General features: G+C 35.3%; 56 protein-coding genes (1 of these 56 running past the window's edge). 25 read left to right on the forward strand and 31 right to left on the reverse strand.

Annotated features, from left to right (window positions below; all coding sequences use genetic code 11):
• Positions 1-85: 85 nt before the first annotated feature.
• Together NK356_RS02470 and gltX are read right to left on the reverse strand one after the other, a co-directional pair.
• Positions 86-1042: an acetyl-CoA carboxylase carboxyltransferase subunit alpha gene (locus NK356_RS02470; RefSeq protein ID WP_253316185.1), complete on the reverse strand. Its 957-nt coding sequence runs from the start codon at positions 1040-1042 to the stop codon at positions 86-88.
• A gap of 49 nt (positions 1043-1091) precedes the next feature.
• On the reverse strand, positions 1092-2600 hold the full coding sequence (gene gltX, locus NK356_RS02475) for a glutamate--tRNA ligase (RefSeq protein ID WP_253316186.1): 1509 nt from the start codon (positions 2598-2600) through the stop codon (positions 1092-1094).
• 440 nt (positions 2601-3040) lie between these two features.
• On the opposite strand from gltX, the gene NK356_RS02480 reads away from it, so the two are divergent.
• The 5 genes from NK356_RS02480 (at position 3041) to NK356_RS02500 (ending at position 9081) form a co-directional block, all read left to right on the forward strand.
• On the forward strand, positions 3041-4474 hold the full coding sequence (locus NK356_RS02480; protein WP_253316187.1) for an MAC/perforin domain-containing protein: 1434 nt from the start codon (positions 3041-3043) through the stop codon (positions 4472-4474).
• Positions 4475-4754: 280 nt separating this feature from the next.
• Entirely contained in the window at positions 4755-6149 is a 1395-nt protein-coding gene (locus NK356_RS02485) for an MAC/perforin domain-containing protein (protein WP_034692944.1), read from the forward strand.
• A gap of 185 nt (positions 6150-6334) precedes the next feature.
• On the forward strand, positions 6335-7132 hold the full coding sequence (locus NK356_RS02490) for a hypothetical protein (RefSeq protein WP_253316188.1): 798 nt from the start codon (positions 6335-6337) through the stop codon (positions 7130-7132).
• A gap of 3 nt (positions 7133-7135) precedes the next feature.
• Positions 7136-7789: a glycosyltransferase gene (locus tag NK356_RS02495; RefSeq protein ID WP_253316189.1), complete on the forward strand. Its 654-nt coding sequence runs from the start codon at positions 7136-7138 to the stop codon at positions 7787-7789.
• A 26-nt stretch (positions 7790-7815) separates the two neighbouring features.
• A complete protein-coding gene (locus NK356_RS02500) occupies positions 7816-9081 on the forward strand; it encodes a glycosyltransferase (protein ID WP_253316190.1) in 1266 nt (421 codons plus the stop codon).
• A gap of 46 nt (positions 9082-9127) precedes the next feature.
• On the opposite strand, the gene NK356_RS02505 is transcribed toward NK356_RS02500, so the two are convergent.
• From NK356_RS02505 to pdxA, 12 genes are all read right to left on the reverse strand, one after another.
• A complete protein-coding gene (locus tag NK356_RS02505) occupies positions 9128-10369 on the reverse strand; it encodes a glycosyltransferase (RefSeq protein WP_253316191.1) in 1242 nt (413 codons plus the stop codon).
• A 3-nt stretch (positions 10370-10372) separates the two neighbouring features.
• Positions 10373-11560, reverse strand: coding sequence for a glycosyltransferase family 4 protein (locus NK356_RS02510; protein ID WP_253316192.1), 1188 nt, complete (start codon positions 11558-11560; stop codon positions 10373-10375).
• Between the two features lie 3 nt (positions 11561-11563).
• Positions 11564-12550: a hypothetical protein gene (locus NK356_RS02515; protein ID WP_253316193.1), complete on the reverse strand. Its 987-nt coding sequence runs from the start codon at positions 12548-12550 to the stop codon at positions 11564-11566.
• Positions 12551-12554: 4 nt separating this feature from the next.
• Positions 12555-13301: a glycosyltransferase family 2 protein gene (locus tag NK356_RS02520; protein WP_253316235.1), complete on the reverse strand. Its 747-nt coding sequence runs from the start codon at positions 13299-13301 to the stop codon at positions 12555-12557.
• 53 nt (positions 13302-13354) lie between these two features.
• Entirely contained in the window at positions 13355-14119 is a 765-nt protein-coding gene (locus NK356_RS02525) for a polysaccharide deacetylase family protein (protein WP_253316194.1), read from the reverse strand.
• 1 nt (position 14120) lies between these two features.
• Positions 14121-14921, reverse strand: coding sequence for a glycosyltransferase family 2 protein (locus tag NK356_RS02530; RefSeq protein ID WP_034692965.1), 801 nt, complete (start codon positions 14919-14921; stop codon positions 14121-14123).
• Positions 14922-16169: an ornithine--oxo-acid transaminase gene (rocD, locus tag NK356_RS02535; protein ID WP_253316195.1), complete on the reverse strand. Its 1248-nt coding sequence runs from the start codon at positions 16167-16169 to the stop codon at positions 14922-14924.
• Between the two features lie 326 nt (positions 16170-16495).
• The gene (accC, locus tag NK356_RS02540) at positions 16496-17851 is read right to left on the reverse strand and encodes an acetyl-CoA carboxylase biotin carboxylase subunit (protein WP_034692971.1); all 1356 of its coding nucleotides are present in this window, start codon (positions 17849-17851) and stop codon (positions 16496-16498) included.
• 98 nt (positions 17852-17949) lie between these two features.
• Positions 17950-18432 (reverse strand): acetyl-CoA carboxylase biotin carboxyl carrier protein, encoded by a 483-nt coding sequence (gene accB / locus NK356_RS02545; protein ID WP_047385964.1) that lies wholly within the window; start codon positions 18430-18432, stop codon positions 17950-17952.
• 127 nt (positions 18433-18559) lie between these two features.
• Entirely contained in the window at positions 18560-18763 is a 204-nt protein-coding gene (gene rpmF / locus NK356_RS02550) for a 50S ribosomal protein L32 (RefSeq protein ID WP_007843326.1), read from the reverse strand.
• A 67-nt stretch (positions 18764-18830) separates the two neighbouring features.
• Complete coding sequence (locus NK356_RS02555) at positions 18831-19361, reverse strand: DUF177 domain-containing protein (protein WP_114822244.1); 531 nt, start codon at positions 19359-19361, stop codon at positions 18831-18833.
• Between the two features lie 84 nt (positions 19362-19445).
• Positions 19446-20537: a 4-hydroxythreonine-4-phosphate dehydrogenase PdxA gene (pdxA, locus tag NK356_RS02560; protein ID WP_034692980.1), complete on the reverse strand. Its 1092-nt coding sequence runs from the start codon at positions 20535-20537 to the stop codon at positions 19446-19448.
• A 48-nt stretch (positions 20538-20585) separates the two neighbouring features.
• Between pdxA and NK356_RS02565 the strand changes: the two genes are divergently transcribed.
• The 3 genes from NK356_RS02565 to NK356_RS02575 are packed head-to-tail and all read left to right on the forward strand — an operon-like array spanning position 20586 to position 23318.
• On the forward strand, positions 20586-21170 hold the full coding sequence (locus NK356_RS02565) for a riboflavin synthase (protein ID WP_034692982.1): 585 nt from the start codon (positions 20586-20588) through the stop codon (positions 21168-21170).
• A gap of 1 nt (position 21171) precedes the next feature.
• Complete coding sequence (locus NK356_RS02570; RefSeq protein WP_034692985.1) at positions 21172-22626, forward strand: HAMP domain-containing sensor histidine kinase; 1455 nt, start codon at positions 21172-21174, stop codon at positions 22624-22626.
• Positions 22626-23318, forward strand: coding sequence for a methyltransferase (locus tag NK356_RS02575; RefSeq protein ID WP_253316196.1), 693 nt, complete (start codon positions 22626-22628; stop codon positions 23316-23318). The genes NK356_RS02570 and NK356_RS02575 overlap by 1 nt, the downstream gene beginning before the upstream one ends.
• 59 nt (positions 23319-23377) lie before the next feature.
• On the opposite strand, the gene NK356_RS02580 is transcribed toward NK356_RS02575, so the two are convergent.
• Together NK356_RS02580 and rpmH are read right to left on the reverse strand one after the other, a co-directional pair.
• The gene (locus NK356_RS02580; RefSeq protein WP_034692990.1) at positions 23378-24088 is read right to left on the reverse strand and encodes a cell division ATP-binding protein FtsE; all 711 of its coding nucleotides are present in this window, start codon (positions 24086-24088) and stop codon (positions 23378-23380) included.
• A 153-nt stretch (positions 24089-24241) separates the two neighbouring features.
• Positions 24242-24400, reverse strand: coding sequence for a 50S ribosomal protein L34 (rpmH, locus tag NK356_RS02585; RefSeq protein WP_002976260.1), 159 nt, complete (start codon positions 24398-24400; stop codon positions 24242-24244).
• A 235-nt stretch (positions 24401-24635) separates the two neighbouring features.
• On the opposite strand from rpmH, the gene NK356_RS02590 reads away from it, so the two are divergent.
• Positions 24636-25640: a bifunctional oligoribonuclease/PAP phosphatase NrnA gene (locus NK356_RS02590; protein ID WP_253316197.1), complete on the forward strand. Its 1005-nt coding sequence runs from the start codon at positions 24636-24638 to the stop codon at positions 25638-25640.
• A gap of 36 nt (positions 25641-25676) precedes the next feature.
• Here the strand turns inward: NK356_RS02590 and NK356_RS02595 are convergent, their stop codons facing one another.
• The 9 genes from NK356_RS02595 to tilS form a co-directional block, all read right to left on the reverse strand.
• On the reverse strand, positions 25677-26483 hold the full coding sequence (locus tag NK356_RS02595) for a patatin-like phospholipase family protein (protein ID WP_034692993.1): 807 nt from the start codon (positions 26481-26483) through the stop codon (positions 25677-25679).
• Between the two features lie 71 nt (positions 26484-26554).
• Entirely contained in the window at positions 26555-27337 is a 783-nt protein-coding gene (locus tag NK356_RS02600; RefSeq protein WP_253316198.1) for an alpha/beta fold hydrolase, read from the reverse strand.
• Positions 27338-27448: 111 nt separating this feature from the next.
• Positions 27449-27976 carry a biopolymer transporter ExbD gene (locus NK356_RS02605; RefSeq protein ID WP_034692997.1) on the reverse strand — a complete coding sequence of 176 codons (528 nt, stop codon included), beginning with the start codon at positions 27974-27976 and terminating at the stop codon, positions 27449-27451.
• Positions 27977-28281: 305 nt separating this feature from the next.
• Positions 28282-29808 (reverse strand): T9SS type A sorting domain-containing protein, encoded by a 1527-nt coding sequence (locus tag NK356_RS02610; protein WP_253316199.1) that lies wholly within the window; start codon positions 29806-29808, stop codon positions 28282-28284.
• A 108-nt stretch (positions 29809-29916) separates the two neighbouring features.
• The gene (locus NK356_RS02615; protein ID WP_253316200.1) at positions 29917-31458 is read right to left on the reverse strand and encodes a T9SS type A sorting domain-containing protein; all 1542 of its coding nucleotides are present in this window, start codon (positions 31456-31458) and stop codon (positions 29917-29919) included.
• Between the two features lie 135 nt (positions 31459-31593).
• Entirely contained in the window at positions 31594-33663 is a 2070-nt protein-coding gene (locus tag NK356_RS02620) for a thioredoxin family protein (protein WP_034693001.1), read from the reverse strand.
• A 334-nt stretch (positions 33664-33997) separates the two neighbouring features.
• On the reverse strand, positions 33998-34957 hold the full coding sequence (locus NK356_RS02625) for a redoxin domain-containing protein (protein ID WP_051934235.1): 960 nt from the start codon (positions 34955-34957) through the stop codon (positions 33998-34000).
• 80 nt (positions 34958-35037) lie between these two features.
• A complete protein-coding gene (locus tag NK356_RS02630) occupies positions 35038-35598 on the reverse strand; it encodes an RNA polymerase sigma factor (RefSeq protein WP_253316201.1) in 561 nt (186 codons plus the stop codon).
• Positions 35571-36923, reverse strand: coding sequence for a tRNA lysidine(34) synthetase TilS (tilS, locus tag NK356_RS02635; RefSeq protein ID WP_253316202.1), 1353 nt, complete (start codon positions 36921-36923; stop codon positions 35571-35573). Before tilS ends, NK356_RS02630 begins: the two co-directional genes overlap by 28 nt.
• An 87-nt stretch (positions 36924-37010) precedes the next feature.
• Between tilS and NK356_RS02640 the strand changes: the two genes are divergently transcribed.
• On the forward strand, positions 37011-37844 hold the full coding sequence (locus NK356_RS02640; RefSeq protein ID WP_047435593.1) for an OmpA family protein: 834 nt from the start codon (positions 37011-37013) through the stop codon (positions 37842-37844).
• A 53-nt stretch (positions 37845-37897) separates the two neighbouring features.
• Here the strand turns inward: NK356_RS02640 and NK356_RS02645 are convergent, their stop codons facing one another.
• The 3 genes from NK356_RS02645 to NK356_RS02655 are packed head-to-tail and all read right to left on the reverse strand — an operon-like array spanning position 37898 to position 40082.
• Positions 37898-38902 (reverse strand): HTTM domain-containing protein, encoded by a 1005-nt coding sequence (locus NK356_RS02645; RefSeq protein WP_253316203.1) that lies wholly within the window; start codon positions 38900-38902, stop codon positions 37898-37900.
• A complete protein-coding gene (locus tag NK356_RS02650) occupies positions 38865-39437 on the reverse strand; it encodes a hypothetical protein (protein WP_253316204.1) in 573 nt (190 codons plus the stop codon). Before NK356_RS02650 ends, NK356_RS02645 begins: the two co-directional genes overlap by 38 nt.
• Before the next feature lie 51 nt (positions 39438-39488).
• Positions 39489-40082: a hypothetical protein gene (locus NK356_RS02655; protein WP_253316205.1), complete on the reverse strand. Its 594-nt coding sequence runs from the start codon at positions 40080-40082 to the stop codon at positions 39489-39491.
• Between the two features lie 1087 nt (positions 40083-41169).
• Between NK356_RS02655 and NK356_RS02660 the strand changes: the two genes are divergently transcribed.
• The 5 genes from NK356_RS02660 to NK356_RS02680 all read left to right on the forward strand — a co-directional run bounded on the left by NK356_RS02660 (position 41170) and on the right by NK356_RS02680 (position 44694).
• Positions 41170-41817, forward strand: coding sequence for an O-methyltransferase (locus NK356_RS02660; protein ID WP_034693012.1), 648 nt, complete (start codon positions 41170-41172; stop codon positions 41815-41817).
• 85 nt (positions 41818-41902) lie between these two features.
• The gene (locus NK356_RS02665; protein WP_034693014.1) at positions 41903-42619 is read left to right on the forward strand and encodes a C40 family peptidase; all 717 of its coding nucleotides are present in this window, start codon (positions 41903-41905) and stop codon (positions 42617-42619) included.
• Positions 42620-42641: 22 nt separating this feature from the next.
• Entirely contained in the window at positions 42642-43109 is a 468-nt protein-coding gene (locus NK356_RS02670) for a DUF1648 domain-containing protein (protein ID WP_034693016.1), read from the forward strand.
• Positions 43106-43450, forward strand: coding sequence for a cupin domain-containing protein (locus NK356_RS02675; RefSeq protein WP_253316206.1), 345 nt, complete (start codon positions 43106-43108; stop codon positions 43448-43450). The genes NK356_RS02670 and NK356_RS02675 overlap by 4 nt, the downstream gene beginning before the upstream one ends.
• A gap of 5 nt (positions 43451-43455) precedes the next feature.
• Positions 43456-44694: a 3-deoxy-D-manno-octulosonic acid transferase gene (locus tag NK356_RS02680; RefSeq protein ID WP_253316207.1), complete on the forward strand. Its 1239-nt coding sequence runs from the start codon at positions 43456-43458 to the stop codon at positions 44692-44694.
• Positions 44695-45102: 408 nt separating this feature from the next.
• On the opposite strand, the gene NK356_RS02685 is transcribed toward NK356_RS02680, so the two are convergent.
• From NK356_RS02685 to NK356_RS02695, 3 genes are read right to left on the reverse strand one after another with little or no spacing between them, the layout of a single operon-like run.
• Entirely contained in the window at positions 45103-45729 is a 627-nt protein-coding gene (locus NK356_RS02685) for a hypothetical protein (RefSeq protein ID WP_034693024.1), read from the reverse strand.
• A complete protein-coding gene (locus NK356_RS02690) occupies positions 45729-46484 on the reverse strand; it encodes a glycosyltransferase family 2 protein (protein WP_034693026.1) in 756 nt (251 codons plus the stop codon). The genes NK356_RS02685 and NK356_RS02690 overlap by 1 nt, the downstream gene beginning before the upstream one ends.
• Positions 46485-46506: 22 nt before the next feature.
• Positions 46507-47538 carry an acyltransferase gene (locus NK356_RS02695; RefSeq protein ID WP_051934236.1) on the reverse strand — a complete coding sequence of 344 codons (1032 nt, stop codon included), beginning with the start codon at positions 47536-47538 and terminating at the stop codon, positions 46507-46509.
• A gap of 145 nt (positions 47539-47683) precedes the next feature.
• Here NK356_RS02695 and NK356_RS02700 point away from each other — a divergent pair, with 145 nt between their 5' ends.
• The 10 genes from NK356_RS02700 to bshB1 all read left to right on the forward strand — a co-directional run.
• Positions 47684-48160, forward strand: a complete 477-nt coding sequence (locus NK356_RS02700) for a lipocalin family protein (protein ID WP_034693028.1) — start codon at positions 47684-47686, stop codon at positions 48158-48160.
• A gap of 172 nt (positions 48161-48332) precedes the next feature.
• Positions 48333-51146, forward strand: a complete 2814-nt coding sequence (gene leuS / locus NK356_RS02705) for a leucine--tRNA ligase (protein WP_253316208.1) — start codon at positions 48333-48335, stop codon at positions 51144-51146.
• 240 nt (positions 51147-51386) lie between these two features.
• Positions 51387-52250, forward strand: a complete 864-nt coding sequence (locus NK356_RS02710; RefSeq protein WP_034693032.1) for a MotA/TolQ/ExbB proton channel family protein — start codon at positions 51387-51389, stop codon at positions 52248-52250.
• 61 nt (positions 52251-52311) lie between these two features.
• Complete coding sequence (locus tag NK356_RS02715) at positions 52312-52920, forward strand: biopolymer transporter ExbD (protein ID WP_034693033.1); 609 nt, start codon at positions 52312-52314, stop codon at positions 52918-52920.
• Between the two features lie 11 nt (positions 52921-52931).
• The gene (locus NK356_RS02720; RefSeq protein ID WP_253316209.1) at positions 52932-53498 is read left to right on the forward strand and encodes a biopolymer transporter ExbD; all 567 of its coding nucleotides are present in this window, start codon (positions 52932-52934) and stop codon (positions 53496-53498) included.
• 28 nt (positions 53499-53526) lie between these two features.
• Positions 53527-54366 carry an energy transducer TonB gene (locus NK356_RS02725; protein ID WP_034693035.1) on the forward strand — a complete coding sequence of 280 codons (840 nt, stop codon included), beginning with the start codon at positions 53527-53529 and terminating at the stop codon, positions 54364-54366.
• 78 nt (positions 54367-54444) lie between these two features.
• Positions 54445-54639, forward strand: coding sequence for a DUF308 domain-containing protein (locus NK356_RS02730; protein WP_034693254.1), 195 nt, complete (start codon positions 54445-54447; stop codon positions 54637-54639).
• Positions 54629-55501 (forward strand): PstS family phosphate ABC transporter substrate-binding protein, encoded by an 873-nt coding sequence (locus NK356_RS02735; protein WP_034693036.1) that lies wholly within the window; start codon positions 54629-54631, stop codon positions 55499-55501. The genes NK356_RS02730 and NK356_RS02735 overlap by 11 nt, the downstream gene beginning before the upstream one ends.
• Before the next feature lie 91 nt (positions 55502-55592).
• Entirely contained in the window at positions 55593-57245 is a 1653-nt protein-coding gene (locus NK356_RS02740) for a tetratricopeptide repeat protein (RefSeq protein WP_034693037.1), read from the forward strand.
• Between the two features lie 81 nt (positions 57246-57326).
• Positions 57327-57671, forward strand: partial view of a bacillithiol biosynthesis deacetylase BshB1 gene (gene bshB1, locus NK356_RS02745; protein WP_034693038.1) — the start only. It continues 375 nt past the right edge of the window; the window shows 345 of its 720 coding nt (coding positions 1-345); the start codon lies at positions 57327-57329; its stop codon lies off the right edge, out of view.

Consider the following 57671-nt stretch of genomic DNA (forward strand, 5'->3'; position numbering starts at 1 on the left):
AAAAAAATCATCCTAAAAAAATAATATGGGTAGTTTATAAACAAAAACCGCCTCAAGGAAAATGAGACGGCTTCTTTTTATTTTTTTATCCTTTAAACTGGCCCATTGCAATGAATTTGTCCTGTCTTTGGGTTTCAAGCTCCTGTCCTGTAAATTTGGAAAAAGCCTTGATATTTTGTAAAATTGAATTTTTCAAGTTCAAATAAGTGGTTTCCTGATCATAATGAGCACCTCCAAGTGGTTCCTCAATGATTCCGTCAATGAACTTTTCTCTTAAAGCATCTGCTGGAGTAAGATTTAATGCATTGGCTGCATCTTCTTTGTGATCCCAGTTTCTCCATAAGATAGAAGAACAGCTTTCTGGTGCAATTACTGTATACCAAGTGTTTTCCAACATATATACTTTATTTCCAACACCTATTCCTAATGCTCCACCACTGGCACCTTCTCCGATGATGTAAGTGAAGATTGGAGTTTTCAGCTGAACCATTTCAAAAATATTTCTTGCAATAGTTTCTCCTTGTCCTCTTTCTTCAGCTTCCAATCCAGGATAAGCTCCCGGTGTATCTACTAAAGTTACCACAGGGATATTAAATTTTTCAGCAAGCTTCATTAATCTTAAAGCTTTTCTGTATCCTTCCGGATTTGGCATTCCAAATCTTCTGTGCTGTCTTTCTTTAGTTGTTCTTCCTTTTTGAGTCCCTATGATCATTACTTTCTGACCATCAAGGGTAATCAATCCTCCAATCATTGCCGGATCATCAGCGAAATTTCTGTCTCCATGAAGTTCTAAGAAACTGCCTTTGTCTGCCATTCCGTTGATGTAGTCCAGTGTATAAGGACGATCCGGGTGACGGGACAGTTGTACTCTTTGCCAAGGTGTAAGACTTGAATAGATTTCTTTTTTCTTTTCTAAAATCTTATCCTCAATCTGGCTGCATGCTAATTTTACATCAACACCACTTTCTTCTCCTACTAAAGAACACGTCTGGTATTGGTCCATCAATTCTTTGATAGGAAGTTCGAAACTTAAATATTCCATTTCTTGAAGTAAATTAAATCTTTCAAATGTATGAAAAATTATGGTTATTCTATTTAAAATTATTTATAGCATTGTTTATTCTGGAGATACTTTCCTCTTTACCAAGGGTTTCCAGAATGTCCGGAACATCTGGTCCTTTCAGTTCTCCTACCAAAGATAATCGTAACGGCATCATGACTTTACCCATGCCTAATCCTTTGTTTTCAGCGAAGTCATGCATGGTTTGCTTCAATGTTTCAGCAACAAAGTCTGTGGCTTCAAATGTTGCAGCCAATTCACCTAAAATTGTAGATGTTTCTTCATTCCATGCCTTTTTCGATGCTTTTTCATCATACGAAGTTGGAGCTTCAAAGAAGAATTTTCCACTCTCATAGATGTCTTTCGGGAAAGTGGCTCTTTCTTTCATCAGTTGAATTACTTTCAATAGCTTTTCATCAGATACGGCGGAAAGATCAAGATCTGTATTCTTAAGGATCTGAAGAAGTTCTTCATCAGATTTCATCTGAATATATTGATGGTTGAACCACTCGGATTTTTCTTTGCTGAACCTTGCGCCAGCCTTATGTACTTTATGAAGATCAAATTCTTTGATCATCTCCTCTAAAGGAAGTATTTCTTTATCATCTGCCGGAGACCATCCTAATAATGCTACCATATTGATGAAAGCATCAGGAAGGTATCCATTTTCTCTGTATCCTTTAGAAACTACACCTGTAGCTGGATCTTTGAAGTCAAGAGGGAATACCGGGAATCCGAATTTATCTCCGTCTCTTTTGCTTAATTTTCCTTTTCCTTCTGGCTTTAAAATTAAAGACAGGTGTGCAAATTGTGGTGCTTCCCACTGCATTGCTTCATATAATAAGGTATGAAGGCCCAAAGATGGAAGCCATTCTTCACCACGGATGACGTGAGAGATTTCCATTTCATGATCATCAATGATATTCGCAAAATGGTAAGTCGGCATTCCGTCATTCTTTACCAGAACTTTATCATCTAAAGTATTGGTATTAACTGAAAATTTTCCACGAATAATATCTTCAAGGTTTAATACTCTGTCAACAGGCATTTTAAATCTTACAACATAAGGAGTTTTTTCATCCAATAATTTTTGGACTTCTTCTTCTGAAAGGGCAAGGCTGTTTCTTAAACGGTTTCTTGTTTTATTATCATAAGAGAAAACATCACCTTTCGCTTCGTACTCAGAACGCATTGCATCCAGTTCTTCTGCTGTATCAAAAGCAATGTATGCATAATCAGTTTTTAGAATCTGTTCTGTATATCTATCATAGATGTCTCTTCTTTCAGATTGTCTGTAAGGAGCGAATTTTCCTCCTTTTTTAGGACTTTCATCAGGAATGATTCCGCACCATTCTAAAGCTTCTTCAATATATTCTTCAGCTCCTTCTACATATCTGGCTGTATCTGTATCTTCAATTCTCAATACAAATTCTCCCCCTTGATTTTTAGCAAAAAGATAATCATATAATGCGGTTCTTACGCCTCCCAAATGTAATGGTCCTGTAGGACTTGGAGCAAAACGTACTCTTACTTTCTCCATTTCAATTTTAATTTTTGCAAATTTACTTAAAATTATGCGTTTAAGAGATGATTTCTGACCGTGTATTGATTTTTTGATCCTGACTTTTTTATTTATTTCTATAGATTTTGGATAAATGCGGTTTTAAAACTCCCAATCTTATATTTCTGATAATATTTTTTTTACTCATTGATCATAACCTATAAAATGTGGTTGTGAAAAATGAATTCATAAACAATAAGTATTGTGTTTAATGCGTGTGTTCTTTTGCGAGTGTTTGTACGTTTGTTTCTGTAATTTGTATTCTTTAATTAAATCACAATTAAGGGATTGTTTGGTCGTTTATTCATTGTGTTTTAAGGATATATTAAAATCACTAAATAATGATATATGTCAGTTGTTGTTTTTATATTTCACCTCATATTGAAGTTTATATTTGTTGAAAATTTTAAAATAATACTATGAAAAAACAAATTTTATTTAGCTTCAGTGCAGCACTGTTGCTTTTCATGGGGTCATGTTCTTCAGATGATCTGAATAATAATGAATCTGCTCCTGATAGTCCGGCAAAAACTAATCGTTTGTCAGCAGCCAAATTTGCAGGTGATGGTATTTATGATGTCTTAGGGCACGGTTTTAATGCTACTGGGGAATATGCTAATGCTAATTCTGCAGGTTTTAAAGTGGTTGATATTGACCGTTTTAAAACAGAACAGGCTGCAAGATTACTCTCTGAAAATACAAATACACAACAGTATCTTGAAGAATATGGAGAAAATGCAGAAACCTATTCTAAAATGGTTTCTACAAAAGTAGATGTTACAGCAGGAATTCCTTTGTTTAAAAAAACAGTATCAGTAGGGTTTAATTCTGCAGTGACAACCAACCATAAATTTGATGCCAAATACATTTATGGCAGTTACAACCTTATCATTAAGCAAAAAAGGCTAAGATTCAATGCTACCACGGATATGTTAGCAGATTATGTAACTCCGGAATTTACCCAGGATTTGCAAACGAAAACTCCTCAGCAGATTGTAGAGGATTATGGAACTCACGTTATGGTTGATATTTATACAGGAGCTAAAATGGATATCATGTTCCAGTCTGAAACAAGTAACGAAAGCCGTGATCGTGCTGCCAGAATTGGAGTAAAAGTAGGGGTGAAATCTATCTTTGATGTGGATGTAACCAATGATGTGAATACGTCTGAATCATCTATGAATTACTCTAAGAAATTATCCTACAGAACAAGGGGTGGTGATCCTTCAAAAGGTTTGGTTGGAGAACTTAATCTTGATCAGAATACTCCAAAAATTAATATTGCAAACTGGCAAAGCAGTTCTACGGCTAGCAATTCTGTATTGGTAGAATTTGGAAATAACGGCCTAGTCCCTATCTATAACCTGGTAAAAGATGCTGCTAAAAAAGCTCAGCTTAAGGCGTATGTAGATCAGTATTTAATTGATAACCAAATTTCATTGGAGTATAATACCACAATGTTATATGGCTACCAAAATCAGGCAGACAGTAATCATTATTTCACTTTCAATACAAACCTTCAGCCATCTTCTTACTGGACTAATGAAGGACCAACATTTAAAGTTTTTCAGTACAAAGCACCAGATACAGTTCCTATTTACTGCTATAAAAGTACTTCAGGAGCAGATCATTACTTTACACAGGCCAGTACGTTGCAACCATCTTCTTATTGGAATGTTTATATGGGGGTAGCATTCTATGCTTATAAAACTCCGGGAGCTGGAAGAATTCCTGTATACAGCTATAAAGCTAAAAACGGATCGGATCATTATCTTTCAGTGTCGCCTAATTTAGGTCCTGTGAACTATTGGAGTATCAGAGAAGGTATTGCTTTCTATATTCCAGCTAATTAATTTTTGGATTTATATAAATCAATTTGGTTATACATTATGGGTGGAGTCAGTAATTCTGGCTCCGCTTTTTATTTATAATTGAATAGGGTTTTGAGTTTGGTGAGAAAGTAATAAATGTAATTGTTTATTGTTATTAACTCTCTATTATGTGATGCTGTAAATGCTTATTAGTAGCGGTTTAAACGATTGTTAAATTCACCAATTAATGATATATATCATTTTGAAATTCTTTTGTCACTAGGTGATGAATATTACATTTGCAGAAACTTTTTAATAATCTATGAAAAAACAAATTTTATTTTGCTTCAGTAGTTTACTGATGCTTTTTATGAGTTCATGTTCTTCTGAAGACCTGAATACTGACGCAACTCCCGAAAATTCTGCTAGGACCAATCGATTATCAGCTGCTAAATTTGCAGGTGACGGAATTTATGATGTCTTAGGACATGGCTTTAATGCTGCAGGAGAATATGCTAATGCTAATTCCGCAGGATTTAAAGTAGTTGATATCGATCGTTTCAAAGCTGAACAGGCAGCAAGACTGGTTTCTGAAAATACCAATACTCAGGAGTATGTTGAAGAATATGGAGAGAATGCAGAAACTTACTCCAAAATGGTATCTACAAAAGTAGATGTGACTGCAGGAATTCCTTTATTTAAAAAAACACTTTCGGTAGGATTTAATTCTGCAGTTACTACCAATCATAAATTTGATGCAAAATACATCTACGGAAGTTATAATCTAACTATCAAGCAGAAAAGATTAAGATTTAATGCTACAACAGATATGTTAGCTGATTATATTACCCCTGAATTCGCTCAGGATTTACAGGTAAAATCACCACAACAAATTGTACAGGATTATGGTACACACGTAATGGTTGACATTTATACCGGGGCAAAAATGGATGTCTTATTCCAGTCTGAAACAAGAAATGAAAGTCGTGACCGTGCTGCAAGAATCGGAATAAAATTGGGAATGGCTAAAATTTTTGATGTTGATGTTCAGAATGATGTCAATACATCAGAATCTACCATGAACTATTCTAAAAAATTATCCTACAGAACAAGAGGTGGAGATCCTTCAAAAGGTTTGATTGGGGAGCTTAATCTTGATCAGAACACTCCGAAGATCAATATAGCAAACTGGCAAAACAGTTCTACACCCAATAATTCTGTATTAGTGGATTTTGGAAATAATGGGTTAGTATTTATTTTTGATCTGGTAAAAGATCCTGCTAAAAAAGCAGAGCTTAAATCATACGTAATCCAATACCTTATTGATAATAAAGTAATGCTGGATTATATTCCGGTTCCAATTTATGGATTTTATAGTGGTTCAGAAAGAGATCACTTCCTTTCTACTTGGGCTGGAACTCCTAATAATTATCAGGCGGAAGGCGAGCAGTTTAAAGCGTATAGCTATAAAGCACCCAATACAGTTCCTGTTTATCAGTTCTATAGTGCAAATGACAAGGATCATTATTATTCCACGTATCAGGGGACACCATGGAATTATACCTATGAAGGAATTGCTTTCTATGCAACAATGGATAGCACCAAAAGACCTATTTATCAATTCTACAGTGGCAGTGAAAGAGATCATTACTACAGTACTTATCCGGGGACACCTAATAACTATGTTGCAGAAGGAATCCCTTTTTACGCTTATTAACTAAATAATATTAATATTTTACAACAAAAAAACCGTCTCAGCTTTGGGACGTTTTTTTTTATACAACAAGAACAAAAAATGAATATTTGCAAAATATTTTCGTTGATTAAAGGAACAGTGAAAGAATATTGTTAGTAGTCTTTTATTAAAAATGTATTTTTGTAACTTATAAATTTAGTTTATCAATGAGAAAAGCAATATGTCTTTTTATTGTAGGGGAAAAGTACTGGAAAATGTACAACAAAAATAGAGCAATGTTTGAAAGCTATGCTAAAAAATGTGATGCGGATTTAAAGATTATTGATAAACCAATGGATGAGAGTTTTCATCGACCGCTTTTAGCTCAGAAACTGCTGATTCCTTCAGAAACGAAAGAATATGACATGGTTCTTTTTATGGATCTGGATATTATTATTTCGGATAAAGCACCTTCTATTTTTGATTTTCTTCCGGAAAACAAATATTTTGGGGCAATTCTGGATCCCAGAGGAACTGACGAATTCAACAAAACCTGGGGGCATATTCCAAGAATATTGGAAGAAACCAGTGAAATGTATTTTACTGACCGGCATTTTGAAGCAAATCCTTTATTGCAGGGAAGTATCAATGGCGGAGTATTTATTTTCAGACCCAAAAATGTAGCAGATGTTTTTAAAGACTATTATTTTTCAGACCACAATCAAGGTGAACTGAACAGTTTTGAAGAAACGCCATTCGCTTATTTTTCTCAGATCAATAACTGGTTTGAAGCTTTGCCACCCGCATTCAATGTTCAGGTTTTATATAAAATAAAGGGAACTGAGAGAGGGAATGAAGTAGAACATGATGAGAAAAAACTTCCCGGATTTTTCAAAAAATATTATTACAAAAAGACAGGAAGCTGTTTTTATCCTACAAGGAAGTATAAAAATTACGTAAAACAAATTATTGCTGAAAATTACTTTACCCACTTTTCTGGCAACTATCCTATAATCTATAATTAAATTATGAGCTTACTTTCACGCTTTTCCAGCAAATTTATAACTGTTTCTTATGGAATCACCGTCAATGATGAAGCGAAGGAGCTTAAAAAATTATTGGATATTCTTCTTCCTTTGATTGATGGTAATGATGAGGTTATTGTTCTTCAGGATGTTACCAATAAAAATCAAGAGGTGACAGAGTTGCTCGCTCATTATGATCGTATTATAAAACTTGAGGCCAGGCTGGATGGAGATTTTGCAACCTTTAAAAACAGATTAATAGAAAGGGCGAAATGTCAGTATCTGTTTCAGATTGATGCAGATGAATATCCTACAGAGCATTTTATCAAAACATTGAAATCTTATCTTAAAAAAGAGAAAAGTGTTGAAATATTTTATGTTCCCAGAATCAATACGGTGGAAGGGATTACAGAAGAATATGTGCAGCAAATGGGCTGGAATATGAATAACGAAGGGTATATTAATTTTCCGGACTATCAGCCCAGGATTATCAAAAACAATAAAAAAATCTTCTGGAAGAATAAAGTGCATGAAGTTTTGTATGGAAATAAAAACTTTACCGAAATTCCTGCAAAATATGAATTATCATTAGTTCATAAAAAGAATTTTGAGAAGCAGAAAAAGCAGAACAATTTTTATGAAACCCTGGAAGATTAATCAGTTTGAATTATTAGAAAATAAAAATGGAAGATTTAGGAATTAACGTTTTTGGATTTATTAATGGTGAGTTTGGTATTGCTGAAGCAACAAGACTTAATTGTAAAGCGATACAGAGAGCTGGTATACCTATCAGTATGATCAACTATGATGTGAGAACCAATCATAATAATAATGATCTTACATTTACTCAGTTTTCCAAAAAAGCAGATCATCCTATTAATTTAATTCAGGTATCACCATCCGTTTCGGAAATTTCAAACTTCTTCGAATATTTTGATTATTCTTTTTTTGAAAGAAAATACAATATTCTTTATATGGCGTGGGAATCAGAGACCATTCCGGAAGATTATCTTTTGAATATTAATCTTTTTGATGAGGTCTGGACGCCTTCAGAATATTGCAAGAAATGCATTGAAAAATATATTGCATCTCCAGTAAAAGTAATTCCTCATCCCATTGATATTCATCTGAAGGAAACGGAAGATCTGGATGCTTTGAATTTTTATAATAAAGACTCCTTTAATTTTTTATTCATTTTTGATTATAACAGTTCCATACAAAGGAAAAATGTACTCAATCTGATTAAGGTTTTCAGAGAAACATTTGACGGAAAGGATAATAATGCTTTTTTAACCATTAAAACCTCGAAATCAGATAAATTTTCTTTAGAGAAACAACAGATAAAAGAAGCAATCGGAGACTCGGTAAAGATTAAAATTGTAGAAAAGATTTTTGATAAAAATGCCTTGAACTATGTGATCAGTAACTGTGATAGTTATATTTCTCTTCACAGATCTGAAGGATTCGGACTTACGATGGCTGAGGCCATGTATTTTGGAAAACCTGTTATTGCGACAGATTATTCCGGAAATCTGGAATTTATGAATTCTGAAAACAGTTTTTTGGTACAAGCTGAGAAGGTTTCTTACGGTTCGGATGATCTTAATTATGATTCTAACACAGTATGGTCTGAACCTTCATTGGAAAAAGCCTCAGAATACCTCAAAAAGGTGTATCAGGGTGGTGAGGATATTAAAGTGAAGTCGGATAATGCTCGTAAAACAATCACGAAAGATTTTTCTCTCGAAGGAGTAGGGAAAATGATCAGAAAAAGATCAGAAGAGCTTATTTCTGAAGGTAAAATTCAGCAAAGCAGGTCAGCATTAATAAAATTATATGCAGACAGTATATTTTTGAAAAAAGATCTTAGAATTTACAAAAAAAGCAAGCCTATTGAGTGGATCTATGGTATCAAAATGTATTTCAGAAATAGAAAACAAAAAAAATAATATTATAAAATAAAAGCGGTGGATTTACCTTTATCCACCGCTTTTTTTATTTCTTACCTTTTATTTTCTTTAAAAAGGTGTTTACTTTTCTCCTGATCTTATTATACAAGGTTTTTTCAAGGTAATTTACCCTGCCGCTCAATCGGTCTATTTCAGCAAGATAAAAAACGTTCCCTATACTATTTTCTGGGGTGTTTTCTTTCTTATTCATCTGGTTAATAAAAGAAAGTCTTAGTTTGAGTAGATTTCCTATAGCTTCAAGAGAAAAATTATCTCTGATCTGAGCCTCCGCATTTTGTTTAATAGGCCCTAAAGTCTTGAAGTTATTCTTTATATACAAAAGTTTTTGGGTAGCATCATGTAAGTCAGGCTTAGCTAAAGTCAGACCTTCGGCAATTAATCCTTTTGTATTGGCGGTTTTAATAAAACTATACTGAACAAGGAAACTGTTGTTCACATTCATAAAGTCCAGATTTCCGGAATATCCTGTTCCTACAACAATCTTCCCATATGACATTGCTTCTGCCATCGTAAGCCCGAAACCTTCAGAACCATGCAGAGAAACAAGAATGTCAGACTTCTGAATAAGAGAATGGAGCTTTTCTTTCGAGAAATGTTCATCAATAATGATAATATTAGAGATGCCAGTATATTTTTCCAATACTTTTTGAGCATCTTTACTTCTGCTGAGATTATGTGTTTTCACAATCAAAACACTTTCAGGATCATCTTTAAAAACATTAATGAACGCTTCAATAGTCGCTTCAGGGTTTTTTCTGATAGTCGTACTTAAAGAATCGAAAATTGTAATATATACGTTTGAACCAGGTTCAATATTATACTCTTCAAATTTAAATTCATCAGAAGGATCCAGTTTCTGAATTGGATGAGAAAATCTCATCACAGGAATCCCGGTATATTTTGTGAAAATATTGACACAAAAATCGCTGGGAACCCATAATTCATCAAAAATATTCAGAAACTCAACGGTTTTATCTGACACTTCGGGAAATTCCCAGGCCCAATAAACAATATTGTAATGCCCTGCAAGATTGATATCCTGATTTTTTGAAAAAAATTCGTGAGTCACATTACTGTTAATGTGAAAAATATTAATTAATGCATCTGGTTCTGTGGCACTTTTAGACTTTTCAAGAGTGTCACTTGAGTAGCTGATGCGGTTTACTTTAATGCCTGCGTTTTCCATAGCAGTGGCATTAAGCCTTGTGGCTTCTGCTATACCAAAATTCCCATCAAAAAAACCGTGGTAATTTATACTTAATGACATGGATTATAATGTTTTAAGTTTTTCTTTTACTTCTTCAGGTGAAAATGCTCTCAGACTGTCCACAGAATTTCTGCTTAATGTATTCCAAAGCTCTTCATCATTATTCAGATCAATAATAGCCTTTGCGAAACTGTTTTCATCATTGGCTATCAATACATGCTTTTGATCGGTAAGTTTCATTCCTTCTGCACCGATATCCGTAGTAACTACAGGGAAAAAGTATTCAAAAGCCTGTCCGATTTTTCCTTTCACACCAGCACCAAATCTTAGGGGAGCCACCATAATTTTCGAATTCATAAAGTGCTCTTCAATGCTTTCCACAAAGCCTAAAAATTTAAACTTAGGAAATAGTTTAAGATCAAGTTTTTCTGCCACATTCCCGATGATGCTTACTTCCAGCTCAGGATTGGTTTTCCAGACAATGGGCATTATTTTTTCATAGAGAAACTTTACCGCATCAATATTCGGCTCGTGAATAGAACCAATGAAGGTAATTCCCTTGCTTTCACTGAAGCTTTTTCGCTCAGAAATATCAATTTTAGGATAATGGATATTAGATACTGTAATGATCTTATTTTTATCTGCATACTGGCTCATAATTTCTTTCTCCTTATCAGAGATGGCAATAATATAATCCAGTTTTGGAGCAACAACAGTTTCCAGACGGAAAAAATGTTTATAATTTTTCTTTAAAGAAATACGGGTAGGTTCCAGTTCGATGGCTCTTTTAAATCTTAAAAAATGAATATCCACCATATCATAAATGAATTTGGCGGAAGGCAAAACTGCTTTCATTTTTTTATAAAAAAGATTCAGCGCCAGAGGGCCGTTGAACCAAACGTAATCTATCTTTTGAAAAGAAGACAGGAAATCATAAATATTCCTGTATTTCTTGTTCTCTATATAAACGATAACATTGTGCTGCTTATAAAACTTCACATAAGAATCGTCTTCAAACATATGGGGAGCAAATAAAATGCAGTTGTATCCTAATTCTTTGTAAATAAATATAAGTTCTTTCAGTCTGTTAGCCCCGGATTCTTTATCATGGGCAGGAAAATCTCTTGATGCGAACAGGATCGTTTTTTGGGAAGCGTCATACAGATTAATGTTGACTATATCCTTAGACTGAAGGTTTTTGAGTTTTTCTTTTCTTTCGAAGTGTTTTTTTATTTTTTTTAAGATTCCCATTTGTCAGTTTTTAGTATCGAGTTCAAAAACTTTATTTACCCAACTATCCAAAGTGTATCTGTAGTAGATTTCTTCCGGAATTTTCTCGTAAGGTTTTTCAAAAAAAGATTTGTCAAGATTACTAATATTTTTGTTTAAAATCAAAATATTATTGGGATTGTAAAAATCATAGGTTTTAATGGCTTCATTATCAGTTATGATTTTCTTTTCCAGAGACATGGCTTCAAAAACTCTGAAGCTAAGTCCATATTGCCCTTCACGCATCAGATCCAGTAAAACTTTTGAGTTTTTATAATATTTTGGAAGATCGTTATGCGGAATCTTCTTGATACTGAAAATCAGGAAAAGATTCTTGGGTACCGTCATGAAAATATTGGTGAGCTGATGTTTCCAGGATTTTTTTCCAATAATCATAATCTGGAATTTCAATCCTTGCTCAATCAGCTTTTTCGCCAGCAATTTTATGAGTGAAACCCTTCTGTTATCATAAGATGTGATGTAAAAAAGATCCATTTCAGGCTGCTGGTTTTCTTTGGCACAGTGGGGAAGGTAAATGTAATTGGTTAATTTTTCAAAACCGTGCTTTTTAACATCAATATAGTCAAAGGAAAAGACTTTGTCAAAAAGATACAGTTTGTCTTCCACAGGAACTCTTTCAAGATTATCATACAGATAGGTCACCAGACGGTCTGTCGATTTTCGGATTTTTTTAAGGGTAGAAAGATCAAATGTATCCGGATTCATCACCAGTATCTGATCCTGATGCCCTAATTTCTCCAGAGAATCCAGAACATATTTCTGTCTTTTTTCAGTCTTAAGATTTTTGTTTAAAAAAGTTTTGCTTAATGCATTTACAGCTCTTTCGTTGAAGTTGGAATGAGTAACGGTACTGATCTTTATATGATGAGCATCAATACTACGTTGGCATAATGTTTCAACAATATACTTATCATAATCCCAAAAATCATAACTAATGATACAAATCTTCATCCAACTAATTTTGCTCTTTTTTTAATGATTCATAGGTTTCATAGACACTTAAAGATTGCAGATAAGATAACTGATAGCCTTCTTTTCCGTCTAAAATACCCAGTCTCATTATATAGGCCTTAAAGAATTTAAAAGCAGTTTTAAGATATTGAACCCAAACACTGTACTTTTTTCCTTTAGCAGCCAGTTCTTTCCCCTTTAAAACTCCGTAGTGAATCATTTTTTTTCTGTAAGATTCATAATCTGAAACGGTGTAATGGAGTAATTTATTTTTTAAAACTCCGATGGTTCCGTTAACCTCCAGAGTTTCATGTACCTTTTTTCCTGCCATATATCTGGCTTTCGATTTTCTGAATAGCCTGAAATTTTTATCAGACTGTGTTCCTGAAAAATGAATCGGTTTCTGGGCAAAAAAGAATTTCCTGTAAAAATAATAGGCATCCTTTTGCCCGGGTTTATTAAGCTCATCAATAATTTCCTGCTTCAGGGCCGGTGTAATTCTCTCATCACCATCCAAAAATAAAACCCAGTCGTTGGTTGCAGTATCCAGTGCCAAATTTCTTTGCTTTGTAAAGTCTTCAAATTTATTTTGAACCACCTTTACATTGGAGAATTTCTTTGCAATTTCTACAGTGTTATCCGTACTAAAAGAATCTACTACTATTATTTCATCACAGAAATCAAAAGATTCTAGGACATCCTGTATATTTTTTTCTTCATTATATGTTATGATTAAACCACTTATATTCATCACAACGCTTTGTTTGATAGAGGAGTAGGTGAATACTTCCCTAAAATTGTTTTTTAAAATAGTTTTAATCTGCCAAAGATAAGTTTTAATTTGAATTTTATAAGCGAATCTTTGCCTTTTATATCAATTCTACACAGTTCGTATGGGCGCTGGGTAGGGTGATAATTCACTTTATTTCCAATTCTTACTGCAAAATCAATTCCTATTTTTTTCAAAATAGAAAAAAATGCTAATTTATCATGTTTTTTTTGTGGATATTTTCCATAAGGATATGCCAAAACCTTTGAATAGCCTATATTTTGGGCATCGAGAATCTCCATATTTTTTTTTAGATCTTTTTCTATAAAGTCAAGAGATACATTGCTTAAATTTTCATGGGCATGGCTATGAAGAGCAATCTCAAAATATTTTTTATCCAGACTTCTGATTTCATCAAAGGTCATCATTGAATAATTGTTATATCCATTTTCAATAAATCCTGTTGGAATAAAAATTGTCGCCTTCAGATTATACTTTTCCAATAAAGAAGGGAGGTATTCGAGATTGTTTCTATAGCCGTCATCAAAAGTGATGATAATGTTTCTTTTTGCTGAAAGAGGAAGTTCTGAGAAAAAATATGAAGTATACTTTTTAGAGCTCAGATATGAAAACTGCTGTTCAAGATTTTTTAAACTGACGGTAAGGTCTTCATGGCTTTCCTTTTCAACCTGGTGGTACATAATAATGACCAGTCTGTGGTAGGGAAAGGCAAATAAATAGAGACGGAAATATACAACGATAAATATCGCCAATAAAAGAGGAATAAGATACAGAATCATACTATTTTACTGTATTTTTTTCAATTTCCTGCTGCCGTATTTTTTCGTACAGTCGTGTTTTTTCATGCAGTTTAATGTATTTCAGGAAGGTGTAATAAGACATTGTTTTGGCAATGTAAAATCCTGGAAATCCATCCAGAAAACCAAGTTTGAAAATAAAAACCTTAATAAACTCAAACATTGGGCTTACAATGATTTTAAATCTATTGATTCTTTTTCCTCGCTCAAACATCTTTTCAGCCATCATATCCGAATATTTATTGATTTTCGTTACATGATGATGAATGCTTTTGTAAGTATAATGATCCAGTTTTCCTTCCATAAGGCCCACTTTCTGATCGGTAATCAAAAATTCATGAACTTTATCATCAGAATACTTTACATATTTTTTTCTGAAAAGCCTTTCACGGCATACATTTCCCCAACCACCAAATCGGATCAGGTGAATCCCAAGATGGTTGTTGAATTTTGCTTTATATACATTGAATTCCGTGCTTTTTGAAGAAACGATGTTCTGTATAGATCTTTTCAGATTTTGGTCAGGAACTTCATCAGCATCAAGGAATAAAACCCATTCATGAGAACACAAATGAAGGGCATGGTTTTTTTGTTCACCATACCCATTAAATTTTTTCTCAAAGAATTTTACCTGAGGATATTTTTGAGTGCAAATCTCTTTGGTCTTATCTGTAGAAAAGCTATCGACAATAATAATTTCATCTACAATATCTGTCAATGAATCTAAAAGTCTTACGATGTTCTCTTCTTCATTATAAGTAATGATTGCAAGGGAAAGAGCCATTTATTTATACTCGAGAATAGTCTTTTCAATAATCTTCACACAATCCAGCAATTGCTCTTCAGTAATTACCAATGGCGGAGCCAGTCTGATGATGTTACCGTGTGTAGGTTTTGCCAGTAGTCCGTTTTCTTTCAACTGTAGGCAAAGGTTCCATGCGGTAGAACTTTCTGGAGTATCATTGATCAGAATAGCATTTAAAAGGCCTTTTCCACGTACTTTGGTAATAAGGTCTGTCTTTTCGATCAGCTTCTCTATTTCAGCTCTGAAAAGCTGTCCTAATTCTTCAGCTCTTTCAGATAGTTTTTCTTCAGCTACTACGTCTAAAGCTGCTACTGCTACTGCACAGGCAATAGGATTTCCTCCGAATGTAGAACCATGTTGTCCAGGTTTGATAACATTCATGATGTTGTCATTTGCTAACACAGCAGATACAGGATACATTCCTCCGGAAAGCGCTTTTCCTAAAATCAAGATATCCGGCTGTACATTTTCGTGGTGGCATGCAATCAGTTTTCCTGTTCTTGCAATACCCGTCTGAACTTCATCAGCGATGAAAAGAACATTGTATTTTTTACATAATTCGGAAGCATTTTTAAGGAAATTTTCATCCGGCACATATACTCCTGCTTCTCCCTGAATAGGTTCTACAAGGAATGCTGCAATATTTGCTGCTTCTCTGCTAAGAACTTCTTCTAAGGCTGCAATATCGTTATAAGGAATTTTGATAAATCCTGGAGTAAAAGGTCCGTAGTTTTGGTTAGCATCCGGATCGTTAGAGAAAGAAACAATAGTTGTTGTTCTTCCGTGGAAGTTGTTTTCACAAACGATAATTTTCGCTGCATTTTCTGCAATTCCTTTTACTTCATAACTCCACTTTCGGGCTAGTTTTACAGCGGTTTCCACAGCTTCAGCTCCGGAGTTCATTGGTAAAACTTTGTCAAATCCAAAAAGGGTCGTTATTTTCTGCTCGTATTCTCCTAATTTAGAGTTGTAGAAAGCTCTTGAAGTTAAAGCCAGCTTTTGTGCCTGCTCTACCAAAGCTCCTACAATTTTAGGATGAGAATGTCCTTGGTTCACAGCAGAATATGCTGAAAGAAAATCATAGTACCTTTTACCTTCCACGTCCCAAACGAAAACACCTTCTCCGCGGTCCAGAACCACTGGAAGTGGGTGATAGTTGTGTGCTCCATGTTTGTCTTCAAGGTCAATAAAATACTGCGAGTTTTTTGTTTGTTCTGCTGTTGACATATATTTTGGTTTTCAACAAATTTACGCAATATTAATGATATGTATAAACAATTACCAAGTGACGTTTGAGGGTGTAATTGAAGTAGATTTTAGGGTGGAATAATGGAGGATTAGAAAATATTTTCCTGTTGACAGACTGTTATAGGTATTATATCTTTAAAGGGGCGAAATTTTATTTTCTGTCTGTTTATTAATTTTTATTCATTCCTCAGCAATTAAACATGGTGACGACTGCTTTACGCTTTGCATTGAAAATTTCAGATTTACAGGCTAAAATAAAAACGGCCTCAATAAGAGGCAGTTTCATTTTTTATTGAAAAATAATCTTAGTGATTATCATATTTTCTGTCCATTACAAAATCCTCCATGAATTTTGTGGTGTAGTTTCCTGAAAGATAATCTTCATTATCCATCAATTGTCTGTGGAAAGGAATCGTTGTTTTTACGCCTTCAATATAGAATTCTTCAAGAGCACGTCTCATTTTTGCGATAGCTTCCTCACGGGTTTGAGCCGTAGTGATAAGCTTAGCAATCATAGAGTCGTAGTTAGAAGGGATTGTATATCCGGAATACACGTGAGTATCTACTCTGATTCCGTGTCCTCCAGGGATGTTTAATCCAGTGATTTTTCCCGGAGAAGGTCTGAAGTCTGCGTAAGGATCTTCTGCGTTGATTCTACATTCGATTGAATGTAATTTAGGGTAATAGTTGATTCCTGAAATAGGAGTTCCTGCAGCAAGAAGAATTTGTTCTCTGATCAGGTCATAATCAATTACCTGCTCAGTAATAGGGTGTTCTACCTGGATTCTTGTATTCATTTCCATGAAATAGAAATTTCTGTGTTTGTCTACAAGGAATTCGATAGTTCCTACACCTTCATATCCAATGAATTCAGCAGCTTTTACAGCAGCGTCACCCATTTTCTCACGAAGTTCGTCTGTCATGAAAGGAGAAGGCGTTTCTTCAGTTAATTTCTGATTTCTTCTCTGTACAGAACAGTCTCTTTCAGAAAGGTGGCAAGCTTTACCGAATTGGTCACCAGCAACCTGAATTTCGATGTGTCTAGGCTCTTCAATCAGTTTTTCCATATACATACCTCCGTTTCCAAAGGCAGCTACAGCTTCCTGAATAGCAGATTCCCAGTGATCTTTAAGGTCTTCAGCTTTCCAAACAGCTCTCATCCCTTTACCTCCACCACCGGCAGTAGCTTTGATCATTACAGGGTATCCTGTTTCTTCAGCTACTTTTACAGCGTGTTCGTAAGATTCGATCAATCCGTCAGAACCAGGTACACATGGTACACCTGCTGCTTTCATGGTAGCCTTAGCATTTGCTTTGTCTCCCATTTTTTCAATCTGTTCAGGGGAAGCACCAATGAATTTGATACCGTTCTTCTGGCAGATTCTTGAGAAGTTAGCATTTTCAGATAAGAATCCGTAACCTGGGTGAATCGCATCAGCATTGGTAATTTCCGCAGCAGCAATAATGTTAGGGATTTTAAGATATGAGTCTTTACTCATTGCAGGGCCAATACATACCGCTTCATCAGCAAATCTTACGTGAAGACTGTCTTTATCAGCAGTAGAGTATACCGCAACGGTTTTGATCCCCATTTCTTTACAAGTACGTAAAATACGCATTGCAATTTCGCCACGATTGGCTATTAATATTTTTTTGAACATCTTCTTCAATTTGAAAATTAGATAATTTGAAAATTAGATAATGTTATTTTAATGTAGAATTTAATCTAACATCTAATGTCTAACATCTAACTTCTAAATTAAGATGGATCTACTAAGAATAAAGGTTGGTCATACTCAACAGGAGTAGCGTCGTCCACTAAAATTTTAACAATTTTTCCGCTGATTTCAGATTCAATCTGGTTGAATAGCTTCATTGCTTCAATAACACAAACTACTTTACCAACAGAAACTTCGTCACCTACATTTACAAATACATCTTTATCAGGAGATGGTTTTCTATAGAAAGTACCAATCATTGGAGATTTGATTGTTACATATTTGCTGTCATCAGATGCAGCTTCAGCTTTTTCAGCAGCAGGAGCAGCCGGAGTTGCAACAGGTGCAGGAGCAGCTACCGCTTGTGGAGCAGTGTGGTATACTGCTGGCTGTGCGTAAACAGCATCGCTTCCAGCTAATGGAGTTTTAATAGTGATTTCGAAATCTTTAGTTTTGTACTTCACTTCTGATACTTCAGCCTTAGATACAAACTTGATAAGATTTTGTATGTCTTTAATGTCCATAAATTTGATATTTGATTTGATGTCAAAGATACCAAAAAAACGTAAAAAACAACAAAAAACCGCCAAATTTTATCAAAATTGGGCGGTTTTTGTATTAAAATGAGGCTTTTTCAGTGAAAAGCGACTCTTAGTTTTCTTCAGTAGTAGCTACTTCTTTTTCCAATACTACTTTACCTCTGTAGTAAAGTTTTCCTTCATGCCAGTGAGCTCTGTGGTATAGGTGAAGCTCTCCTGTTGTTGCATCTTTAGCTAATTGAGGAACTACAGCTTTGTAGTGAGTTCTTCTCTTATCTCTTCTTGTGGACGACTGTCTTCTCTTTGGATGTGCCATTTTCTAATAACTTTTTTAATTGATGAGCGATGAGATTCATCATCTCATCATATTTAAATTATTCTATTTAATTATTGTCTTTTAATTTTCTTAAAGCATCCCATCTAGGGTCACTTTCATGTTCTTCTTCTTCAGTTACCTCAATATCTTTAGGACTGAACTGGTCAAGAATTTTAAGATCGTCATCACTTACATTCGGTGAAATCTTTTTCATCGGGATGGAAAGCATTACATTTTCATAAATCAAATGTGCTACATTGAAAGCATGCTCTGCAGTAGGAATGGTAATGACATCTTCGTTGCTGTCATCATATTCTTCCCCGAAATTCACCAAAATTTTGATTTCATTCTCAATAGGATAGTCGAAATCTTCATTTGTGATGTCACAAACCAACTCAACCAATCCATTAATTTTAATCTCAAATTCTAAAAAAGTAGTGTGTTTATCAAGTGATACATTCACTTCTATTCTAGGATTTGTAAATTCCTGCTCAGTGTCAAATAATTGAAAGAACGTTTTATCTATCTCAAACTTGAACTCGTGTCTTCCGTTTTTAAGTCCGGAAAAGCTTACGTCATAGTTTCTTAACTTGTCCATAAAATGAGTGTGCAAAAATATGCATTTTTTTTATAATAACAAATAAAATCTGAAACAAATTAATTTAAAATTTGTTTTAAAGATTTATGCTTCAGTTTCCTCCGGTAGATCTTCATCTATTCCATTGTCTACAGCCAATTTTCTAGGCTGAAGGCGGTCATTCATCAGTTCGCGGTATTCACTTCTGTTCTTGAAAACCTGGATCGCTGTGAAGATCGCTTCTGTAAAACTCTGCTCATCGGCCACATTTTTTCCTGCAATATCGTAAGCAACTCCATGGTCAGGAGATGTTCTGATAAAAGGAAGTCCGGCTGTATAATTTACTCCTTCCTCATAAGCTAATGTTTTGAAAGGAGCCAGTCCTTGGTCGTGATACATTGCTAAAACAGCATCGAAATTTTTGTATTTACTCGGCTGGAAAAAGCTGTCTGCAGGGAAAGGTCCGAATGCCAGTATTCCGTTGTCAGAAAGTTCTTTAATAGCCGGGCTGATGATTTCAATTTCTTCGTTTCCGATAACGCCTCCGTCTCCTGCATGGGGATTTAGTCCCAATACAGCAATTTTAGGCTTTTGAATACAGAAATCTTCTATAAGCGTCTGATTTAATACTCTGATCTGTTTCTTTATTTTTTCCTTGGAAATATTTTCAGCTACCTGTGCAATAGGAATATGATGCGTGGAAACAGCTACTTTAAGATCTTCAGTAACAAGGAACATTAATCCTTTTTTGTTGAATTTCTCTTCAAAATATCCTGTATGTCCGGCATGTTTGAATCCCATTTTTACCATTTCATCCTTGTTGATCGGAGCGGTTACCAATACATCAATATCTCCTTTCATCAAAGCTTCAGTAGCCGCTTCTAGAGAATCAATCGCCATTTTCGTGGATTCTTCAGTAGGAACTCCCAATTCTACATTCACGTTTTCTTTGGTAAGGTTAACCATATTAAGTTTCCCTGCCTGTGCCTGTGAAGGCTCGTTAACGTAGTTGAAATTAAGATTCAGCTTAAAAATGTTTTTCTGATAAGTGAATAATTTTCCCGAACCAAAAATTACAGGCGTGAAAAAATCTGTAATAGTTTTGTCTTTCAGAGACTTCATAATGATCTCCGGACCGATGCCGTTGAAATCACCGATTGAAATTCCTACTCGTACTTTATGGTTTTTTGGGCTCATTTTGATTATCTTTGAAGATTATAATTTACAAATTTAGCAAAAAATAATATGTTCACAGGAATTATTGAAGCAGTTGGTGTTATTGAGAAGATTGAAGAAAAAGGAAGCAATATAGATTTTACCCTGACTTGCCCTTTTACAAACGAACTGAAAATTGATCAGAGCCTTGCCCACAACGGCTGTTGCCTTACAGTTGTTGAGATAAAAGACAATCATTATGTGGTTACAGCGATTAACGAAACACTGGAAAAAACCAACCTTGGAAAATGGGAATTGGGAACTGTTGTAAATCTTGAGCGTTGCATGAAGATGGATGGAAGGCTGGATGGCCACATTGTTCAGGGACATGTTGATAAAACCGGTGAAGTTGTCAATATTGAAAATAAAGACGGAAGTTATTTTATTACTATGAAGTATGATAATGACGGAACTTTTGTAACGGTGCCTCAGGGTTCAATTACAGTAAACGGAATCAGTCTTACTGTTGCTAAGAGCGAAGATGCTCAGTTTTCTGTAGCTATTATTCCTTACACCTGGGAATTCACGAATATGAAACATTTGAAAATTGGTGATAAAGTAAACCTGGAATTTGATATCATTGGTAAGTATATTGCTAGGTTAATTAAAAAGTAGAATGTCAATAAATAAGTATAAAGGATATAGCTTAAGAAACCGGGTATTTTTCGGTTTCTTGCTGGTATGTTTTTTAAGTGTCGTTGCTACATCACTTGTTCCTTACTTTGTATTGAGAAATCATTCTTTACAGCAGAGTAATATCGATATGCAGGATAAAACCAATGCTGTCATGCGATATCTGGATTATGCAGTAAGCCAGACTCTTATAGAAACAAAAGATCTTCCGGAAGTTTTAGGGAATAAAATCTTTGAAATAGCGGATATCAACCAGCATGACATTTTTATTTATGATCTGAAAGGAAACTATTTGCTTTCCAATAAAGACGAAGGATTAGTTGAGCAGAAAACAATTCCTATAGAAATCATCAATAAGATTCTGTCTACTGACGCAAGAGTAGACATGGTGAATTATGATGCTGCTAAGGATGCTAAGCTTACTTCTTCCTATCTTTTATTGAAAAACAATGAACTTGAACCTATCGGAATTGTTTATATCCCTTTATACCACAATGAATCTGCTTATCTGGAGGTTCTGCATCAGTACGTAAAGTATATTCTTTTAGTCGATATATTCCTTATCCTTTTTAGTATATGGATCAGCTGGGTTACTTCTAATAGCCTGGCGAAAACCATTACGAAATTCTCTGATATGATTACCCGTATTACTTTGTTTGAAAATGAAATGCGTCCTATCAGATATTATAAGAATGATGAGCTTAATGCTCTGGCCAGAGCCTATAACAGGATGATTTTACAGATTCAGGATCAGAAAGAAAGACTTAGATTCAAAGCATCTGAAGAAGCGTGGAGAGAAATGGCCAAGCAAGTGGCTCATGAGGTGAAAAATCCATTGACTCCAATGAAGCTGACCATTCAGAATTTTGAAAGAAAATTTGATCCTGAAGATCCGAATATCAGAGAAAGAGTGAAGCAAATGAGTAAAACTATTGTTGATCAGATTGATCTGATTGCTACAGTAGCCTCAGCATTCTCAGAATTTGCCAAACTTCCTGAAAAAAATAATGAAGTGATCAATCTGAATACGGAAGTTGAAGATATTCTCCGTGTATTCAATGATGACAGTATTTTCATGCACGCCAACAAGACGAATATAATGATCAATATGGATAGAATTTATCTTTCCAGAATCATTACAAACCTTGTGACTAATGCAAAGCAGGCAGAAAGTGATCAGAGAAAACTCATTATCAATGTGGATGTGGAACAGCATCAGAGAAGAGTGATTATCTCTGTTCAGGATAACGGAGTCGGGATTCCTGAAAACATGTATGAAAGAATCTTTGAACCGAATTTCACCTCTAAAAGTAGTGGAATGGGACTAGGTTTATCCATGGTAAGAAAAATGATCGAGGATTATAAAGGTGAGATCTCTGTGAAATCAGAAGTAGGGAAGGGATCTACATTCATTATTACACTGCCTACCAATTTATAGTGAAGTCTTTTACATTTAAACAATTTCAAATTCAGCAGTCTAAAGACGTCTTTCGTGTAGGAACAGATGGTGTTCTGCTTGGTGCTTTGGCGGATGTTGAACATGCTTCCAGTGTTTTGGAAGTCGGGACAGGCACGGGATTAATTTCTCTTATGCTGGCACAAAGAAATCCACAGGCGACCTTTTTAGGGCTGGATATTAATGAGGATGCTGCAAAGCTTACCCAACTCAATTTTGAACATTCTCCTTTTCATACAAGGTTGGAAAATAAGTTTCAAGATTTTAAAACTTTTGAAACGGAAGAACGTTTTGATCTTATTGTATCCAATCCTCCTTACTTCGAAGAATCTGGATCTGAGAAAGATAAGATTGCGCGTCAGACCGTAGAATTGAACTTCAGGCAGTTAATCAGCAAGGCGGTAGAATTATTGTCCGAAAACGGAATATTTTCTGTGATCATACCTGTGGAAGCAGGAGATGTTTTTATTTCCATCGGTAAAGAAAATAGTCTGTATCTGAACAGAAAAGTGAATATCAAAGGAATTGAAAATTCAAAGGCAAAAAGATTGATTCTGGAGTTTTCGTTACAGGAAAAAGAAATCAACGAATCTGATTTTATTATAGAAAAAAGTCCGAGACAGTACTCGGACCAATATCTTGAACTCACCAAAGAGTTTCATGTTTTTAAGTAAAGAAGTTAGAAATTAGATTTTAGAAGTTGGTTATTTCTGACCTTCTTATTTTTTTATTCTTATTCAAATAATTCTGAAGTATCCAACACAGAAACTTTTCCGTCCTCACATCTGATGGCTTCACCAGGGAAGTTTTGAATCATGTGATAATCGTGTGTTGCCATTACTACTGCAGCGCCATTTTCAAGGGCAACCTGCTTTAATAATGTCATAATTTCATTGGAAGTCTCAGGGTCAAGGTTTCCTGTAGGCTCATCCGCTAAGATAAGATCCGGGTGGTTAAGAAGGGCTCTTGCGATAGCAATACGCTGCTGTTCTCCTCCGGAAAGTTCGTGAGGCATTTTATGCTTCTTGCTTTTCATGTTCACGCTTCCTAAAACCTCATTGATACGGTCTTCTATTTTTACTTTATCATTCCATCCTGTTGCTTCAAGAACGAATTTCAGATTCTTTTCAACCGTTCTGTCAGAAAGTAACTGGAAATCCTGGAATACGATACCTAGTTTTCTTCTTAAGTTAGGGATGTCAGACGGCTTTAGTTTTGCCAGATCAAATCCTACAACAGCTCCATGTCCTGATGCTAATGGAATGTGTCCGTAAAGCGTTTTCAGTAGGGAACTTTTCCCGGAACCTGTTTTTCCGATAAGGTAGCAGAATCTACCTTTCTTTATATTAAGATTTACATCAGAAAGTACAGTAAAGTTTTTTTGCGCAATCTTTGCGTTTTGTAAACTTATAATATTGTCTCCGGCGATATTTGTATGTGGCATAATTTAATTTTAAAGGCTATTTCTTATAAAAATATTTCAACTTCTAAAAATAGAAAAAAGATGTTGATGTAGCCTAAATTTTAGTAAATTTTAACAACAAAAAATGCCTGAAAAGGAACTTCTCAAGCATGTTTTGTATATGATAATTAGAAATTATCTCTTAGCGCGTGCAGCACTTACAGTTAATCTCTTTCTGCCTTTAGCTCTTCTCGCAGCCAAAACTCTTCTTCCATTTGGCGTAGACATTCTTTCTCTGAAACCGTGTTTGTTTCTTCTCTTTCTTTCTGATGGCTGGAATGTTCTTTTACTCATTACTATATGTTTAAATCGTAATTAATCTATTAATTTTCAGGTTGCAAAGATATATAAAAAAATATAAGTTACAAACTTTAATTATCTTTTTTTAAAATTAAATGTAATGTTTTTCAGTCAGGCATTTATAAACCCTCATGGGAAAACCATTTTCGTGTACAAAAATAATATTTAAATGATTTATATAAAAGCTCTATCTTTGAAAACTTTAATTTTAACGAAAAATAAACACCGGATGTTTACACCAGCAGAACTTTTAGATATCAATACATTACTTACCCAGGATAGCAGAATAGTGATCCTTACCCATTATAACCCGGATGGAGATGCTATTGGTTCAAGCTTGGGATTAAAACATTATCTGAAAGCAAAAGGAATTCATGCAGAGGTTATCGTACCTAATGATTTTCCGAAATTTCTGAAATGGATGCCGGAATCTAAAAAAGTTATTATTGCAGAATATAAAAGAAAACTGGCTTCTGATATGATTGCGGGAGCAGATGTTATTTTCTGCCTGGATTTTAATTCTCCATCAAGAATAGGGTTATTGGGAGACTGGTTGGTAAAAGCTCCGGGAAAGAAAATTCTTATCGATCATCACCAACAGCCGGAACAATTTGATTTTGTGTATTCTGATACGGTAATTCCTGCCACTTCACAGATGATTTATCATTTCATAGAAGCAATGAATGATGAGAAACTGGTGAATCAGGATATGGCAGAATGTCTTTATACCGGAATTATGACGGATACAGGTGGTTTCCGTTTTCGTTCTACCAGTGCCACTACCCACAGGATTATTGCTAATCTTATCGAACATGGTGCAGATCCTGCGATGATCACTTCCAATACATGGGATACCAACACGGTTTCCCGTCTGCATTTGCTTGCTTTGGTTCTTGGAAGAATAGAAGTAGTGAATGACGGCACAGTGGCGGTTCTAAGCCTTACCAGAAACGAACTTAAGGAATTGGGCTTCCAGAAAGGAGATACAGAAGGTTTTGTGAATTATGGTCTGAGTATTGCCGGAGTGAAAATGTCTGCATTCTTCATGGAAGATCTGTACGAAGATTTCGTTAAAATTTCTTTCAGAAGTAAAGATGATGTGGACGTGAACCAATTCTCAAGAAAATATTTCAACGGTGGCGGGCACATTAATGCAGCCGGAGGGAAATCTTTAGATTCTTTAGCGGGAACTATAGTCAACTTCAAAGAAAAAGTGAAAGAAGAAGGTTTATAAGAACAAAAAACCTGTAAATTTTTCTGGTTAAAACTTCTAAATACTTTTACGAAACCCCTTTTCTTCAAGTTCCTGGCAGGTATAATCGTACACCTGCTGAAACATTTCATCCATATATCTTTTGTTGAAAAGACTGTATTTCGTCATTTTGGGCGGATCCAAAAAGATATTGCAGTATTTTGCTTTAGAATAGACCGACTTTGCAATCGCTAAATGGAGGATTCTGTCAAATTCTTTCATCAGACTCATTTTGTTTAATTCATCATAGCTGATGGAATTGACGTGAGAAGCAATCAGAAAATTACATTTATCCATGATGGGTTCAATAGGGAGATTATCCAGAACGCCACCATCCACATAAATTTTCTCGCCGATCCTTACCGGAGGAAGAATAAAAGGAACGCTTGAGGAAGCCAGTAATGGCCCAAAAAGCTCTCCTTCAGAAAAGAAATCTACAATGCCATGTGTCATTTCCGTGGCAGCCACATACATCGGAATTTCTAAAATACTGAAATTGTCTTCCGGGAAATAATCTTTGAATAGTTTTAAAATAAAATTGGAGCTGAAGATTCCGTTTTTGGATAATTTTAAAGATGATCTTGAGAAAAAAGAAGTTTGTCTTACAATTTCCATCATCTCGTCCGGTGTTTTTCCAAAAGAATAAAAAGCACCAATGATAGAACCCGCACTGGTTCCAGAGATGATGTGTGGTTTCAGATTGTATTCTTCCAGAGCTTTCAGTACGGCAATATGAGCAATCCCACGCATTCCTCCGCCTGAAAGTGTAAGTCCGATAACCGGTGGTGCCGGTGGTTTCTTTTTTTTGAATGAAAATAAAGCCATTACCAAAATTATCCTCTACTAATATACAGGATTTTTTGTTATGCACAGCTTAATTTGTCATGTTACCTGTTTTATAAAACCAGTTTTTTAGGAAGATTGTGAAGAAGTTCTGTGTTGATGATTTCTGCGCAGATTCCTGGCTTTTCCCAGTGACCGTTGTGGCCGCAGTCCAGGATATAAGATTTGATATTCGTTCTGTCCGGAAGATGTTTGATCATCATGTCGGTTTTTACAGCATTATCATGTTTACCCGCCAATACTAAGATTTTAGCTTCAAGGTTTTCCAGAACATGCTTTTTGTCGGTTCTTTCTACCATACCTTTCACACAGGCAAGAGCCCCTAAATTGTTGGTGGAAAGGGCTGTTTCAAGAGCTGTTTCAATTTTTCCTTCCAGAATGTCTCTTTCATTCGGATTGAATAAATTAGGTACTCCGGCTCTTGCATAATGGGCAAAAGCATCTTTTATGATTCTGTAGCTTTTGATACGCTGCTGTTTTTTCTCTTCATCATCCGGAAAATACGTAGAGAAAAATAAAGTAAGACTTTTTAAAGAATCAGGATACTTCTCTGCAAAAGCGAGAGAGGTATATCCTCCCATAGAATGTCCCAGAAGATGTACTTTTTCTAAATGCTGATCATCCAATACTTTTTTTACTTCTTCAGCCATCAGTTCCATGGTGTGAACTTCAGCCAGAATTTCAGATTGTCCATGGCCGGGAAGGTCAATTTTGAGCAGAGAAAAATCTTTGGAAAGATGATGTTCCATATCGCTCCAGATGGATAGGTTTTCCATAAATCCGTGAAGAAGTACTAAAGTTTCTTTTCCGTTTCCTTTTCTTTCAAAGTTCAGCATGATTCCAAAATTTAGAAGGTTAAAAAATAATACAGCAGCTTACATGCTGCGGATCCGTTTCTCCTTTCAAATTTAGTTAAAAAAAGAGCATTTAAAAAATGCCCTTCTCTTTTATTGAGTTAATTCCTTATAAACCTTTGTCTCCCAAGGCTTGATGTCTGTTACGCCATATCGTTCTTTTTTAGAAATAGCAAGGTTGTCCAGCATGTCTACAAAATTTTTGTAATTGGCTTCATCCGTTGGTTTTACAATCACTGTAAAAATGTTGGGTACCGGAGCGTTTTTATAAGCTTCAGCAATGATTTTTGAAATCTTTATTCCACTGAAATCAGTTTCTTTAAGATTACCTGTATTCAGATCTTTCTGATTGCTCTGATGATAAAATACGCGGTTGTCTTTTCCCAGGATAAAGGTAATCTGGTTTTGATCTCCAATTACATGATCATTTGGGAGCGGGTTGGGATTATGGTCTTTTGCAGGTAGTCCCAGATCCATTACATTAGGTTTTGTAAAATTAGTGGTAAACATAAAGAAGGTGATGAGTAAGAATCCCAGATCTACCATAGGAGTCATGTCCACGCGGATCATTTTTTTCTTTTGCTTTCCGCCTTGTTTCTCTTGTGCAATTACTTCTGCCATGATTAAAAATTTTTAAATGTTAAACGGTGTTTTTTTGAAAAATTCTTACAACAAGTGTGCCTTGTTTGTGAAATAATCAATAGATTCATGAATCTATTGATTGTTTTTGTAATTAATTTTCAAGTATTCCCATTTCTTTTCATTTTGTTTGAAAATAAAAATCAGGACTTTATTGTTTGGGCAAGTAACCTAATCAGCTGAAGAGGTAAACAAAACACTCACGCAATAATGGATGAGTGTTTTAGGGTGAAAAAATAATCTATTGACATGATTTCTTCCGAATGATTAAAGTATTTATCAATACATTATCTGCTGACTGTTATTTTCTTTGAGAGAATGATTTCCTCTTTGCTTTTTATCTGTACAATATAGATTCCTTCTGAGAATGCAGAAGTATTGATTTTTATTTTTTTCTCATGGTACTTTTGTGAGAAAATTTTTCTTCCCGACATATCGGTAATATGAATGTTGCTTTCCTGAGGTAAGTTATCTGCATAAAAGAAATCTTTTGCCGGGTTAGGGTAAAGGTTGGGCTGATTCATTTTCTGGCTTTCGGAGATGCCTAACTGTTCCGGGCTTAGCTTTACGATCCACCCGTCAATATTGCCGTGGTTCTCTGAAACATCTCCATTGGTGGAACTGGAATATCCAATGATAATGAATCCGCCATCTACGGTCTTCCGGATAGTCTCCGCATTTCCGCCTAAAGATTTTTGCCATTGAAGCGTTCCTGTGTTATCTGTTTTTATAATCCATGCATCAGTATTTCCATGATTTCCCAGCACGTCACCATTGTTAGAATTGGAAAGCCCTGCAATTATATATCCTCCATCAGATGTTTGTTGAATAGATTTTGCACCATCACTTTTATTGCCTCCAAAAAATTTTTGCCATTGTACATCTCCATTACTGGCTAGCTTTATGATGCCATAATCAGAACTTAAGGGATAAGGATAAATAGACCTTTCATATATTCCGGCAACAATATAGCCTCCATCAAAAGTCTGTTGAATAGAATTGGCAGTATCAAAGCCTGTTCCACCTAAGGATTTCTGCCATTGTAAATTCCCGTATGAATCCAGTTTTATAATCCAATAATCTGATCCTCCATAAATTTGTGTAACATCTCCGTCGGCAATATTTCCCGTGGTGGCGGCAATAATATATCCATTGTCAGAAGTTTGCTGGATAGATTGAACTTGTTCTGCTGAACTGCTGCCTAAGGATTTTTGCCATTGTACATTTCCTGTGGAATTTGTCTTAATGATCCAGATATCCGAACCTCCATGGCTTCCCAGTACGTCACCATCATTAGAATAGCTTGTTCCGGCAATAATGTATCCTTCATCAGAAGTTTGCAAAATATCTTTTGCAATATCGCGATCGCTTCCGCCTATCGATTTTTGCCATTCTATATCCCCAGTTGAATCTAATTTTACAATCCAATAATCTTCAAAACCATTGTTGCTGGTAAGATCGCCATCTGCAGAACTTGATCCTCCGGCAAGAATATATCCTCCATCGGAAGTTTCCCATATAGAATGGAATAATTCTGCCTGGCTGCCTCCTAATAATTTTTGCCATTGTATATTTCCGTTGAAATCAAATTTAATAATCCAGGCGTCCCTGCTGCCAAAATTCTGTGTAAGATCTCCGTTGTTGGAAAAGGTAGAACCTGAGACAATATATCCTCCATCAGAAGTTGGTTCTACAAAGTGAAACAGGTCTACATTACTTCCTCCCATCGATTTTTGCCATTGAATGGAAGGAGTCGTTTGAGCGTATAGAATTGAAGTTATAAATAATGATAGAATAAACGTTAAGTTTCTCATATTTTTGATGGGTATTAGTTTATTCTAATGTAATTAATTTTATTCAATTCGCTAAAAAATAATCTATGATGTTATTTCTCCCGAATGATTAAAGTATTAGTCAATAAATTATCTGCTGACTGTTATTTTCTTTGAAAGAATGATTTCCTCTTTGCTTTTTATCTGTACAATATAGATTCCTTCTGAGAATGCGGAAGTATTGATTTTGATTTTTCTCTCATGGTACTTTTCTGAGAAAATTTTTCTTCCCGACATATCGGTAATATGAATGTTGCTTTCCTGAGGTAAGTTATCTGCATAAAAGAAATCTTTTGCCGGGTTAGGGTAAAGGTTGGGCTGATTCATTTTCTGACTTTCGGAGATTCCTAACTGTTCAGTACTTAATTTAACTACCCAGGCATCTACTGAACCATGATGTCCTGTCACATCTCCGTCGGTGGAAAAAATTTGGCCTGCGACTATATATCCTCCGTCAGTTGTTTTTTGAATAGAGTAGGCATCATCAAAAGCGGTTCCTCCCAGCGGCTTTTGCCATTGTGAAATTCCTGAAGGGTCTAACTTTATTATCCAGTAATCATTACTTCCATGATTTCCTGTTACATCTCCGTTTACAGAAGAAGTTCCGCCGGCCACTATATATCCGCCATCCGAAGTTTGCTTTACAGAATAGGCATAATCGTTACCAGCACCGCCAAAGTATTTTTGCCATACTGTATTTCCGGCAGCGTCTAATTTTGCCACACAATAATTAGATATTCCAAAAACTGTTGGAATCTCAGAGTTTGCAGAGGTAGATCCACCGGCCACAATATATCCGCCATCTGATGTTTGCTGGATAGATTCTGCAGAGTCAGCAAGATTTCCGGCCAATGTTTTTTGCCATTGCAGAGCTCCTGAGGAATTTAATTTTACAATCCAAAAATCTTCGTTTCCATGATTTTCTGTAATGTCTCCATTAGTAGAGGCGGATGCTCCTGCAATAATATATCCACCGTCTGATGTTTGTTGGATAGAATTACACCTTTCATAAGAACTTCCACCCAATGATTTTTGCCATTGTAGAGTTCCTGAGGAATCTAATTTTACGATCCAATAATCGGGATTCCCATGATTTCCTGTCACATCTCCATCTGTAGAGTCAGATTCTCCGGCTACAATATATCCGCCGTCAGAGGTTTGCCGAACAGATTTTGCTCTGTCTTCATTAGTTCCACCTAATGATTTTTGCCATTGTAGAGTTCCTGAGGAATCTAATTTTACAATCCAGTAATCAGAATTCCCGTGATTTCCTGTCGCATCTCCGTTGGTAGAGGTGGATTCTCCTGCCACAATATATCCTCCGTCGGTTGTCTGTTGAATAGAATTGGCACTGTCATAGAGGCCTCCACCTAATGATTTCTGCCATTGTATACTTCCTGAGGCATTTAACTTTATAACCCAGTAATCAGAATCTCCGTGATTTGTAATATTTCCATCATTGGACATAGAGTTTCCCGCTACAATATACCCTCCATCAGAGGTTTGTTGAATAGCATTGGCAGATTCGCCCTGAGTGCCTCCTAATGCTTTTTGCCATTCTATGGAAGGAGCAGTCTGTGCTGTGAGTATTGAAAAAGTAAAAAATAAAAAAGTAGATGTTAAATATCTCATATGTATTTGAATAAGTGATGGTTATTCAAATGTAATTAATTTTACACTACGTTTGGTGTTTTGTTGTTTATTTAATTCATGAAAACAAAAAACTCACACGATAAAGTGTGAGTTTTTGAATGATATGTAAATAATTTATTTATTCTTTTTGTAGAAATTAACACCACATTCCAGGAATTTTTTGAAATCCTCTTTTGGCATATACCCTGAAACAGGCGTGTTGATTACTTTTCCGTCCGGAGTAATTAAAACATAGTGTGGTTGAGAGTTATTATTGAAGTTCACCTGTTGGAATAAACTCCATCTGTCCCCAATTGTTTTTACCTTTTTGATCTGCCCGTCTCCAAGGTCAATTTTGGTTTTCTGATCTTCAGGAAGCTCTTCCTTGTCATCTACATATAGAGAAGCCAGTACTACATCGTTCTGAAGAATCGGTAAGATGTCCGGTTCGCTCCATACAAATTCTTCCATTTTTCTACAGTTTTCACATCCGTATCCTGTGAAGTCGATCAGGATTGGTTTATCTTCTTTTTTAGCCAGTTCTATTGCTTTGAAGAAGTCGTGTTCAGGATGCATTCCTAAAATTCCGTCTTTCTCATCATGGAAATAGCTTACGTTCAGCGGAGGTAAAATTCCACTTAATAATTGAAGTTTTGGACGGTCAGACGGGATTAAACCCTGAACCAGGTAGATCACAAAACCAATTCCCAATACCCCTAATATTTTTCTGGTGATAGAGATTTTAGGCTTTTTGTCATCATGAGGGAACCTGATCAATCCTAATAAATAGATTGCTAATCCTAATGCGATAATAATCCAGATCGCAATGAAAAGTTCTCTTTTTAAGAAGAATGTTTTGGATACAAGATCTGCTTTAGACAAGAATTTCAATGCTAATGCCAGTTCTACGAATCCTAAAACAACTTTTACCGTATTCATCCATCCTCCGGATTTCGGAAGACTTTGTAATGCCTGCGGGAATAATGCCAGCAATCCAAAAATAATCGCCCATGCCAGCCCGAATCCTGCCAAAGCAAAAGTCAAGAGCATTGGAACATTGGATGAACCTGTTACCGCACTTCCTAATAAACTTCCTAAAATAGGTCCTGTACATGAGAAAGAAACAATTACCAGGGTCAATGCCATGAAGAAAATACCGATAATTCCTCCTGCCTCTTCTGCTTTGGAAGATTTGTTGGCAATAGAACTTGGTAGAGTGATATCATAATATCCGAAGAAACTTCCGGCAAAGAAGATGAATATGATAAAGAAAGCAATATTCAACCATACGCTGGTAGAAATCTCGTTGAAGATATTTCCGGCAATTCCATCAATAATATGGAAAGGAATACTCAATAAAACGAAGATAAGAAGAATGAAAAACCCATAAATAAGCGCATCTCTTTTCCCTTTTGCTTTGTCTTTACTTCCTTTTGTAAAGAATGAAACGGTAAGCGGAATCATCGGGAAAACGCATGGCGTAAGCAAAGCAATTAATCCTCCGATAAATCCTAAAAATAGATACGTCCAGTAGTTTTCATCCACTTTGGTAGAGGCAGTACCGCAATCCGTCAATGGTTTTTTGAAATCAATACTTTCAATTTTCAGCTGCTTAGGATCCAGTTTTGAAGTTTCTGTGATCGTAGCTTCTGTTTTTGCAGGATTTTCAGTAACCGTCTCAGTTATTTTTACAGAGTCTTTAGCAGGACCTGCAGTTTCCTCGGTCGTAGCCTCTTCCGTTGCCCCTTTTGGCGTAACCTTTTGGTTGAATTCTAAAGTATTGGGAGCCAGACAAACTCTGTCGTCACAGGTCTGATAGGTAATCTCAGAAGTGACATCTGCGGGTTTTGTCGGATCTTTTAATTTAAATTTTTGCTTAAATCCAGCAGAATTGGAATAGAAAACAATGGTTCCTCCAAATGCTTCAGAAAACTCTTCATGTTTTTTACCTACTTCGGTAAATTTTCCGATCAACTCAATATTTTTTCCTGTCACTTTATACTCGGTCGGAATTCCGGTATCTTCCGGTAAATCTTTAGAGTAAATATGCCATCCGCTTTCCATGGTAGCATTCAATACCGCTTCGTATTGATTGTTCCCCAAATCGTTGATGGTGAATTTAAACTTTACAGGATTTTTTATCTGCGCATTAATTCCTGTCGCTAAAAATAGTAGAATTAATAAAAACCAATTTCTAAATTTCATTGTTCATTTCATTAAAATTTTGAGACTCCATTTCGTTTTCTCATTCTTTGCAAATCTTCTGTCTTACCTGAAAGGAAAGCTGTCAAATACAGTATTATTCCTAATGAGTCTGTGTCCAGATTTTTTGCCTCGCTAAAATAGATAATTTTTCGTCCCTAAAAAATTTAGAAACTTTCTTTTTTTAAGCCTGATCCCTAAAATATTTTGTCTTATGCCCTAATCGCAATAAAAGTGTTACTTATTTTATCATTCAAAATGATTATAGATTTTTTCAATTTTGTCAACTTGGTATTATGATGAGGATCTTTTCCAGAGCAAAAAATCTCTGAGAAAATCAATTCAGATTTTTTAAAATATCTTCTACGGATGCTCTGTTTTTATAGTCCGCATCAAAATGTCTCCATGTAATTTCTTTCCCTTCATTAACGATGAAGGTTGCCGATACAGGAAGTCTTCCGGAATGATCTGATCTGCTGTCAGCGAAATCCTCCTTTAATTTTGAGTTGTAAAAATTAAGTGTTTCACTGTCTGGAGTATAAAGAACATCAAATGCTTCTGCAATTTTATATCCTTCATCATATAAAACTGTATAGTCTGTCTTTGTTTTGCTGATCGTTTTCTCTATAAACTCCGGTTTTTCTGGAGAAATAATGACAAGTCTTGCGTTTTTCGATTTCAGCTCCGGAGCCAGATTTTGTAATGTTTCAATATATTTGTTACAATAAGGACACCATTGCCCACGAATAAAAACAATCACCAGTTTTTTGTTTTCCTTTGATGATGAAAATGTATTTCCTAAATGATCTTTTGCATTGAAATTATCAATTTTATCACCTATCATTTTTCCTTTTACCTGATCTAAAGTTTTGCCGGGTTGAGACATCTTTTTTTTCAGGACTGATGCCCCAACTTCCAAAAACTGTTCAGGATTATAGTATCCGAAATCATATTGAACCAGTTTTCCTTTTGAATCCAGGAATAAAAAGGAAGGATAGTTTACCACTTTAAATTCTTTGGCAAGGCTTAGCCCTTCTTTTTCTGCGTCTATGGCAAGATTTACAAAATTTTTGTTGAACATCTCTCCGATTCTTGGGTCAGTAAAGGTGTTTTTTGCCATCAGCTTACAAGGTCCGCACCATGTGGTGAACAGATCAATGAAGATCAGTTTATTCTCTTTTGCTGCGATTTTTTTCGCGGCTTCCAAATCAATTTTTTGAAAATTGATGCCTGCGCTTTGTGCGTTGAATGAAATTCCTACTAGTATAAGAAGGCTCAATACGATTTTTCTGAACATATATTTCTTTTCTTATTATGTTCCCTGATCAAGAATAAAATCACCCATGAATTAAAATATTTTATTTAATAGTTTGATTATCAGGTAGAAAAAATGCTGTTATTTTTAATCTTCTTGATCTGCTCTACACATTTGTATTTTTGATTCTGAGCATTATGTTTGCTGGAATACTGGTATTTATCCTGAATTTCCTCTATACTTTTATTTTCAATAAAAATGTCATGGATCAGATTCTGACAATGTGAAGAGATCGATTTGATATAGCCAACCAGTTTTTCCCAGTAATACCTTTCATTTTCAATGGCAGTACTTATTTCCACCTGATGTTCCATGAAATAGTTTTCAGGAGACTCTACATAAAAGTTTCTGTTTTTTAGTTTTTTAAACCACAGATTTTTTACAATTCCGATAATATAATTTCCCAGACAGGTTTGAACTTTGAAGTCATCAGCATTGAGCTTTTCGTAAAGAATGAGTAATGCGTCCTGGAAAATATCTTCTGCATCTTCCAGATTACCTTTATTATTCAGAATAAATTTCTGAGTATAACCAAAATACTGTTGGTATAAAATTCCAAAAGCTATATTGCTGTCTTTCTTAAAATCATCAACAGCTAACGAATTAGTTGTTTTTCTGTCCACGTTACAGTTATCTTTTTTTGAGTAGTTCTGTCTGCCTGATACCTGCGATCCTGTCTGAGAGGGATGACACCCAAAATATGGTTTCCGGAGTCACACAATAACCAGATCTTTTCCTTGATCAAAGCAGATAATTTTTCGTCCCTAAAAAATTTAGAAACCTTCTTTTTCCCTGAAAACCCTGTAGGATAAAATTCATCTCCATCCTGTTGTTTTCTCAAAAGGAGTGGAAACTGAAGCTTTTCAGCATCGAAGTTCCATTCAAATCCTTTATTGAACTCAACCATGTTTTCAATATCATCTACGAGGTTGATGCTGATCTGGTTTTCAGAAAAATCAAAATTTTTGATCAGTACTATTTCTTCCGGAGTTTCCTTTTCTTCGCTTTTATCAATAAAAATAAGTTCATCACGGTTGACGATCAACTGATATTCTTTTGAAAAGAAAGAACTGTTGTTTTCTGCTTTAAAAATTTTCGGGATTTCTTCTTCCTGATTGAATCCGTATTTTTTTAAGATTTCAAATTTCACGAAATCACTTTCCTGATCCAGCTTTTCCTTTGATAAGATTTTATAGTTTTGGTTAAATATTGTAAGATTATTTTCTATCTCCTGAATCTGTTTCTGAACAAAATCTTTAGTCTGATTGAGATATAAAGAACTTTTTCTGAAGTTTTCCAGAAAGTGATCGTTGGTTTCCATCAGAAGAGGAACAATCTCATTCCTGATTTTATTTCTCAGATAATCACTTTTTTTATTAGAAAGATCTTCCCGGAATTCAATAGTATTCTCCTCAGCAAACTGATAAATTTCTTTTTTTGAAAAATCTAAAAGAGGGCGAAGGATATTATTATCATTCGATGGAATTCCAGTCAATCCATTAATGCCAGCAGCTTTGGACAGATTAATGATGAAAGTTTCCAGCTGATCATTAAGGTGATGTGCGGTAACGAGAAATTCCAGATTTTCTTTTTCCTGAACTTCTTTAAAAAAAGCATACCTAAGCTCTCTTGCCCAAAGCTGAATAGAGTTTTCCGGTTTCTGATCTTTTTCCGAAACTTCATACAAATGAAATTTTATATGATTTTTCTCACAAAAATCCTGCACGGTTTTCTGATCCAGATTAGAATCATCACCACGAAGTTTATAATTGATATGAGCTACCTGAAACCGGAATGCTGAACCTTGAATTTCAAGACCTAAATCCCTGAACAAAGAGGCCAGAACCATAGAATCTGCACCTCCGCTTACAGCCAGAAGATAGGTGTGATTTTCCGGTTGGTGAACGAGACTTTTTAATTGATTGGTGAAGGCTAATTGATCCAACATAGATGTTGAGAATTTCTTTTATGCAAAGATAACCGATATAATTCAATTGAATTTTCCTAACTTTGAGTAGTCTAAAAATGATTATTTATGAAGATTTTAAAAATTTTAGCAGTTTCTGCAATGGCGCTGGGGATGACATCTTGTGTCAGCAAAAAGCAGTATGATGCTTTGAGCACAAACTATAAGCAGTGTATTGAAAATATTGGAGAAAGACAGAGAGAAATTCAGGATTTGAAATCTCAGAACTCTGCATTGGCAGGTGAAAACAACTTGTTGAAAAGCCAGCACGATGCATTAAAATCATCACTTGATGCATGTCTGTCCAATACAGGAAAAAGTTCTGCTAACATTGATAAACTGGTAGGAGAAATCAATGCTTCCAATTCTTATATCAAGCAATTGATCTCCAGTAACGCTAAAAATGACAGCTTGAATCTGGCATTGTCTAATAAACTGAAGAGATCATTGGATAATGTATCAGATGAAGATGTACAGGTAAAAGTATTGAAAGGAGTTGTAATGATCTCTCTTTCTGATAAAATGCTATACAAAACAGGAGATTACAACATCTTGCCTGCAGCTCAGGAAGTGTTAGGTAAAGTAGCAAAAGTAATCAACGATTACGATAAATACTCTGTATTAATTGAAGGTAACACTGATAATGCTCCGTTGAACTCTCCAAATCTTCCAAGAGACAACTGGGATCTTTCTGCATTAAGAGGTACTTCAGTTGCTAAAGTTCTTCAGACTCAGTTTGGAGTAGATCCGGCAAGAATCACTGCTGGTGGACGTTCTGAATACAACCCGAAAGCAACTAATATGAGCGTTTCAGGTAGATCAGAAAACAGAAGAACGGAAATCATCATTATGCCTAAACTTGATGAGTTTATGAAACTGATGGATATCGCTCCTAAGAAATAATGACTAAACCCTATATTATTATAAATCCCGAAGCAATTCGGGATTTGTTTTTTTTATGAGCCAACCTGTTTGGGAATATAATCTGCCGATATTTTTTTCTTTGGAGACGAAACTGTTTTTTTAGCAGGTTGTTCAAAATAAAAATTGGTGATATTCCAGACGATCATAATGGCTGAAAAATAATATAAATTGAGTACAAGCGCAATTCCTATATGCATGGAGATGGTGAGAAAAAGCCATGTTTTCTGTGTGGGTTTGTACCAGATAAAGAAAGGATAACACATCTCAATAATAATGGTACTCCATCCCATCAAGCTCAGAATATAAGAGTGTTCTATCAGCCAGCTGAAATCAATATTCAGGTCTCTGTTGGAGTAGGGCAGATGAATGGCTTTCCAGATAGATTCACCGTTCCACCAGTTGAAACCTAAAGCTTTGTCAAGCCCGGAAAAAAAGTAAGCAATAGAAATATGGATCTGAAATAATCTTTTAACTGGAGTGATATTGGTATTTCCAGGTTTTCTTCTGAAAATACAATTTCTCAGTGAAAAGTGCTGGTCAGCAGGAAAAAGAATCAAATAGAATAAAGACATGCTTGTGAAAAAATCTGCACCATAGGCAAAAAAAGAACTTCCCTTAAGCAAGGCTATTTGCAGTATAAGTAAAAAAAATGCAGAGATCCTTGAATACAATCCGGTGATGATCAAAATACACAATGTAATAAACGATACCTTGGTTATGGCTATCGTTGTACTTTCTTCAATTCCTAAGGTCTGAAAAAAGCTTACCATTTTTGAGAAGGTAATCAGCCAGTCTGGTATAAAAACACTCATGATATCCTGAGGAATAACACTGCTACTGGAAAATAATTTTTCAAAATCCGGCAGTACCGCAGTAAATTGTAAAAGGATCACAATTCCTATGGCAATCCGAAAGAAACTTAAAAATTCCGTTTGATTATCTTGTTTGAAAAAGAAATTTTCAATTTTGGTATAGAATGCATTCAGGTTTTTCATCACTTTAGTATTTGAATTCATCAATAAGAATAAGATTTTCATTCGTTTTTCCCTTTTTGAAATCTGCAACAGTAGGGTAGTTGTACAGATAAAGCTTTGTTGTAACACTGGATGCCAGCGGATTTTCTTTCATCACGTGGGCTGCGATCTGTCTGATAATGATATCCAGATACTGATAATACTTTTTGTCGTACTTATTTTGATCGGAAATTTTATCAAGAAACATGTTAAAAACAGTCGTATACCTCACTCTGCTTTCTTTGTTGTTAAAATAAGGAAGGTTTTTTTGTTCCAGGATATTTCCATTCTGATCTTTTAATTCAAAGCTCATGACAAAGTCGCTGGCAACATTGGGTGCGTAGAAACCATATCCTGTATCAAAACCGGTGTAAGAAGTAAATATATTGACGGGTTTTGACTCGGAAATGTCTTCAGAAATACTATAGACCAGTGGTTTTTTATACTCTTTATTTTCATAATAAAAACCATAGTAACCATCAAATGTACCTTTCAAACCAATGGTGAAGACCACCAATAGGATTATAAAAATTCCGGATAACTGTAGCTTTCTTTTCATGGCAAAAGATTTAAAAAAGGCTGTCTTCGGACTAAAAACAGCCTTTTGAGGTTATTTGTAATTCATCAATACACTGTTCAGTTTTACATTGATTCTTGGATCAATGGCTGTATTGACTTTGTATGATTTTATAATCACATTGGTAAGATTTCTTCTACCCATCGTTGGTGGACAGATCGTATATTCTTCGGCTCCCTTAACGGTTAATCTGCTTAATGATGCTATGTCTTTCTGGCTCAGCAAAGCTGCATTGGTTGCAACCTGGTTGTTTTGAATAGCATAATAATCTGTTCCTAATTCTTTAGCTCCATATTTTTTTAGAATTCCTTCCACTTTTTCTCTTAGATCTCCATACTTTTTCCAGTCGATATTAGCTTTCATTAAGCATCCGCGGATTACATACTGTCTGTTGATTTTATAGATAATGAAATTGGTACCCAAACTGTTCTGATGAAGTTTCTGAAGATTTAATAAACTTTTCATGTCTTCGTCAGAAATTTTTTTCACATCTTTCAGGATGTAATTATGGTCTACAATGTAATTGCCTTTTTCTTTATAAAAAGACATTTCCTGAGGTTTTAGCTGGGAAAATATCATAACAAGTCCCACTATTGCTCCGATTAATAATAAAGTCTTTGTTTTCATGTGGTTGTTTTTAAAATATCCCTACTCTTTTTTAGGATTTTCGGGTGCCTCCTTTATTTGAATGTTTCGTGGTTGGAAAACTTATATCAAAGGTAGAAGCATATGAGCAGTCAGATACAGGTGTTTTTCCTGTTTTTTTATGAGGATTTTGACTTTTGAAGTAAAATATGAATCAGAGTTTTGAATAGTAATGGCTATTCATGGATATTTCAAGCTGATGTATTGTGGCTTACCATATGAGTTCTGAGAATGAACTTGACAATGAACTTAGTGAAGTTCTGTGAACAGATGTTGGGAAAAATGATGATGAGGTTTTAATCTGAGATAACCTGAGAAGAAATATCTGAGTATAAAGCAAAAATAAATCCCGAAGGTGACCGGGATTTATTTTTTAATCAAATTAATTCTTCCTTTTTCAGGAGTGAAATAATTCGTTGCAAAAATGAAGTGGATATTTCTGTCTTACTTTTTGCTGCAGAAGCATCAGTTCTACTTTTCAGTATAACTTTTTTGTGATTCTCATGGTTAGTTTGTGTCTCTCCTGCAATCATCTTGTTTTCTCTTAGTGTTTTTACCCCTTATTCTTATTGCAAACTTATAACTAATACCACAAAAATAACATCCGTGTTTTCACGGTATTTTATATGGGGTTTTCACTGGGTGAATATTTTTATACATTTTATAAATAATTTAAAGGCCTATAATTGGTTGATTAATAAAAGAATATGTATATTTAAATCTCCATTATAGGAAATAATAAAAGAGGTGTCCGAAAATCTAAAGAGTAGGAAATTAATACTAAACTAAAATCATTATGAAAAATTTAAAAAAACTTTCAAGAGGAGAAATGAAAACTGTACAAGGTGCTATTAATGGGTGTAATCCACAGATATTTTGTACTAGCCCACAAACAAAGTGTTGCCCAGGATGGGTTTGTGCCGGTATAAGACAATATTGTATAGCCGTATAATAAAATTTAGATCTGGCTAAGAAAAAGAGAGGGATTAATTTCTCTCTTTTTTTGTATCTTATTATTGGGTTTAAAAGCTAGCTTTAAAATCCTTAAATTTGTTTAAATTAAAATGGTATGAGTTTTTTTGAAGAAAAGAATCCTGAAATGGACAGATATTTGGAGGCACACGCTTCTTCGGAATCCGAGATTCTGAAAAAGTTGAGAAGAGAAACCTATCAGAAAACCACACAGCCTCATATGATTTCCGGATATCAGCAAGGAAGATTGCTGACGATTATTTCCCAGATGATGCAGCCGAAAAGTATTCTTGAAATTGGAACATTCACCGGATATGCTACACTATGTCTTGCATCAGGATTATCAAAAGACGGAAAAATTACAACTTTGGATGTGAATGAAGATCTTGCTTATCTTCCTAAAAAATATTTTGAGTCTAGTGAATATGCCAGTCAGATTGATTTTAAACTCCAGGATGCCAAGGAATATTTAAAAGAAACAGATGAATTTTTTGATCTGATTTTTGTAGATGCCGATAAAGAAAACTATGCTGAATATTTCAGACTGATCAAACCGCATACAAAATCAGGAACGGTGATTCTTTTTGATAATGTCTTGTGGTATGGTAAAGTGTTGGAAGAAAATCCGAAGCTGAAATCTACCCAGTCTATCCAGGAATTAAATGATTTAGCAGCAAAAGATGAAGATTTTGAAAATCTTATTTTACCTTTGCGTGATGGAGTCAACTTTCTACGCAGAAAGTAACTGAAATATTCAAGGATTAAACATTTAAAGAGATACACATCGTATTTTTAATCTTTAAATAATTCAATCTTTAAATTGAAAATTAATGAATAAAGGAGTTTGTATTGTTACAGTAGCGCCGGTTCGTGCAGAAAATTCTGACAGAGCTGAAATTGTTACGGAAATATTGTTTGGGGAAAGTGCAGATATTTTGGAGGTAGATAAAAACTGGACCAAGATAAAAATGCATTATGATGGCTATGAAGGATGGATGGATACCAAGCAGCTGAAGCCTATAACAGACGAAGAGCTGGCCAAAAGAAAAGTGACTGTCGTTACTGAAGATTTTTCTTCCGTATTAATGAACGATGGTAAAACTTTACTTTCTATGGGTTCCGAAGTGGAGTTTCCGGTGGTTGCTTCAAGAAGAAGTCATGATGTGCGTGAAAGTATTGCCCTGACAGCAAAAGAGTTCCTAAATGTACCCTATCTGTGGGGAGGAAAAAGTTTCTTCGCGGTAGACTGCTCCGGATTTACCCAATTGGTTTACAAAATTCACAATATAAAAATACCCAGAGATGCATCACAACAGGCTGAGGTAGGTGAAGCACTTACTTTTATTGAAGAAACGCAGCCTGGAGATCTTGCATTCTTTGAAAATGCAGAAGGGAAAATTATTCATGTAGGAATTATGCTGGAAAATCAAAAGATCATCCATGCTTCCGGAAAAGTAAGAATAGACACGCTGGATTCCACAGGGATTTTCAATAAAGAAATGAATAAGCATACTCATAAACTGAGAGTGCTGAAAAGTGTAATCTAATCCTAATTCAATCTCATCTGAAATGGAAAATATTCTTTTTACAACTTTTGATATTTTTAATTTTGGATTAGTCGTTTTTCTGTGGTGGTTTACCCTGAAAAACTATAGCACGTTGCCAGAGAGGATTCCTGTACATTTTGATATGGAAGGAAAAGCGGATGGATTTGGAGGGAGAATGTATGCCTTTCTGATGCCTGTATTGGCTCTGGGATTATTTGCTCTGTTTGTGTATGGCATGAGACATCCCGAAGACACTAATTTCCCGGTAGAAATTACAGCGCAGAATATGAATGCTCAGTTTTTAATTATGAAGATTGGTTTGAGAATTCTTTTTTTGTTTTTGGCGGTTATTTTTATGAATATTCAGGACTATATGTTCAGATATGCTGTAGATGACCAGGCTAAACCGAGAATTACATTTGCTACCATCTTTTTATCTGTCGTGTTATTTACTCCTGCATTGCTTTTTATTGCCTATCTATTCAAATGATACATTCTAAAGATAATTCAGAACATTATATCTGGGGAAACCAATGTGACAGCTGGATTCTTAAAAATACCCAAAGCTTATCCGTAAAGCAGGAGAAAATGCCTGCAGGAACTTCAGAGAAACTGCACTTTCATAAAGTGGCAGAACAGTTTTTTTATATTCTGAAAGGAGAGGCAGTGTTCTATATCAATGAAGAAAAATTCCTTGTTGAGCAGGGAGAATCTATATCCATTGAGCCGGGAGTGAAGCATTTTATCTCCAATGAATCAGAGGAAGAAATTGAGTTTTTAGTCATATCAAATCCGCCTACGGATTATGACAGAATTGAAATTAAAGAATAATTAAAATGGCATTTCTGTACAATATATTTATCAGTCTACTTACCTTCGGAATGAAGGCTTTTGCGTTGATTAATGATAAAACTAAAAAAGGCGTTGAAGGAAGAGCGCAGTCTTTGGATAAAGTGAAATCTGCATTTTCAAAAACAGATCAAGTAATTTGGATGCATGCTGCAAGTCTGGGTGAATATGAGCAGGGATTGCCTGTGCTGGAGAAGCTTAAAGAAAATTTTCCTCAGCACAAAGTACTGGTGACTTTCTTTTCGCCGTCGGGATATGAAAATGTGGTGAAGAAAAAACATATTGCAGACGCTATTTGTTATTTACCTTTCGATAAAAAAAGTGCTGTAAAAGAATTTACAGACCAATTTAATGCTGAACTATTTTTTACGGTTAAATATGATTACTGGTACAACCTCTTTGCAGAATTGAAAAACAATGGGACAAAGATTTATGTTATTTCTGCCCTGTTCTATGAAAGACAGTCTTTCTTTACTTCCTATGGAAAATGGTTTGTGAAGCAGCTTCAGAAAAATGTAGATTGGTTTTTCCACCAGACGCAGTTTTCATTGGCTTTGGCGAAAAGTGTTGGATTAACGCAGTCTTCCGTAACAGGAGATACCAGGTTTGACAGAGTAAAACAGCTGCGTGAAAGAAATAATCATGTAGATTTTATTGCAGACTTTATTGGTGAAAATAAAGCAATAGTCTTTGGAAGTTCGTGGCAGGCAGAAGAGAAAATAGCAGAAGTAGTTTCCCGCAAAAATAATTCAGCAAAACTTATCATAGCACCCCATGATCTGAAAAGAGTTGAGCATTTGAAAAATATATTCCCGGATGCTTTACTGTACAGCGAAATACAAAATACAACATCTTCAACTTTCAATACTCCAATTCTGATCATAGACAGTATTGGTTTATTATCAAAATTATATTCTTATGCAGATGTAGCTGTTGTAGGAGGTGGATTTCATGATGCCGGACTTCATAATATTCTGGAAGCTGCTACTTTTGGTGTTCCGGTGATCTTTGGAAATCATTACAAAAAGAATCCGGAAGCTGACGACCTGATCTCTGCCAATGGCGGAAAGTCTTTCCCTGACGAATATACAGCCTCAGAATTTGTTTTATTTCTTACGAATGAGGATAACAGAGAAGAACTTGCCTCAATGTCCGAAAACGCCGGGAAATTTGTAGATGAAAAACCAGATTCTACCAGAATGATCCTTCAGAAAATATTATCTTAACCTGAATTCGGGATAAGAATTCCTGATTGAGATGGTTTTGAAGCTGGGAGATGGAAGCTGGAAGAAGTGAAGGTATGAAGAGCATCAACAATGGCTGTTTCTCTTTTTTAAGAGTCAATTTCAATTTGTTTAAACTTTTGTTTATTGAAACATTAAGATGTATTAAGGTGTTGAGAGTATTAAGATGAGCTTCGCTTTAAGCTTAAAATCAGAATGATTCATCTTAACTATACTTTATTTCTTAAATCCTTCTTAATGGTTTTAATAGATATCCCATATTTTTTGATAAGTTGAAACAACTTCTGTATTTACTTGTGAAGCGACTGTAATTTTATAACTAAAAATAATTACCTCCATCCTATTTCTTCCCGCTTCCCACCTTCAATATTTACTTAACCCAAACTCAGGTTATCTTAAGAATCCCTGGCTTTTAATCTCTTTCATAATCTGGTCAATGTTTTCAGGAATCCTGTCGCATTCAAGCCAGTTAAGGTCAAGACCATTATTGGTACACAGCTTTTGAAGGTAATGGTTTTCTGATATTTTCTTTTGAGTATCACGAAGATATTCATCAATTTCCATCCAGTAATCTTCATCCAGTTTTTTAACAAGAATCAGAGATTTAAAGACTTTATTGATGATGTAAATGTAAAGCTTGTAAACATTGTCAAACCTTTGTCTGCTGAGGTCGCTGTTGTTTTCCAGTACCTTGTTGACGAGAAGAAGATTCAGGGAAACCTCTCCAAATTTATCAGTCGTGATTTTTACATGCTCGGTGATTTCAGCACTTATTTTTCGCACAGTAGACAGGAAATATTTGGCATTTCCCACATATTTCGAAGCCAGAAGAAGCTGTTCCTCCACATGCTCTTCCATTGCGTTTCTTTTATCATCCGTGGTTTCCGGATCAATCAGTTCAAAGTAGAGTTTTTTAGATAATAATTTATCCTTTCTCAGGAGTCTGAAAATAAGTTTGTCCTTCTCCGTTCCGGAAAAAGCACTCAGAGCGGCTTTGAACTCTTTTGAATACTCCATTAATTGAAAATTTTCGAATATTTCAGGAATCCGTTTAATGCCCAGTTAGCCGTATAATACAACGATTTTACTGTGGAGAATCCCATGAAATCTTTATAGACAAGATATTGATCTTTGATGATGTTTTTTTTGTTTCTGGAAACGCTGTTTTCGCGCATCCTGTATTTGGCCAGAGTCTTTTTTACAGGAATCCCCTCAGGAATTACTTTTAAAAGATTCAGCCACATCACATGATCTTCACGTTTGCTTTTTACAGGGAATAAAAATTTGCCAACTCTTTGAGTATCATACATCGTAGATACGGGTGCCAGACGGCATGTCTTGAGAAGATTAGAGAATGTAACCACCTTATCCGCCATAAAATCTTTCAGAATAGGTTGAAGCTGTTCATCGCATCTTGAATAATTACAATAAACAAGTTCTGCTTTGTACTCCTGCATATAATCTGTCATCGTTTCCAGATATTCTGGATACCAGTAATCATCGGAATCCAGAAAGGCAATATATCTTCCCTGTGCCCTCTCAAGGCTATTGTTTCTTGCATTTCCGGCACCTCCGTTTTTCTCCAGTACCTGAAGTTTTATTCTGGGATCATTGTATTTTTTGATGATCTCAACAGTGTTATCTTTAGAAAGGTCATCAGTAATAAGCCATTCCCAGTTTTCATAGGTTTGGTTAAGAACAGAATGTATGGTTTCCTCGATAAATTCTGCAGAATTATAACAGGGAGTAATAATGGAGACTAGATCTTTCATTTATGTTTTCTATACTACAAAATTATAAAAATCTTTTTTCATAAAGGTGCCATGAACTTACACCTACCGCAATAACCACCAACATACATACCAAAGCCATTACAAATGGATTGTAATCTTCAAACAATCCTAAAGTCTGGAAAGTTCTGATAATAGGGAAGTGGAAAATGTAGATTCCATAGGTGAAATCTCCATATTTTCCGAAATTATTTAAGAATTTGAATGAATAGGCAATGTACATTACAATAACCCCGATCATCATTGGAGAAAAAAGCTGAACTTTTAAAAATAAATCAATCCACACGGTGACGAATGCAATGATGAAAATGAGATTTTTATGTTGGATGAATTTATCAAAATTAAAGTAAATCAACATTCCAGGGATAAAATAGGATAATGTTCCAGGAAGCTGTTTGGCAAGTGAAATTTTATTTAAAGATTCAAAATAATTCAGATAAATAAGTGATAAGAAATATAAAATAATCAAACTTGTATTTCTGTATTTATTATTTTTTCCGAAAAGCAAAAACAACAGAGGAACCGCAAAATAGTAGCACATTTCTATTTTCAGCGTCCATAGGGCACCATTCACTGCTTGATTCCCAAAAACTCCGGGAAGCCAGGGTGCTTTAAAATTTAAAAATAATGAATTCCAAAATAGGTATTTGTAAACTTGTGTATTGCTGAAATATTCGGTGAAAGAATAGGTACTTACCAGGCTTAATAAAATTGCGCATAAAAAAATAACCAATAAGTAGGCAGGAACAATTCTTTTGATTCTCTTTTTTAAATAGCTTTTCAGGCTTGAAGACCTCTCATAGCTCCTTGCAATAAGAAATCCACTCACTGCAAAAAAACCGAAAACAGCAATTTCTATAGGGCTGTGCTCAAAAATCTTGAGATCAGGAGAAGCGCTGAGTGTGCCAAGATGTCCCAGAAAGACAATAAAGGCAAGGAGAACACGTATAAAATCAAAATTGTTTCTCGTAATATCCTGCATTTGTATTTTGTTTCCTGCAAAAATAACTTTTTTAATAGAATGAACGATGCTCATGTATTCATTATTTGTTAAATAAAGGGAAAATGGGGTGTCCCTATTTTTAAATATATATAAATAATCGTCGATGAAATAATTTTTCATAAAAAATAGTAATATAAATCAAAAAAATTATAATTTTAGCGCTTGAAAAAATTGATCTATGAAGAAATTAGCATTACTATTTGCAGGTTTATCTTTGTTTGCTGCAGCTACAGGCTGTAGTAGCGACAATGATACTGTTCTGGAAGCTCCTCTTGTTGGGACATGGCAACCGTTAAAAGAAGTAGTTACCACTGTAGAAGTTGGTGAAGACCCGGTTTCTAACACGATTACTTATACAGATTGTCAGAAACAGACAAGATGGTGGTTCAGCGTTGACTCTAAAGGAGGGAAAACGAACTGGGGAGATACTGCTACACCTGGTCAGTGTGCTATTCTTTCAGATATAAAATTCAATTATACTTATAATAAGGAAGGGAAAGACGTTCAAATGAAAATTCAGGGAATCGTAGAGCCTCAGAATGCGAAGGTTATTACTTTGGATGCTACGACGCTCAATCTTGCTGTGAGAGAGGAGACTCAGGATCCAAAAATATTCCAGACAAGAACATATACCTTCAAAAGAGTTACTCAATAATAGTATATACTTCAGGATATAAAACAGATCTCATCTCCGGATGGGATTTTTTTGTTGAGGATAGAATTGCAATTCATTATAAATTCAATTTCTATTTACTTTAAAATCACTAATTTTGTGAATCTTGTGAAAAAGAAAAATAATTCAGTCTAACATATAACATACATACAAAGTGTTTTACGATCATCAGCAGATAGAAAAAAAGTGGCAGAAATACTGGGAGGAAAATCAAACCTATAAAACCTCTAATAACACAGACAAACCTAAGTTTTATGTACTCGATATGTTCCCATATCCATCAGGAGCAGGACTTCACGTAGGTCACCCGCTGGGATATATTGCATCGGATATCTATGCGAGATACAAAAGACACCAGGGGTTTAATGTACTCCACCCGGTAGGATATGACAGCTTTGGACTTCCTGCTGAGCAATATGCGATCCAGACAGGACAGCATCCGGCTATTACTACAGAACAGAATATCAACAGATACGAAGAGCAGCTGAAGAAAATCGGTTTCTCATTCGACTGGAGCAGAGAAGTAAGAACTTCAGACGCTTCATATTATAAGTGGACACAATGGATTTTTATCCAATTGTATCACTCTTGGTATAACAAAAATACTGATAAGGCAGAATCTATTGATTCTTTGATTCAACATTTTGAAGAAAAAGGAACAGAAGGATTAAATGCCAATCAGAACGACGAATTAAATTTCACTGCAGAAGAGTGGAAGAATGCTTCTGAAATTGATAAAGAAGATATCCTTTTAAACTATCGTCTTGCTTACAGAGCAGAAACGACTGTAAACTGGTGTCCTGCATTAGGAACGGTACTGGCGAATGATGAGGTGAAGGATGGAAAATCCGAAAGAGGAGGATTCCCGGTATTCCAGAAGAAAATGATGCAGTGGAGCATGAGAATTTCTGCATACTCTGAAAGATTATTACAGGGATTAAATACCTTAGACTGGCCACAACCGTTGAAAGATTCTCAGGAATACTGGATCGGAAAATCTCAGGGTGCTCAGGTGCAGTTCAATGTAGAAGGTCATGATGAAACCGTTGAGGTATTTACCACAAGACCTGACACCATCTTTGGAGCTACCTTTATGGTGTTGGCTCCGGAAAATCCTTTAGTGGAAACTATTACTACGGATGCTCAAAAAGTAGAAGTAGATACTTATATTGAAGAAACTTCCAAAAAAACGGAGAGAGACAGAATGTCTGACGTGAAAAACGTGAGCGGAGCTTTCACCGGAAGTTATGCAATCAACCCATTCAGCAATGAAAAAATGCCAATCTATATTTCAGACTATGTGTTGATGGGATATGGAACAGGAGCTGTGATGGCAGTTCCGGCACACGATGAGCGTGACCACAGATTTGCTAAGAAATTTAATCTTGAAATCAAAAAAGTGGTGGAAACTGAAGAAGATGTTCAGGAGAAATCTTTTGATTCCAAAGATTCCGTTTGTGTAAACTCTGATTTCCTAAACGGATTACATTATAATGAAGCGAAAGCAAAAATGATTTCCGAGATCGAAACGAAAGAAATCGGTCATGGAACTACAAACTACAGACAGCGTGATGCTATTTTCTCAAGACAGCGTTATTGGGGAGAACCAGTTCCTATATATTATAAGGATGGAATGCCTTACACGTTGCCAGCTTCTGCTTTACCTTTGGAACTCCCTGAAGTTGAAAAATATTTGCCAACGGAAGATGGAGATCCACCATTAGGAAATGCAAAAGAATTTGCTTGGGATGAAGCTAACCAGAAAGTAGTTGCTACAGATCTTATTGATGACAAAACTATTTTCCCGTTAGAATTATCTACGATGCCAGGTTGGGCAGGAAGCTCATGGTATTTCCTTAGATATATGGATCCTAACGATGAAGAAGCTTTTGTTAAAAAAGAGTTAGCAGATTATTGGGGACAGGTAGATCTATATATAGGAGGAAGCGAACACGCAACCGGCCACTTATTATATTCCCGTTTCTGGAACATGTTCTTAAAAGACAGAGGATATATCAGCCATGATGAGCCATTCCAGAAATTGATCAACCAGGGGATGATCTTAGGAATGAGTGCATTTGTATACAGAATTGACGGTACGAATCAATATGTATCTAAAAATTTAGCTAAGGATTACCAGACTCAACAGATTCACGTAGACGTATCCTTATTAAAAGGAACTTCTGATGAATTGGATACAGAAGCTTTCAAAGCATGGAGACCGGATTATGCTGAGGCAGAATTTATTTTGGAAGACGGAAAATACATCACAGATCGTGAAGTAGAAAAAATGTCCAAGTCAAAATATAACGTAGTAAATCCTGATGACATCTGTGGAGAGTACGGAGCAGACGGTTTAAGATTGTACGAAATGTTCTTAGGACCTTTAGAACAATCCAAGCCTTGGAATACTCAAGGGTTAAGTGGAGTATATGGTTTCCTTAAAAAATTCTGGAACCTGTATTTCAACGGAGACGTATTCGAAGTTTCAGACGAAGAACCTACAAAAGCAGAATACAAAGTTTTACATACCTTAATAAAGAAGGTAGTATACGATATTGAAAACTTCTCTTTCAATACTTCAGTATCATCCTTTATGATTGCTGTAAATGAGCTTCAGAAAATAAAATGTAACAAACGCAATATTTTAGAACCGCTTGCCGTTATCATTTCTCCGTATGCTCCTCACATCTGTGAAGAATTGTGGAGTTTACTAGGAAACGATACATCGATAGAATTTGAACAATTCCCGGCATTGAATGAAGATTATCTGGTTGAAGACGAAATTGAGTATCCGGTAAGTGTAAATGGTAGAATGAAGTTCAAAATTTCGCTTTCAGCTCAATTATCTGCCAAGGAAGTGGAAGATTTGGTGATTTCGAACGAGAAAATGCAACAGATTTTGGAGGGTAAAACCCCTAAAAAAATCATTGTAGTCCCTCACCGTATTGTGAATATCGTAATTTAAAAAAAAATTAACATTGGGAAATTAAAAAAAATGGGTGTCTTATTTTTTTGATTTTTTAACTGAAATGTTAAATTTGGAAAAAATAAATAAAATAATTTAAAATAATTACTATTTCGAAATCGTATTAAATTTTCTTTATCAAAAAAAAGCAAAATGTTTAATTAAGACTCTTGCATTTTAATTAATTTTGCCTTTAATTTACACCCTGTAAAATTTTAAAACAATATAATTTAGTTAAATATGGAAATGAATGTTTCAAAAAATGATGAGCAAGTAGTTGCTAGAAAGGCAGGAGGTTTAAATCCAGCTGTTATTATTCCTATTCTATTTGCTATAGGAGTATGTATTTATTTATTCGTTCTTGGTAGCCCAGGAAACTTTAAGGATGCAGAAAAACTAGGAAGTGGTTCTGTAGCTTTTTCAAGTGTTGAAGGAAAAGACATTCACCCAGAATCGTTTTTAGGTATTATCTACAAAGGAGGGGTTATCGTACCAATCTTGATTACTTTCATGATTACTGTAATCGTTTTCTCTTTTGAAAGATATTTCGTTCTTGGTAAAGCTGCTGGAAAAGGAAACTTAGACAACTTCGTTGTTCAAGTAAGAAGCTTACTAAACCAAAACAAAATTGACGAAGCTATCGAAGAGTGTGACAGACAACAAGGATCTGTTGGTAACGTAGTAAAAGAAGGTCTTACTACTTACAAAGCACTTTCTCACGATACTACATTAAATAAAGAGCAGAAAATGGTAGCTCTTAACAAAGCTATCGAAGAAGCTACTACTCTTGAGATGCCAATGCTTGAGAAAAACATGATGATCCTTTCTACTCTAGGTACAGTTGCAACCCTAATTGCACTACTTGGAACAGTAATCGGGATGATCAAGGCGTTCTTTGCATTAGGTTCAGGAGGTGGTACTCCAGATGCTGCTGCTCTATCTACAGGTATCTCTGAAGCCTTGATTAACACGGCATTAGGTATTGGTACTTCAGCAATCGCTATTATCCTTTATAACTTCTTTACATCTAAAATTGATGGATTAACTTACAAGATCGACGAGATCTCTATGAGTATCCAACAATCTTTCGCTGAATTCAACTAAGAATTAGCAAGATATTTGCATTAGCAATTAAAAGAAGTTTAATTAAAAATATTTTATAATAATGGCGAGAGTCAAACCTAAAAGACATGGAGTCGTAACGGACATGACCGCAATGTGTGACGTTGCGTTCCTACTTCTTACGTTCTTTATCTTGACCACTCAGTTTAAAAAACCTGACGTGGAGCAGATCAAACCGCCATCTTCAATTTCGGAAAAATTGCTTCCTGATGCTAGTTTAATGACTATCAATGCTACTCCGGACGGAAAATTCTATTTCCAGCCAGTAGAAAATGCATCAGAAAGAATTGCTCTTTTGGATAAAATGGGACAAAAGTATGGTATTACTTTTGACAACAACCAAAAAGCTGCTTTCCAGAAAGTTCAGGCAATCGGAGTTCCAATGAACCAGCTTAAAGGTTACTTGGATATGCCTGCAGATGAGCAGAAAAATTATAGAAGTCCATCAGGAATTCCTATGGACAGTACAAATAAGCAATTAATTGATTGGGTAAAAGAAAGTTTGAGCGTTAACCCTGACTACAAGTTAGCGATTAAAGGTGACGTTACAACACAATACCCTAAAGTGAAAAGTTTATTTGAAGGTTTAAGAGATATTGATTTTCTTAAATTTTGGTTGATTACATCACAAGAAGGTAAACCTAACGAATAATATCGATAGAAATGGCAGAAGTACAAGTACAAGAAAAAGGCGGCAAGGGCGGCAAGGTCCGTTCCAAGAAGCAAAACACCAGAGTCGATATGACTCCGATGGTGGACTTGGGTTTTCTATTGATTACCTTCTTTATGTTCACAACTACGTTCAGTAAACCGAACGTTATGGATTTGGGTCTTCCGGCTAAACCGAAAGATGAAAAACAAAAACCACCTCCAACAGAAATTAAATTTTCTAACTCAATTTCTATCTTATTAGGAAAAAACAATAGAGTTTTTTGGCACCAGCAGGATGCTACATCCTTAAATGACCAAACTCTTATGGAAACTACTCTTGACAGAGAAGGAATTAGAAAAGTAATTCAGCAGGCAAAATCTAGAGCTGCAGATCAAACGAAATTTACCGTGATCATCAAGCCAACTGACGATGCTATATATAAGAACTTTGTTGATATTCTTGACGAAATGGCAATTACCAAAAGTGAGCAGTACGGGGTTACTGATATCAAACCTTGGGAAAAAGCTATTTATGAGAAGAAAGTAGGAGGTGCTGCTGCACCAGCTGCTACAAAGTAATTTAACCATAAAATTGTATATCTAATCTATGGCAGATGAAAATGTATACGGTCAGAATCTTACTTTAGACGAGATCGTATTTGAAAATAGAAACAAGGAATATGGTGCCTATGATCTTAGACATCAGTATCCGAGACTTTTAACAAAGTCTTTTATTATCGGAACAGCATTATTCCTTTTGGCGGCTTTGTCTCCGTTCATCTATCTTACGATTAAAAATCTTACAGCTCCGCCTAAGCAAGAAGTTAAGGCAGATCTAGTAGATATTATCGAGGAAGAACCGATTATCGAGCAGCCTAAAGAAGAAGAACCACCACCACCTCCGCCTCCAAAAGAGGAAGAGAAAATTGAAGTAATTCAGAACGTGGTTCCGGAGCCTGTAAAAGCTCCGAAAATTGAAACTCCACCACCACCAATTTCTAAGCAGTTGGAAACTACAACTGGTTTGAATAATCAGGAAGGGGTAAAAGCTCCGGCTTATACACCACCACCGCCACCACCATCTACAGGTACTAAAGCTAGTACAGTAGAAGTGAAAGCGAACAACCCTAACGAGATCTATAAAGATGTTGACCAGTCTGCAGAATATCCTGGAGGTATGGGAGCATTAAGAAAGTTCTTGGGAGACAACTTCGATACATCTTTGATGGAAGGAGGTGAAGGAACACTTAAAGCGAAGCTTAAGTTCGTTGTTGAAAAAGACGGAACTGTTTCGAATGTTACTATTGAAGAGAAATCTCCAAATGGCGACTTCAACAGTGAAGCAATGCGTGTAGTTAAGAAACTTAAAAAATGGACTCCTGCGAAAAGAAACGGGGAGAGCGTTAGATCTTACTATAGCGTACCATTTACTATGAACTTTGAATAAGACTTATTTATTCAAAATATAAATAAAAAGAGAGGCTTATGCTTCTCTTTTTATTTTTTTTGGTATTTTTGTTACATGATGTTCAATTGGTTATCCCTGGTTACGGGATTGTTTTATATCGTTTTAGGAATTGTAGTGATTGTCTACAAATTCTTCTTTACTATCTTAGAGCCCGCTGTTGCTTATGCACTAGGGGTGGTGCTTATTATTTATGGTATTTTTAGAATTTACAGGGCGATCTCAAGAATTAAAAAATCGAGAAATGAAGAATAGTTTCAAGCTTGCAGTAATTTTTGTGTTGAGTATGATGCTTGCAAGCTGCAAAAAGGAGAAAAACGCTCCTTCTTATCACAAAGGTAATCTTACAATTTTTACTGACGAATCTTTTCAAAGCGTTACAGAAGCATTAGCTGACGGCTATATGATCAACTATCCTGAGACACACATCAAAGTAGAAACCAAGAAAGAAGATTTAGGACTTCTTGATCTTTTGAAAGGAAGTGCTAAAGTGGTAGTAATGTCCAGAAATCTTAATCCTGAAGAAATAAAAACATATGAGGAAAGAACTGATTTAAAGTTTCTTCCTGCTAAATTTGCTGCAGATGCAGTAGTTTTTGTTGTTCCTAAAGATTCTCCAAAAGAAAGTATTTCAATAGAAGAAATCAACAGCGGTTTGATGTCTGATAAAAAGGAATTTATTTTTGATGGAACGAACTCCAGTAACCTGAATTTTGTTGCTGAGAAATTAAAAAAACAACCCAAAGACCTGAAATTTTCCATTATTCCGGGAAATCAGAAGATTATAGAGGAATTAGGAAAATATCCCGATAAAATAGGCGTTATTGGATTGAATACTTTTAGCCGTCCTTATGATAAAACGTCAGAAAAATTGAGAGAGATGGTGAAGGTTCTTCCTGTGGTAGAAAAAGGAAAATCGTACAATGCAGATTTTGAAGGACTTCGTACAATGGAATATCCGTTTACAAGAGTGCTTTATTTCCTGATTAACGAAGGTAATTTTAATATTGCCAATGGATTTATAAGATTTTCATGTACCCATTTAGGCCAAAAAATTGTTCAGAAAGAAGGGTTGCAACCTTATAATATTTATAAGAGAGAAGTGCAGATGCGTTAAAAAATATTAAATTCACAATTTATCCTCATTAAAAATTTTGATTTGGTCTGAAAATTGTGTACAATAAAACTCAATTATTTGAAAATATAAAATGAAAGATATAATGAATATGAATGTAAAGAAGATTGCTTTTGGAGCAGCCGTGGTATTTTTTACCGGTTTTGCCTCTGCACAGACATTGCAGGATGGTATCAACAGTATTGACAGTGATAAATTTGCTCAGGCAAAAACAAATTTCACTGAAATGATCGCTAAAGAACCCACAGCTGATAACTACTTCTATTTAGGAAATACTTTCTTAAGACAAGGAGAGCCAGATTACGCTAAAGCAACTGAAAATTTCAATAAAGGCTTAGCGGCTGATGGTAAAAGCTATCTTAACAAAATTGGTTTAGCTGCTGTTAAATTAGGTAAAGGTGATAAAAATGCCGTTGCTGAAATTCAGAAAGTAGTTACTGATTCAAGAGAAAAAGATGCTGAAGTTCTTTTCAGAGCTGCAGAAGCTTTAACTCTATTCGAGAAAAACAGTTCACCTGATCTTGCTATTCAGTTTTTGACTAAAGCTATCGAAAAAGCTGAGAAAAAAGGTGTTCCTGCACACTATTATTATACATTAGGGGATGCTTACAGATTAAAGAGAATGCCGGGAGAGGCTATGTCTGCTTATGATAAAGCATTACCTACTGCTAAAAATAAAGCTTCCGTTTATACAAGAATGGCAACTTTATGGATGGCTGCACAACAATGGCAACAAGCTAAGCAAAACATTGATAAAGCTATTGGTGTAGATGCTACTTACGCGCCTGCATATAAGGCATTAGCTGGTTATGATATCAGATACCAACAGAATGCAAAGGCTACACAAGACCTTATCAACTATACCAAGTATGCTGATGAAGATCCGTATACTCAATTAGAAATTGCAAAACTATACTTCACAAATGAAGATTATGTAAACTCTAAAATGGTATTAGATAAGATTTTTGATAAAATTGAAGATCCTATCAAGTTCAAATTAAGAGCTTACAATGCATATGCTGATAAAAACTATGCAGATGCTAAGCAAAACATGGATACTTTCGTTTCTCAGGTTGAAAAAACAAGAGTACAACCTGCTGACCAAGGTTTACAAGGTCTTATTGCAGCAGGTTTAGCAAAAGATGAAAAAGATGCTGCTAAAAAGACAGCTTTAATGACAGAATCTCAGCAGAAAGTTGCTATCGCAAAGGCTGCTAAAGATGAAACAATGAAGTGGGATCTTGAATTGGCTAACATCGCTGGAGGTGGTGGTGTATCTCAGTCAGAAGTTGACAAAGGACCTACTAATCCTGAAATTGAGGCATTGAAACAGAAAGTTGCTGCTAATAACCAGGATTCTGATTCATTATTTAAGCTAGCTACAGCTTACCAGGATGTTAAAAACTGGAATGGAGCTATCCTTACATGGCAAAAAATGTCTGCACTTCTTCCAGATTGGGCACCGGCATATTACAGCCAAGGGTATTCTTACCAGCAGGCAGGAAACAATGATGCAGCAAAAATGGCTTATGAGAAATTCATCAGTACAGTAAAACCAGCTGATCAGGAAGCTAATAAACAGACTCTTGCTTATGCTTATTTTGCCGTAGCATATATGAGCAAAGATTCTGATGCTGCTAAGGCAAAAGATTATGTAGCAAAATCTCTACAGTTGGATCCTACTTATCAGGATGCTGTAAAATTAAATGCAGAGATCAATAAGTAATTTAAAATTTAAATTATAGATATTAAAACTTCCCATTCGTAATGTTTGGGAAGTTTTTATTTTAAACTTATCTTTGATTTTATGAAAACTGATATACTTGCTTTTGGAGCACATCCTGATGATGTAGAATTGGGGTGTGGAGGAACTATCGCTAAAATGGTTTCAGAGGGTAAAAAATGTGTAGTTGTAGATCTTACAAGAGGAGAGCTCGGAACAAGAGGTACAGATGAAACCAGAAAAACTGAAGCAGCGGATGCTGCCAAAATCTTAGGGCTTTCCGCAAGAGAGAATCTTGGAATGAAAGATGGTTTTTTGGTTAACTCCGAAGAATACCAAATGAGGATCGTAAAAATGATTCGCAAATACAGGCCAGAAATCGTCTTAGCGAATGCAATTGATGATAGACATCCAGATCATGCAAAAGGA

The organism is Chryseobacterium sp. S0630, from assembly GCF_024158915.1.
Taxonomy (GTDB): Bacteria; Bacteroidota; Bacteroidia; order Flavobacteriales; family Weeksellaceae; genus Chryseobacterium.

What these genes read in the sequence shown, in the direction of transcription:
- NK356_RS02470 (WP_253316185.1), bottom strand. Translation starts at nt 1,042, where the DNA reads ATGGAATATTTAAGTTTCGAACTTCCTATCAAAGAATTGATGGACCAA.
- gltX (WP_253316186.1), bottom strand. Translation starts at nt 2,600, where the DNA reads ATGGAGAAAGTAAGAGTACGTTTTGCTCCAAGTCCTACAGGACCATTA.
- NK356_RS02480 (WP_253316187.1), top strand. Translation starts at nt 3,041, where the DNA reads ATGAAAAAACAAATTTTATTTAGCTTCAGTGCAGCACTGTTGCTTTTC.
- NK356_RS02485 (WP_034692944.1), top strand. Translation starts at nt 4,755, where the DNA reads ATGAAAAAACAAATTTTATTTTGCTTCAGTAGTTTACTGATGCTTTTT.
- NK356_RS02490 (WP_253316188.1), top strand. Translation starts at nt 6,335, where the DNA reads ATGAGAAAAGCAATATGTCTTTTTATTGTAGGGGAAAAGTACTGGAAA.
- NK356_RS02495 (WP_253316189.1), top strand. Translation starts at nt 7,136, where the DNA reads ATGAGCTTACTTTCACGCTTTTCCAGCAAATTTATAACTGTTTCTTAT.
- NK356_RS02500 (WP_253316190.1), top strand. Translation starts at nt 7,816, where the DNA reads ATGGAAGATTTAGGAATTAACGTTTTTGGATTTATTAATGGTGAGTTT.
- NK356_RS02505 (WP_253316191.1), bottom strand. Translation starts at nt 10,369, where the DNA reads ATGTCATTAAGTATAAATTACCACGGTTTTTTTGATGGGAATTTTGGT.
- NK356_RS02510 (WP_253316192.1), bottom strand. Translation starts at nt 11,560, where the DNA reads ATGGGAATCTTAAAAAAAATAAAAAAACACTTCGAAAGAAAAGAAAAA.
- NK356_RS02515 (WP_253316193.1), bottom strand. Translation starts at nt 12,550, where the DNA reads ATGAAGATTTGTATCATTAGTTATGATTTTTGGGATTATGATAAGTAT.
- NK356_RS02520 (WP_253316235.1), bottom strand. Translation starts at nt 13,301, where the DNA reads ATGAATATAAGTGGTTTAATCATAACATATAATGAAGAAAAAAATATA.
- NK356_RS02525 (WP_253316194.1), bottom strand. Translation starts at nt 14,119, where the DNA reads ATGATTCTGTATCTTATTCCTCTTTTATTGGCGATATTTATCGTTGTA.
- NK356_RS02530 (WP_034692965.1), bottom strand. Translation starts at nt 14,921, where the DNA reads ATGGCTCTTTCCCTTGCAATCATTACTTATAATGAAGAAGAGAACATC.
- rocD (WP_253316195.1), bottom strand. Translation starts at nt 16,169, where the DNA reads ATGTCAACAGCAGAACAAACAAAAAACTCGCAGTATTTTATTGACCTT.
- accC (WP_034692971.1), bottom strand. Translation starts at nt 17,851, where the DNA reads ATGTTCAAAAAAATATTAATAGCCAATCGTGGCGAAATTGCAATGCGT.
- accB (WP_047385964.1), bottom strand. Translation starts at nt 18,432, where the DNA reads ATGGACATTAAAGACATACAAAATCTTATCAAGTTTGTATCTAAGGCT.
- rpmF (WP_007843326.1), bottom strand. Translation starts at nt 18,763, where the DNA reads ATGGCACATCCAAAGAGAAGACAGTCGTCCACAAGAAGAGATAAGAGA.
- NK356_RS02555 (WP_114822244.1), bottom strand. Translation starts at nt 19,361, where the DNA reads ATGGACAAGTTAAGAAACTATGACGTAAGCTTTTCCGGACTTAAAAAC.
- pdxA (WP_034692980.1), bottom strand. Translation starts at nt 20,537, where the DNA reads ATGAGCCCAAAAAACCATAAAGTACGAGTAGGAATTTCAATCGGTGAT.
- NK356_RS02565 (WP_034692982.1), top strand. Translation starts at nt 20,586, where the DNA reads ATGTTCACAGGAATTATTGAAGCAGTTGGTGTTATTGAGAAGATTGAA.
- NK356_RS02570 (WP_034692985.1), top strand. Translation starts at nt 21,172, where the DNA reads ATGTCAATAAATAAGTATAAAGGATATAGCTTAAGAAACCGGGTATTT.
- NK356_RS02580 (WP_034692990.1), bottom strand. Translation starts at nt 24,088, where the DNA reads ATGCCACATACAAATATCGCCGGAGACAATATTATAAGTTTACAAAAC.
- rpmH (WP_002976260.1), bottom strand. Translation starts at nt 24,400, where the DNA reads ATGAGTAAAAGAACATTCCAGCCATCAGAAAGAAAGAGAAGAAACAAA.
- NK356_RS02590 (WP_253316197.1), top strand. Translation starts at nt 24,636, where the DNA reads ATGTTTACACCAGCAGAACTTTTAGATATCAATACATTACTTACCCAG.
- NK356_RS02595 (WP_034692993.1), bottom strand. Translation starts at nt 26,483, where the DNA reads ATGGCTTTATTTTCATTCAAAAAAAAGAAACCACCGGCACCACCGGTT.
- NK356_RS02600 (WP_253316198.1), bottom strand. Translation starts at nt 27,337, where the DNA reads ATGCTGAACTTTGAAAGAAAAGGAAACGGAAAAGAAACTTTAGTACTT.
- NK356_RS02605 (WP_034692997.1), bottom strand. Translation starts at nt 27,976, where the DNA reads ATGGCAGAAGTAATTGCACAAGAGAAACAAGGCGGAAAGCAAAAGAAA.
- NK356_RS02610 (WP_253316199.1), bottom strand. Translation starts at nt 29,808, where the DNA reads ATGAGAAACTTAACGTTTATTCTATCATTATTTATAACTTCAATTCTA.
- NK356_RS02615 (WP_253316200.1), bottom strand. Translation starts at nt 31,458, where the DNA reads ATGAGATATTTAACATCTACTTTTTTATTTTTTACTTTTTCAATACTC.
- NK356_RS02620 (WP_034693001.1), bottom strand. Translation starts at nt 33,663, where the DNA reads ATGAAATTTAGAAATTGGTTTTTATTAATTCTACTATTTTTAGCGACA.
- NK356_RS02625 (WP_051934235.1), bottom strand. Translation starts at nt 34,957, where the DNA reads ATGTTCAGAAAAATCGTATTGAGCCTTCTTATACTAGTAGGAATTTCA.
- tilS (WP_253316202.1), bottom strand. Translation starts at nt 36,923, where the DNA reads ATGTTGGATCAATTAGCCTTCACCAATCAATTAAAAAGTCTCGTTCAC.
- NK356_RS02640 (WP_047435593.1), top strand. Translation starts at nt 37,011, where the DNA reads ATGAAGATTTTAAAAATTTTAGCAGTTTCTGCAATGGCGCTGGGGATG.
- NK356_RS02645 (WP_253316203.1), bottom strand. Translation starts at nt 38,902, where the DNA reads ATGAAAATCTTATTCTTATTGATGAATTCAAATACTAAAGTGATGAAA.
- NK356_RS02650 (WP_253316204.1), bottom strand. Translation starts at nt 39,437, where the DNA reads ATGAAAAGAAAGCTACAGTTATCCGGAATTTTTATAATCCTATTGGTG.
- NK356_RS02655 (WP_253316205.1), bottom strand. Translation starts at nt 40,082, where the DNA reads ATGAAAACAAAGACTTTATTATTAATCGGAGCAATAGTGGGACTTGTT.
- NK356_RS02660 (WP_034693012.1), top strand. Translation starts at nt 41,170, where the DNA reads ATGAGTTTTTTTGAAGAAAAGAATCCTGAAATGGACAGATATTTGGAG.
- NK356_RS02665 (WP_034693014.1), top strand. Translation starts at nt 41,903, where the DNA reads ATGAATAAAGGAGTTTGTATTGTTACAGTAGCGCCGGTTCGTGCAGAA.
- NK356_RS02670 (WP_034693016.1), top strand. Translation starts at nt 42,642, where the DNA reads ATGGAAAATATTCTTTTTACAACTTTTGATATTTTTAATTTTGGATTA.
- NK356_RS02675 (WP_253316206.1), top strand. Translation starts at nt 43,106, where the DNA reads ATGATACATTCTAAAGATAATTCAGAACATTATATCTGGGGAAACCAA.
- NK356_RS02680 (WP_253316207.1), top strand. Translation starts at nt 43,456, where the DNA reads ATGGCATTTCTGTACAATATATTTATCAGTCTACTTACCTTCGGAATG.
- NK356_RS02685 (WP_034693024.1), bottom strand. Translation starts at nt 45,729, where the DNA reads ATGGAGTATTCAAAAGAGTTCAAAGCCGCTCTGAGTGCTTTTTCCGGA.
- NK356_RS02690 (WP_034693026.1), bottom strand. Translation starts at nt 46,484, where the DNA reads ATGAAAGATCTAGTCTCCATTATTACTCCCTGTTATAATTCTGCAGAA.
- NK356_RS02695 (WP_051934236.1), bottom strand. Translation starts at nt 47,538, where the DNA reads ATGAGCATCGTTCATTCTATTAAAAAAGTTATTTTTGCAGGAAACAAA.
- NK356_RS02700 (WP_034693028.1), top strand. Translation starts at nt 47,684, where the DNA reads ATGAAGAAATTAGCATTACTATTTGCAGGTTTATCTTTGTTTGCTGCA.
- NK356_RS02710 (WP_034693032.1), top strand. Translation starts at nt 51,387, where the DNA reads ATGGAAATGAATGTTTCAAAAAATGATGAGCAAGTAGTTGCTAGAAAG.
- NK356_RS02715 (WP_034693033.1), top strand. Translation starts at nt 52,312, where the DNA reads ATGGCGAGAGTCAAACCTAAAAGACATGGAGTCGTAACGGACATGACC.
- NK356_RS02720 (WP_253316209.1), top strand. Translation starts at nt 52,932, where the DNA reads ATGGCAGAAGTACAAGTACAAGAAAAAGGCGGCAAGGGCGGCAAGGTC.
- NK356_RS02725 (WP_034693035.1), top strand. Translation starts at nt 53,527, where the DNA reads ATGGCAGATGAAAATGTATACGGTCAGAATCTTACTTTAGACGAGATC.
- NK356_RS02730 (WP_034693254.1), top strand. Translation starts at nt 54,445, where the DNA reads ATGTTCAATTGGTTATCCCTGGTTACGGGATTGTTTTATATCGTTTTA.
- NK356_RS02735 (WP_034693036.1), top strand. Translation starts at nt 54,629, where the DNA reads ATGAAGAATAGTTTCAAGCTTGCAGTAATTTTTGTGTTGAGTATGATG.
- NK356_RS02740 (WP_034693037.1), top strand. Translation starts at nt 55,593, where the DNA reads ATGAAAGATATAATGAATATGAATGTAAAGAAGATTGCTTTTGGAGCA.